32 protein-coding genes are annotated in these 51837 nt (G+C 62.4%); 19 read left to right on the top strand and 13 right to left on the bottom strand.

Translation table 11 applies throughout. The features are described from left to right. Nucleotides 1-1266: hypothetical protein (locus RSO01_RS47580; protein ID WP_170303436.1), on the top strand; the 1266-nt coding region annotated here is incomplete at its 5' end. 32 nt (nt 1267-1298) lie between these two features. Here the strand turns inward: RSO01_RS47580 and RSO01_RS28960 are convergent. Beyond that, complete coding sequence (locus RSO01_RS28960) at nt 1299-2276, bottom strand: glycosyltransferase family 2 protein (RefSeq protein WP_147154044.1); 978 nt, start codon at nt 2274-2276, stop codon at nt 1299-1301. Between the two features lie 45 nt (nt 2277-2321). Between RSO01_RS28960 and RSO01_RS28955 the strand changes: the two genes are divergently transcribed. After that, nucleotides 2322-3797, top strand: coding sequence for a flippase (locus RSO01_RS28955; protein WP_147154043.1), 1476 nt, complete (start codon nt 2322-2324; stop codon nt 3795-3797). Here the strand turns inward: RSO01_RS28955 and RSO01_RS28950 are convergent. Continuing rightward, nucleotides 3794-4078 (bottom strand): hypothetical protein, encoded by a 285-nt coding sequence (locus RSO01_RS28950; RefSeq protein ID WP_147154042.1) that lies wholly within the window; start codon nt 4076-4078, stop codon nt 3794-3796. The two genes, RSO01_RS28955 and RSO01_RS28950, sit on opposite strands and share 4 nt — an antisense overlap. A gap of 178 nt (nt 4079-4256) precedes the next feature. Here RSO01_RS28950 and RSO01_RS28945 point away from each other — a divergent pair, with 178 nt between their 5' ends. After that, a complete protein-coding gene (locus RSO01_RS28945; protein ID WP_147154041.1) occupies nt 4257-4472 on the top strand; it encodes a hypothetical protein in 216 nt (71 codons plus the stop codon). Here RSO01_RS28945 and RSO01_RS28940 read toward each other — a convergent pair. Beyond that, nucleotides 4458-5075: a Crp/Fnr family transcriptional regulator gene (locus RSO01_RS28940; RefSeq protein WP_170303435.1), complete on the bottom strand. Its 618-nt coding sequence runs from the start codon at nt 5073-5075 to the stop codon at nt 4458-4460. The genes RSO01_RS28945 and RSO01_RS28940 overlap by 15 nt on opposite strands. A 262-nt stretch (nt 5076-5337) precedes the next feature. Here RSO01_RS28940 and RSO01_RS28935 point away from each other — a divergent pair, with 262 nt between their 5' ends. The 3 genes from RSO01_RS28935 to RSO01_RS28925 all read left to right on the top strand — a co-directional run bounded on the left by RSO01_RS28935 (nt 5338) and on the right by RSO01_RS28925 (nt 12694). Continuing rightward, entirely contained in the window at nt 5338-9135 is a 3798-nt protein-coding gene (locus RSO01_RS28935; protein ID WP_170303434.1) for a malectin domain-containing carbohydrate-binding protein, read from the top strand. Nucleotides 9136-9201: 66 nt separating this feature from the next. Next, nucleotides 9202-11328, top strand: a complete 2127-nt coding sequence (locus tag RSO01_RS28930) for a type I secretion system permease/ATPase (RefSeq protein ID WP_147154038.1) — start codon at nt 9202-9204, stop codon at nt 11326-11328. Then, on the top strand, nt 11315-12694 hold the full coding sequence (locus RSO01_RS28925; RefSeq protein WP_147154037.1) for an HlyD family type I secretion periplasmic adaptor subunit: 1380 nt from the start codon (nt 11315-11317) through the stop codon (nt 12692-12694). Before RSO01_RS28930 ends, RSO01_RS28925 begins: the two co-directional genes overlap by 14 nt. Nucleotides 12695-13052: 358 nt before the next feature. Here RSO01_RS28925 and RSO01_RS47575 read toward each other — a convergent pair whose 3' ends face one another. Then, on the bottom strand, nt 13053-13205 hold the full coding sequence (locus RSO01_RS47575; RefSeq protein ID WP_170303433.1) for a hypothetical protein: 153 nt from the start codon (nt 13203-13205) through the stop codon (nt 13053-13055). A gap of 374 nt (nt 13206-13579) precedes the next feature. Between RSO01_RS47575 and RSO01_RS28920 the strand changes: the two genes are divergently transcribed. Together RSO01_RS28920 and RSO01_RS28915 are read left to right on the top strand one after the other, a co-directional pair. Then, nucleotides 13580-14209 (top strand): hypothetical protein, encoded by a 630-nt coding sequence (locus tag RSO01_RS28920; RefSeq protein ID WP_147154036.1) that lies wholly within the window; start codon nt 13580-13582, stop codon nt 14207-14209. Between the two features lie 170 nt (nt 14210-14379). After that, nucleotides 14380-15705, top strand: coding sequence for an outer membrane beta-barrel protein (locus tag RSO01_RS28915; protein ID WP_147154035.1), 1326 nt, complete (start codon nt 14380-14382; stop codon nt 15703-15705). 3 nt (nt 15706-15708) lie between these two features. Here RSO01_RS28915 and RSO01_RS28910 read toward each other — a convergent pair whose 3' ends face one another. From RSO01_RS28910 to RSO01_RS28895, 4 genes are all read right to left on the bottom strand, one after another. Then, nucleotides 15709-16407 carry a CDP-alcohol phosphatidyltransferase family protein gene (locus RSO01_RS28910; RefSeq protein ID WP_147154034.1) on the bottom strand — a complete coding sequence of 233 codons (699 nt, stop codon included), beginning with the start codon at nt 16405-16407 and terminating at the stop codon, nt 15709-15711. Then, the gene (locus RSO01_RS28905; protein ID WP_170303431.1) at nt 16407-17201 is read right to left on the bottom strand and encodes an SDR family NAD(P)-dependent oxidoreductase; all 795 of its coding nucleotides are present in this window, start codon (nt 17199-17201) and stop codon (nt 16407-16409) included. The genes RSO01_RS28910 and RSO01_RS28905 overlap by 1 nt, the downstream gene beginning before the upstream one ends. A 195-nt stretch (nt 17202-17396) precedes the next feature. After that, nucleotides 17397-18764, bottom strand: coding sequence for an aminotransferase class I/II-fold pyridoxal phosphate-dependent enzyme (locus tag RSO01_RS28900; RefSeq protein WP_147154032.1), 1368 nt, complete (start codon nt 18762-18764; stop codon nt 17397-17399). Then, a complete protein-coding gene (locus RSO01_RS28895; protein WP_246158890.1) occupies nt 18761-26212 on the bottom strand; it encodes a type I polyketide synthase in 7452 nt (2483 codons plus the stop codon). Before RSO01_RS28895 ends, RSO01_RS28900 begins: the two co-directional genes overlap by 4 nt. A gap of 251 nt (nt 26213-26463) precedes the next feature. Here RSO01_RS28895 and RSO01_RS28890 point away from each other — a divergent pair, with 251 nt between their 5' ends. The 8 genes from RSO01_RS28890 (at nt 26464) to RSO01_RS28855 (ending at nt 37269) form a co-directional block, all read left to right on the top strand. Continuing rightward, nucleotides 26464-27783, top strand: coding sequence for a polysaccharide biosynthesis/export family protein (locus tag RSO01_RS28890; RefSeq protein WP_147154030.1), 1320 nt, complete (start codon nt 26464-26466; stop codon nt 27781-27783). Nucleotides 27784-27921: 138 nt separating this feature from the next. Next, nucleotides 27922-28908, top strand: coding sequence for an OmpA family protein (locus tag RSO01_RS49065; protein ID WP_147154029.1), 987 nt, complete (start codon nt 27922-27924; stop codon nt 28906-28908). Between the two features lie 201 nt (nt 28909-29109). Further along, nucleotides 29110-30492: a nucleotide sugar dehydrogenase gene (locus RSO01_RS28880; RefSeq protein ID WP_147154028.1), complete on the top strand. Its 1383-nt coding sequence runs from the start codon at nt 29110-29112 to the stop codon at nt 30490-30492. A 74-nt stretch (nt 30493-30566) separates the two neighbouring features. Further along, nucleotides 30567-31568 (top strand): NAD-dependent epimerase/dehydratase family protein, encoded by a 1002-nt coding sequence (locus tag RSO01_RS28875; RefSeq protein WP_147154027.1) that lies wholly within the window; start codon nt 30567-30569, stop codon nt 31566-31568. A 33-nt stretch (nt 31569-31601) separates the two neighbouring features. Further along, nucleotides 31602-33728 (top strand): glycosyltransferase, encoded by a 2127-nt coding sequence (locus RSO01_RS28870; RefSeq protein WP_147154026.1) that lies wholly within the window; start codon nt 31602-31604, stop codon nt 33726-33728. Nucleotide 33729: 1 nt separating this feature from the next. Beyond that, nucleotides 33730-34557, top strand: coding sequence for an ABC transporter permease (locus RSO01_RS28865; RefSeq protein ID WP_147154025.1), 828 nt, complete (start codon nt 33730-33732; stop codon nt 34555-34557). Next, complete coding sequence (locus tag RSO01_RS28860; RefSeq protein WP_147154024.1) at nt 34554-35225, top strand: ABC transporter ATP-binding protein; 672 nt, start codon at nt 34554-34556, stop codon at nt 35223-35225. Before RSO01_RS28865 ends, RSO01_RS28860 begins: the two co-directional genes overlap by 4 nt. Before the next feature lie 19 nt (nt 35226-35244). Further along, complete coding sequence (locus RSO01_RS28855; RefSeq protein ID WP_147154023.1) at nt 35245-37269, top strand: KpsE/RkpR family capsule polysaccharide export protein; 2025 nt, start codon at nt 35245-35247, stop codon at nt 37267-37269. 68 nt (nt 37270-37337) lie between these two features. Here RSO01_RS28855 and RSO01_RS28850 read toward each other — a convergent pair whose 3' ends face one another. From RSO01_RS28850 to RSO01_RS28830, 5 genes are all read right to left on the bottom strand, one after another. Beyond that, nucleotides 37338-38012, bottom strand: coding sequence for a class I SAM-dependent methyltransferase (locus tag RSO01_RS28850; protein ID WP_147154022.1), 675 nt, complete (start codon nt 38010-38012; stop codon nt 37338-37340). A gap of 91 nt (nt 38013-38103) precedes the next feature. Continuing rightward, nucleotides 38104-40050 carry an asparagine synthase (glutamine-hydrolyzing) gene (gene asnB / locus RSO01_RS28845; RefSeq protein WP_147154021.1) on the bottom strand — a complete coding sequence of 649 codons (1947 nt, stop codon included), beginning with the start codon at nt 40048-40050 and terminating at the stop codon, nt 38104-38106. Between the two features lie 4 nt (nt 40051-40054). Continuing rightward, nucleotides 40055-42877 carry a methyltransferase domain-containing protein gene (locus tag RSO01_RS28840; protein WP_147154020.1) on the bottom strand — a complete coding sequence of 941 codons (2823 nt, stop codon included), beginning with the start codon at nt 42875-42877 and terminating at the stop codon, nt 40055-40057. Then, nucleotides 42874-43551, bottom strand: a complete 678-nt coding sequence (locus RSO01_RS28835) for a hypothetical protein (RefSeq protein ID WP_147154019.1) — start codon at nt 43549-43551, stop codon at nt 42874-42876. The genes RSO01_RS28840 and RSO01_RS28835 overlap by 4 nt, the downstream gene beginning before the upstream one ends. 77 nt (nt 43552-43628) lie before the next feature. Continuing rightward, nucleotides 43629-46508: a tetratricopeptide repeat protein gene (locus tag RSO01_RS28830; protein WP_147154018.1), complete on the bottom strand. Its 2880-nt coding sequence runs from the start codon at nt 46506-46508 to the stop codon at nt 43629-43631. Between the two features lie 615 nt (nt 46509-47123). Here RSO01_RS28830 and RSO01_RS28825 point away from each other — a divergent pair. The 3 genes from RSO01_RS28825 (at nt 47124) to RSO01_RS28815 (ending at nt 51649) form a co-directional block, all read left to right on the top strand. Beyond that, nucleotides 47124-49931, top strand: a complete 2808-nt coding sequence (locus tag RSO01_RS28825; protein WP_147154017.1) for a glycosyltransferase family 4 protein — start codon at nt 47124-47126, stop codon at nt 49929-49931. Nucleotides 49932-50097: 166 nt separating this feature from the next. Then, complete coding sequence (locus RSO01_RS28820) at nt 50098-50883, top strand: class I SAM-dependent methyltransferase (RefSeq protein ID WP_147154016.1); 786 nt, start codon at nt 50098-50100, stop codon at nt 50881-50883. Nucleotides 50884-51145: 262 nt separating this feature from the next. Beyond that, a complete protein-coding gene (locus RSO01_RS28815; RefSeq protein ID WP_147154015.1) occupies nt 51146-51649 on the top strand; it encodes a class I SAM-dependent methyltransferase in 504 nt (167 codons plus the stop codon). Nucleotides 51650-51837 lie beyond the last annotated feature (188 nt).

Genomic DNA, 51837 nt, shown 5'->3' with positions numbered 1-51837 from the left:
GGCACCACCGGCTCGGCACGCCTGATGATCACGCCGGGTACCGATCTCAATGCCAGCACTTTCGCCCAGCCGGCCTACGAGCTCACCAATACAGGCACGACGGCAATCCGCACGCTCAGCATCGATCTGCACAACAGCCTGATCGCCGGCACCGTGTTCGATCCCTTCGGCACCTTCGGCGACACGACGGCGCTCGACCTCACGCCTTATGCTGCGCCGGTCAGCGCGACCTGGGCCTACGGTCCAAACCCGGTTACGGAGGGCGGCTACAAGACGCTCACCGTCACCTTCGACGGCGCCGGCCTCGCCGCCGGGCAGACCTTCGCGTTCCGCCTGGACGCCGATCCCGCCAGCATCGAGGGGCCGTCACCCGGTCCCAACGAATCCGGCTCGATCTCGGGCTTCGAGCATCTCGGCGCCTCCGTGAGCGTCGGCCTAGTCGATGGATCGTCGGCAAGCAGCGAGGTCTTCACCCAGGGCAGTCCGGGCGGCGGCATGGCGACGCTGGGCGCCAGCCTATCGGCAGCGCCGGTGCTGTCGATGTCGACGCTGGGCGGCACGCCGCTGGTCTCAGACGCGGTCGGTGGCATCGTCAAGCTCAACCTGCCCGGCCTCAACGATCTCGCGGGAACCCCGGGCAACGACGTCGTGGTCACCGTCGCCGGCACGGCCGGCCAGACCGTGCGGCTTGCGGTCTCCGAGCTCGGCGGTGTCGGCATGGACATCCCGCTTGGCAGCCACGAAGGCAATACGGTGCTGCAGAACCCGACCTTCGTCGACGTCACCATCGGCGCGGGCGGAACCGGAAGCCTGGCGCTCGCCTTGCCAGCCGAGACGCCGACCTCCGGCCTCGCTAGCGGATCGGTCTCAGGCCGCTTCGCCGTGACCGCTGCTGCGATCGATCCTGCAACGGGTGCGGCAACCAGCCTGGTCTCTAACACGTTGGTGGTGAAAGACGCGCCCAACAGCTTCACATCCGACGCGGCGAGTGACAGCTTCGTCTTCCAGCAGGGCTTCGCCACCACCGACATCTTCCAGTTTGCCGCAACGGGCGCCAATCACGATCTGATCGGCCTGGACCAGGATCTCTTCCCGGGCCAGACCATTCAGCAGGTCCTGAACAGCAACGCCCTGCAAGCCGGCGCCGGTGCAGGCGATGTCAACATCGTGCCGGCGTCCGGCGGACAGATCCATCTGCACGACAATACGGGTCAACTGACCGTGGCTCTGCTGCGCGCCAATCCGGGCGACTTTTTCTTTGTGTGAAGCGTCTTTCGCGCTTTGCGCGATGGCCAATGTCAGGCCGGCGGCGGCGTGAATCGCAGCTTCAGGCCCCAGGGCACGCCGGTGGCAAAATAGAAAAGGCCGGTCGCCGACGAGCCAATGCCCATGCGGTTGCCGGCAAGATACCAGGCTGTGCGCAGCAGATGCGTCATCGAAAGTGTGTCCAAGCGCAGGGCATAGGCCGTGAACACGGCGGCCTGCACGCGCATCGCCACCTTCATGTGGTGCACGAAGTTGGCGCGATCCATCCAGTTGTCATGCTCGACCACGGGCTGTGGCGAGTAGACCAAGCGGCAATGGTTGAATAGTAGGCGATAGGAGAACTCGGTATCTTCTCCCGTGCCGATGGGCGATCCCGGTCCGAGCATCTCGTTGAACAACCCAACCCGCCGAAAGGCTTCCTTGCGGAAAGACATATTGTTGCCGCCGCCCAGCACGAGATGCGGGATCGCTGGACGATCGACGATGCGGCGTGTCGGCGACTGGTTGAGCGCGGGGCAGATCATGCCATCGGCTTCGCTAACGCAATCCCAGGTCGCCGATCCCTTCGTGCCGTACGGCACCACCCGGCCGTACACGCCGAGCGCCTGCGGATCGGCCTCGAATTCAACAAGGATGGCGTCAAGCCAGCCGCGATCGCAGATGCAGTCGTCGTCGGTAAAGACCACGATGTCAGCAGATGCTTCACGAATGGCGATGTTGCGCGAGATCGCTACGCCCACCGTGTCAGTGGGGATATAGCGAACGCGCTCGTCGGCAAGCGCGGCGATCGCTTTCCGTGTGGCGTCATCGGTGCTCTGGTCGACGACGATCAGCTCGAAGTCGGTGAACGAGTTGGCGATCACGCTGGCGGCGGCGCGTTGTGCTTTCTGCGCGCGATTGCGCGTGCAAATCGCCACGGACACAGAGGGTTTTCCATATTCCATGATCGGGAACGATGCGCGCTCCCTGCCATAATCGGGAGTGTTCATCCGGTGGCTTTGCCGCGTCACGGCGAGGTCACTGGCTCGTCGGGCTCCCCGAACCACAATGCTGTAATGACGGATATCGCACCCGGCGGGCAATCGTCGGCGGAGGCTCCACGCGTGTCGCGCCGCCGCATCGCTGTCAATTTCCTGACGCTGGCCAGTACAAACGTGTTCGGCCTTCTCGTCACGATCTTGATCAGCGTCTATGTGCGCCGCGCCATGGGACCGGACGCAATCGGCCAAGTAAGCTGGGCGATGGCTGCCGTGAGCTACCTGACGGTCCTGGTCAGCCCCGGACTGACCTTTGTCGGCCAGCGCAGCATTGCCCAGTCGCCCGAGAAGAGTCAGTCGCACATCGCGCTCGTCCTGACCCTGCAGACCCTGCTTGCCTGCGTGGTCTACGCCTTCGTCCTGGTGGCGGCGTCGCTCGAACCGCGCGGACCTGTCATCAGTGTGCTGCTCGTCATCCAGGGCGTGACGCTGTTCGTCACCGCGTGGAACATGGGGTGGGTCCTGCAGGCCCACGAACGCATGGTCGTCCCGAGCCTCGCGGCTCTCGCCTTCAATATTCTGCAGCTGCCGGCACTGTTGCTTCTAGTGCACGGCCCGGACGACCTGACGATGTACGCCGTGCTCGTCGTCCTGTTCGGCTTCGGCAGCGTCGTCTTCAATTCATTCTACCTCGCACATCGAGGCATCGTGCGGCCGCTTGAGCTGCGGCCGACCTTCAAAGGCGGGCGTGCCATGCTGCACGAGGCCTGGCCGCTGGCGCTCACTCAGGCCGCTTTGTTGGTGATCGCCAACAGCGGCATCCTGGTGTTGGGCTTCACGCATGGCGACGATTCGGTCGGCCAATTCGTGTCCGCCTATCGCCTGATGCTGGTCGCCAACGTCGTGACGGCGGCGTTATGGAATGCCTATTTCCCGGCCTTCGTCCGTGCCGAGAGCAGCCCCGGCCAGGCAATCCGCCTGTCGCGCGAGTATCTCGGCCTGCTGGCCTGCATGGGGCTCCCCACGGCGGCCCTGGGCTGGGTGTTCGGTCGCTACGTGGTCGAGCTTCTCTATGGTCCGGCGTTCGCACCAGCCGGACAGTATTTTGAATGGCTGTGCCTGGCGATCGGCTTCAATTTCCTGAACTATGGCGTGGTTTCGGCCCTGATTCCCTGGGGGCGCGGTGACCTGCAGCTCCGGATGACCGCCGCTGCAGCAGCTTTCAATCTCGCGGTGACGGCTGTCGCGGTGCCCCTCTTCGGCGCTTGGGGGGCGGTCGCCGCGATTTTTGCGTCGGAGCTCCTGGGATTGGCCCTCGGCATTGCCACGCGCTACCGGCTGCGCCAGTTCTGGCATCCTCTGCTGCCGGTCGTGCTGCCGCCGCTGCTATGCTCCGTGGCTGCCGTTGCCGTGCTTGTCGCGTTGCCGCGCTCTCTGGACCATCTGTGGTGGCTGGAGCTCGGTGGCGCTGCCGTGGTGCTTGGCGGGTGTCTGTTGGCACTGCAGCGAGAGGCCTTGCGGCAGGCCTGGCAGGCATTCCGGCCGCCGCGCTAGCCCTGTTGCTGCATCAGGTTCCAGGCTCGTTTGGAAATGAAGTTGGTACGCGCCCGGGTGTCCGGCGCCATGCCACGCGCTTGGCACCAGGTGCGGAATGCGCCGCTTCGCACCACGACTCGCGATACAGCCTGACCCTGCGACTTACAGTCTGCTTCCCACTGCAAGGCGCGCTCGAGCCACCCCTCATAGGATTCCGGCATATCGCCGAACAAGGCCTTGGCCTGCACATAGTCGGTGCGCAGGTACCAAGGAATGGCAACGATGGTTTTCCCGTCCACGGTGCACGCCCCAGCGACCGTAGCTCTTTAATCCGATCGGTCGTCGTCTTAACCCGAGCGGTCATCGTCGCGTTGCCGGAGACGTCCTAGGTCTCCAAATGGCCACAAGCGAGCGCCTCCGTTTTGCGCTCGCATGCGCAGGTGTGGACGCCGACGATGTCGGCAAGGTCGAGGCGACATGGCTATCGAAATTGATCCCGTGGAAATGTGGAACCTGAACGAGGACAGCAGCCGGATTTGTCTGGAACTCCCGCTGCTGTCTTTCGAGGAGATTTCCGAGCCCATACAGGTGAGGCTGCGCTTTGACGCCGAAACCATAGACGCCATGCTGGAACGGTTGACGTTGTTGCGGAGACGCATGGTGTCGAAAGGCGGACGCTCAGGTTTTCAGTAGTACCCTCACCAAGCTGCTGTGCACCTTGATCTGCCCGCGGCCGCTGACATAGCCCTCGCGCCTGAACCTGCCGAGAAAGTGGCTCACTCGCGGCCGTGTCGTTCCGACGATCTCGGCAAGCGTCTGCTGGTTGACTGCTGCGAGCGCCGTCTGCTCGCCATCTTGGTCGTCGATGTCAGCCAGGAGAAGGAGAGCCCGCGCCAGACGTTTTTCGATCGAGTTCAGCTGCAGATCCGCCACGTCCTCTTCAGCGCGGGCCACCCGCCGGACCAGATGCGACATGAAGTGCCGGGCAAATGTCGAATTGCTGCGCAGCAAGCGAAGCACATCCGCTTTGATAATGCATATCACTCGCGTATCGAGCAAGGCGCTGGCGCTGCCTTTTCGTTGTGCCTGTGGGGCAAGGGCGCATTCGCCGAAAAAACTGCCGGGGCCGAGCAGCGCCACGACGGCATGCTTCCCTTCCGGAGATGCAACGTCAACCCTTACCAGGCCACGCTCGACATAGTAAACGACGTCGGCGCGCTCGGACTGGCGGTAGATCGTACCGTTGCGTGCGATCTTCAACGGCGTGCCGATTCTGGCGATCGCGGCGACAGACACAACCGACTCTCGCTGAATTGACCGCATTCCCCGTCCCCGGGAAGCGCAACCGAGCGCTTACAACGTCAAACGCCAAAAGTTAGCTTGTGTACCAAAGTGAACATCGTTTCTGGACGAAGCGCTGTAACCACCCGGTGGCAACTGTGGAGGAAGTGCAAAGAGCGATCAGATAACGAAGAGCGGGGACCAACGGATGCAGGTAGCGGGGAATGATTTGGCGGCGGCTCTCAAGAGTGCCATCGCTGGCGGCTACGTCGCCGAAATGAGCGGACAGACCTATGCGGTTAGCGCGCCCATCGTCATAAATGTCACCAGCACCATCCAGGGGCCGATGGGCATCGACCTCGGCGGAGCGACGATCGTTTCCCAGATCACGAATGGCGCGCCCGTGATCCAGATCAATGCCGGTCCGGGCGTCGACCTGCGCTATCTGACTCTGTCCAACTTCACAATCCAGGGCAATGGACGGGAAGGCGCCGGCATCAAGGTCGTTGCCGACGGCAACGATCGCTGGATCTACAATTTTACGGTCGACAACGTCACTGTCCGTGGCGTCGGCGGCTACGGGCTGGATGTTCAGGGCAGCGTCTTCGAAGGGCTGATCTCGAACTCCTCGATGATCGGCAATCGGTTGGGCGGTGCCTATTTCGGTCATAGCGCCGGAGGTGGTCAGGTGAGTGCGCTACGCTGGTTCGGCGGCAAGATTGAAGACAATGGCGGTACCGGCATTTTCCTTGGCAACGGCGCCCGTGACCTCAGCATCGATGGCATCACCGTCGCCAACAACAATGGCGACGGCATCAGCGCCGAGTGGGGCATCACCTCGGTGACCGACAGCCAGTTCCGGGACAATCGCGGCGACGGCATCTGGTTCCAGAACTTCGGCTACTTCAACAGCAACACCTTCACGACGTCGGGCGTGCAGGCGACGGGCATGTCGGCATGGGTGACCGGCAACGCCGTCGTGAGCAACAGCCGCAGCGTCTATACCGGCAGCGGATCGGATCTGACGGTGCTTGCCAATCTGCAAGGGACGGGTAGCGCCTACATCGTCGGGGACACCGGCAAGATCATCACCGGACCGGCCCTTGGTGTCGCCGGATTGGGCGGCGGCAACCTCTCGCAGGTGACGGTCAGCAGCCAGGGGGCCAGCGTTCCGGCGCTTGCGTCCGTCGTGTCCGCCACTGCCGCGACCGCAAGCACGGGCAGCGATGCGTTCGAACAGGCGCTGAGTGACGCTCTCGGCGGCGGCACGGTCGGCTCGCTTTCGGGCAAGAGCTTCACCGTCACGACGCCGATCGTCATCTACCTGAATGCATCGAGCCAGGGTCCGATCGGTATCGACCTCGGCGGCGCCAAGATCGTGTCCCAGGTCATGGGGGGCCGGGCGGTCATCGAGATCGTCGCCGGACCGGGCGTCAACGTGAGCAACCTCACGCTTTCGAACTTCAGCGTCGTCGGCAACGGCAGCGAAGGGGACGGCATCAGGATCGTCGCCGCCGGAGCGGACCGTTCAATCAATCTTTTGGTGAGCAACGTCAACGTCGAGCATGTCGGCGGCACGGGCCTCGAAATCCTCGGCAACGTCTCTGGCACGGTTTTCGATTCCTGGATGCACGGAAACGCGAAGGGCGGTGCCGTGTTTGCCAACAGCGGCGGCGGCACCGCCGATTCTCTGCGCTGGGTCGGCGGCGGCTTCCGCAAGAACGGGGTCGCCGGCTTGATCCTGGAGAACGGCGCCAGCGACATGACGGTGCAAGGCGCCTATTTCGTCGAGAACGAGGGGGCCGGCGTCTATGCCACCTCTGGCATCACTCGGATCGAGCAGAGCGGCTTCGAGAACAACGCGCGGGCCGGCGCCTGGGTTGGAGGCTCGTCGACGTTCCTGGGCGACACCTTTTCCACCCACGGCGACCAGATAGTCGGCATTGCGGGCTCGATCAATGGCGGCAAGGTCACGCTGCTTGGTACCGGCAACGAATACTACGGCGGGGGCTGGGATCCGACAGCGTTGATCAACCTGCAGGGCAGCGGCACGCTTTCAGTTGCTGGCGTTGGGAAGGTCATCGCCGGTCCTGGCATCTCCGTGACCGGCGGCAGCGCGGTGCCGAGCGGCAGCTTCTCGCCGGCGCCGACGCCGGTCGACACGATCGCACCTACTATCGCCAGCATCGCCGCATCGGGCGCCTCTCTCACCAATGGCAGCGGCACTGTCGGTGACGGCGCAACGGTCAACTTCACCGTGGCCATGAGCGAAGCCGTCACGGTGACCGGCACGCCGACGCTTTCGCTCAGCAGCGGAGGCAAAGCGACCTATGCCGGCGGATCGGGCGGCAGCAGCCTTGCCTTCACGCACATGGTCGCGTCTGGCCAGTCGGCCAGCGATCTCTCTGTCACCTCGTTCAACCTCGAAGGCGGCAGGGTCGCCGATGCCGCCGGTAATGCGGCGAACCTTGGAGGTGCCGTCAACTACAACCCCGCTGGCATACTGAAGGTAGATACCGGCTCGACCACCACGCCCACTTCGCCCTCGCCGGTAACGACGCCGAAGCTCGTCAAGGCGGTGAATGTCGGTGGTGGCCAGGCGACGGCGGCCAGTGGCGTCGTATTCGAGGCTGACTCCGGCCCGACGACCGGCGGCTCGGCGAGCCAAGTCTTCTCCACAACCGCAGGCATCGCGGGCACCACCGACGATGTGCTGTACCAGAACGAGCGTTACACGCCGGGCGGCAGCTACACCTACGAGATCGCTGTCGCCAACGGCACTTACCAAGTCGACCTGCTGTTTGCGGAGATCTATTCGGGCATTTTCGGATCGGGACAGCGCGTGTTCGACATGTCGCTGGAGGGGCAGGCCCTCTCGGCGCTGCAGAACATCGATATCTACAGCAAGGTCGGTTTGAACGCGGCGTTCACCATCAGCCAGTCCGTGACGGTGAATGACGGTTCGCTATCGATCCAGGTCGGACCGGGCAACTCGTCGCCGGGTAACTTCGAGAACGCCAAGCTCAACGCCTTCGCGGTGTACAGCACGTCTGGCCAACTGCCGACCGTCTCGATCGCCGCGGCGGATGCCAGCCGCAACGAGGGCAACAGTGGCGGCACGCCGTTCACCTTCAACGTGACGCGCGGCGGCAGCACCGCGGCCGCGTCGACGGTGGCCTTTGCCGTGGCCGGAACGGGGACCAATCCGGCGACGGCCGCCGACTTCACCGGCGGGGCGTTTCCGACCGGCACGGTGAGCTTCGCCGTCGGCGAGACGACCAAGATCATCACGGTGAACGTAGCCGGCGACAACACAGTCGAGCCCAACAAGAATTTCGCCGTGACGCTGGCCAACGCCACCGCTGGCACGGCCATTGGGACCGCAACGGCCAGCGGCACGATCCTCAACGACGACAGCGCGTCCACCCCGGCCGGACTTGGCTTCACGTCCATTGCCTCGGCCAACGGGCAGGTAACGCTGAAGGGAACCAGCGGCGCGGCTGACCGGATTTCGATCTACGACGGCATGACCTGGATGGGTCACGCCACGGCCGGCGACGACGGAACCTGGAGCTTCAACGCCAAGGCGGCGTCCGGAACAACCCACACCTACGGTGTCAATGCCACCAGTCCAGTCGGCAAGACGAGCACGACCGCTGCCCGGGCTCGACTCGGGAGCACCGCTGCCGATACCCTGACTGGCGGTAGCGGTAACGACGTGATCGCTGGGGGGCCGGGCAACGATGTACTGACGGGCGGCGCCGGCGCCGACATCTTCGCTTTCACGGCGGCGCCTATCTCGGGCAACTTGGACCGCATCACCGACTTTGCCTCCGGTACCGACAAGCTTGCCTTTGCGCGCTCCACCTTCGTCGCGCTGTCGGTCGGGGAGCTGTCGCCCGCTGCCTTCGTTCAGGCCGCCGCGGCCATGACGTCCGAGCAGCGCGTCATCTTCAATGCCGCCTCCGGTATCGTCTCCTATGACGCCGATGGCAGCGGCAGCGGAGCGGCAGTTGCCGTGGCGCAGCTCGCCACCGACCAAGTCCTGAAAGCGCAGGATATCAAGGTCTATTGAGTGCGATTCCGGGGCCGACGGCGAGGCGACAACGCCTCGTCGCCTCGCCATGCAGGGAGTAGTTACATGACGCCGAACGATTCGGGGCTCGCCGCCCTCGTTTCGCTGTTGCGCCTGCAGGGTGTGCCGGCGGAGCCCGCCCAGCTCCATCACCAGCTCGGCCTAGCCGGCAAGCCGGTCGGCGTGCTGGAGATGGTACGCTGTGCCCGGCAACGGGGCCTCAAGTCGCGCGGCCTCTCCACCCGGTGGGACCGGCTGGCGCGAACGCCGTTGCCGGCCGTCGCCGAGCTGCGTGACGGCTCCTTCTTGCTTCTTGGCAAGGCGATCGACGACAAGGTGCTGGTGCACGTGCCCGGCGCGAGCCAGGCCACGGTCATGATGCGCCGGCAGTTCGAAGAGATATGGACCGGCCGCCTGGTGCTGGTGACGCGCCGCGCCACGCTTGGCGATGTGGCGCATCGCTTTGATCTCGGCTGGTTTATGGGTGCGATCGCAAAGTACCGCATGCTGCTGGGCGAGGTCCTGCTCGCCTCGTTCTTCCTGCAGCTTTTCGCGCTGATGGTGCCGTTGCTCTTCCAGGTCGTGATTGACAAGGTACTCGTGCATCGCAGCCTAACCACCCTGGAGGTGGTGCTGATGGCGATCGCGGGCCTCGCCCTCGCCGAGACACTGCTCGGGATCATGCGCACCTATCTCTTTGCGCATACGACCAACCGCGTCGATGTCGAGCTGGGCGCGCGGCTGTTCCGCCATCTGATGGCGTTGCCGCTGTCCTACTTCCAGAGCCGACGCGTGGGCGATTCGGTCGCCCGCGTGCGTGAGCTCGAGAACATCCGTACCTTCCTGACCAGCTCGGCACTGACCATGGTGATGGACCTGTTCTTTACCATGGTCTTCGTGGCGGTGATGTTCTTCTACTCCCCGCTGCTCAGCTGGATTGTCGTCGCCGCCTTTCCCTTCTACATCGCGATCTCGCTTGTCGCCGCGCCGCTGTTTCGCCGCCGGTTGGATGAGAAGTTCCGCCGCGGCGCTGAGAACCAGGCCTTCCTCGTCGAGAATGTCGCCGGCGTTGAAACGATCAAGTCGGTGGCGGCGGAACCGCAGATGCAGCGGCGGTGGGAGGACCAGCTGGCTGCCTATGTCGCCGCCTCCTTCCGCGTGCTCAGCCTCGGCAACACCACCAGTGAGCTCGTGCAGCTGATCGCCAAGCTGGTAAATGCCGCGGTGCTCTTCTTCGGCGCGCGGCTCGCCCTCGAAGGCAGCCTGACCATCGGTGAGCTGGTCGCCTTCACCATGATCGCCGGTCGGGTCAGCGCGCCGGTGCTGCGCCTGGCACAGATATGGCAGGACTTCCACCAGACCAGGCTCTCCGTCGAACGCCTCGGCGACATTCTCAATACGCCCACTGAGCCCGTCTACGCGCCTGGCCGCGCGGCGCTGCCGACGATCGCAGGGGATGTCGTGTTCGATCACGTCAGCTTCCGTTACCGGCCGGGCGGCCAGCCCGTGCTGCACGACGTAAGCTTTAGCCTGGCCGCCGGCGAGGTCGTCGGCGTCGTGGGTGTCTCCGGATCGGGAAAGAGCACGATCGCTAAGCTCATCCAGCGCCTCTACGTGCCAGAAAGCGGTCGGGTCCTGGTCGACGGCATGGACCTGGCGATGGCCGACCAAGCGTGGCTGCGGCGGCAGATCGGCGTGGTGCTGCAGGACAACGTACTGTTCAACGCCACTATCCGAGACAACATCGCCCTTGCCGATCCGGCCCTGCCGCTCGCGCGCATCGTCGCCGCGGCCAAGCTCGCCGGTGCGCATGACTTCATCCTGAGGCTGCCGGAAGGCTACGATACGGTCGTCGGTGAACGCGGCGCCAGCTTGTCGGGTGGGCAGAGGCAGCGAATCGCCATCGCGCGCGCCCTGGTCGGCGACCCTCGCGTCCTGATTTTCGACGAGGCGACCAGCGCGCTCGACTATGAGAGCGAGCGCGTCATCCAGGAGAATATGCGCGAGATCGTGCGCGACCGAACTGTCGTCATCATAGCGCACCGCCTGTCGACGCTGCGCATCGCCGATCGCGTCCTCACCATCGACGAAGGGCGCTTGATCGAGGACGGCACGCATGAGCAGCTGATGCGCGCTCCCGGCCGCTACGCGGCTCTTCACAAGCTGCAGGCGGGAATCCATGGTGTCCACTAGCATCCTATCCGGCCGCTCTCGCGCCGAGCTTGCCTTCCTGCCGGCTGCGCTCGAGATCATCGAAGCGCCGCCGTCGCCGATCGGCCGGGCAATCGCCATCACCGTGGTGGTCGTCGCCTGTCTCGCTGCCGCCTGGGCGTCTGTGGGAACTGTCGACATCGTCGCCGTGGCTCAAGGCAGGGTCATTCCCAGCGGGCGCACGAAGTTAGTGCAGCCGCTGGAAGCGGGGATCGTGCGTGCCATTCATGTCCGCGACGGCCAGCGGGTGCGCGCCGGAGAAGTACTGATCGAACTCGATCCCACCGTGAGCGGTGCTGAGCTCGAGCGATTGAACGCTGATCTGACATCGGCCCTGCTTGATGTCGCGCGCCTGCGAGCGGCGCTCGCGACCGATTTCTCGCCGCTTGCCGCCTTTCAGCCTCCACCCGGGGCCACTCACGCCCAGGTCGAGATGCATCGCGGCTTCCTGGCCAGCCAGATAACAGAGCAGGAGCGCAAGGTCGGCGCCGTGGATAAACAGAAGGCTCAGAAGGAAGCGGAACGTGGCACGCTTTCCGCCATGATCGAGAGGCTCGAGGCCACCTTGCCGCTGATCGAGCATCGTGTCTCGGTGCGCAAGCATCTGTCCGATCGCGAGCTGGGATCGCGATTGCAATACCTCGCAGATCTGCAGGAACTCACGGCAACGCAGCAGGAGGTGCTGGTGCTCAAGAGCCGCAGCGTGGAAGCCGACGCGGCTCTCGCTGCCACCGACGAAAATCGCGCGCGTACCGTGGCGGAGTATCGGCGCACGCTGTTCGATGAGCTCAATCGGGCTGAGCAGAAAGCCGCGGGGCTGCGGCAGGAGGTCGTAAAGGCGAGGCAGAAGGCAGAGCAACAGCAGCTCGTTGCGCCAGCGCACGGCATCGTGCACCAGCTCGCGGTTCATACGGTAGGCGGAGTGGTGACGGCCGCTCAGCCACTGGTCGCCGTCGTGCCCGTGGACGGCGACCTCGAGATCGAGGCCATCGTGAATAATCGCGATGTCGGATTCATCCGCGTCGGCCAAGAGGCGGAGATCAAGATCGATGCCTTTAATTTCACGCGTTACGGGCTGGCGACCGGCCGCGTGCTTACCATCTCGAGCGATTCGGTTGCGCGGCACGGAGATCCGCAGCGCAGCGAGAACCGGCCGCTGGGGCCGGAGCTTGAATATGTGGCACGCATAGCCCTCAATCATGGCAGTTTGCGCGATGGGAACCCGTCTCTGACATTGTCGCCGGGCATGACGGCCACGGTCGAGATCAAGACCGGGACGCGAACTGTCGTCGACTACCTTTTGTCGCCACTCGCGCGCTATCGACAAGAGTCGCTGAGAGAACGATGAGGATGGGGGAGCCTATGCACCCGGAACAGCGGTAGGCCTTTCTGGCGCAATTACGCAATGAACTCGACATCTCGACCTTCTTGGCGGCCCTGGATGTGATGCTCCAGCAAACGCGCACCGCGATTGAGAAAGGTCTCACTCGTATCGCCCTGGAACGGGTGGCCTGGCGCAACACCAGCATTGGGATGAATTCAGGCGCTGGAGGAACTTCAGGCCTTCCTGATGGCGGCACACCAGCGCTCGGCCGCGGGCGAGACCGTTGCCAAAGTCGACGATGAGGGAACGAATACCGGCTTCCGCCTGTGCCCAAATGCGATCAGATGGAATCGCGTGCAGTTCCACCTGATCGCCTTCCGCTCTAATAGAGCAGGTCCTGTTCCAGACCGACGTTGGAGAGGGCCTCGATCTTGCCGTCGCCACCGGGAGTCCCTTTGGTTGGTGGGTCGTTGAGCAACGCGCTGCCGTGCGAACCGGAGGGCAACGACGAGCCGATTAAGGGCCTCAGGGACATGTCGTGAGGGACTTGGTGGCTGAAAGGAAGTTTCCTAAGTTGGCCCCCCGATCTTTGCGTCACCTGATTGTATATGTCGGTCACGAGCGGTTTAGCGACCTGGCGGGGCGTGAGGCACACGGGCGCCATTCGCTGCGGTGACGATCGCTCTGCTTCACAGCGGGTTGAAAGGGGCGAAGTAGACGCTAGACGCCTCGGCGAGCACGCACCATGGGCGCCGTACGCATCCGATGAAGGCTGCGGAGAGTGCGGTGCGAGGCAGCCTCTGCGTCGGGCCACGGCGTCCATAGGCGCGGCCTCACGCAAACGTAAACAGTCGTGTGGCCGCGACCGTGGCAGGCTCTCGTACCGCCAACGACAGAAGGGAGCGTGCGATGACAACCATTCGTTTGATGCTGGCAGGCGCGGTCGCGCTGGTAGCGTCCTTGGGATTCCTCGCCGATGCGCTGGCCCAGACCCCGCCCGCGAGCCCGCCGACGCGGCTGCGCGGCTCGATCGCGGCGATCGACGGCAAGACTGCGACCATCGCGACGCGCGAAGGCACGTCAGTGCCGGTGAAGCTCGCCGACAACTGGTCGGTGATGCTGGTGAGCCCGATGGCCTTGGCCGACATCAAGGAAAACAGCTTCGTCGGCATCGCCTCGCTCAAGGGGCCGGACGGCTCGCTGAATGCACTCGAGGTATTGATCTTCCCGGAGGCTGCCCGCGGCTCGGGCGAAGGGCATTATCCCTGGGACCTGCAGCCCGAGAGCATGATGACCAACGCCACGGTGGCGACGGTCGCCGCCGCGCCCGATGGCCAGACGCTGACCCTGAAATACAAGGATGGCACGCAGACCATCAAGGTTAAGCCGGGCACGCCCATCGTCACCTTCGCGCCGGGCGATCGCGCCGATGCTAAGGTCGGCGCCAAAGTCTTCCTGGGGGCGACCAAGGGCGCCGACGGCGAACTGACTGCCGGAAGGCTGCTGGTCGGCAAGGACGGACTGACGCCGCCAATGTAAGGGCGAGGTACGATATCGTACGTGGCGGCCGCGTCACCAAAAGGTCTCTGAGAAAAACGCAATCGCGGCGCGCGGAGGTATGGCCGCATCGAAGGCTCCAATATATGTAGTCGGAGCAAGGCTTTACGACTACATTGGGAGTTGGCCGTTCAAATGAAGCCGGAGATACAATGAACACCGAACGTGTCCTCCGAGTTTGCCGTATCGCAACTGTGTTCATGGGGATGAGCTACCCGGTTGCGCAGGTCATGGCTCAGGTGCCTGGTGCGGTAGGTCAGCCGCAACAGCGAGAGGAGCGGCCAGACTACCGCTCCCCTGTCGTCCGGGAGTCGGAGCAGTACGATGCCAAGGGGGTTCGTCTGGGGAGCTTCAAGTTTTTCGGCACTCTCGAAGCCGACGAAGTCTTCAATGACAACGTCAATGCGAACTCCGATGCGCTCGGCAAGCAGGCCGGGTTCATTCAGCTCATCAATCCGACCCTGGAGCTGAAGTCGGATTGGAACAATCACATGCTGCGTGCCTACGCCAAAGGCGGGTTTGGCCTCTACAGCGTCAATCCGTCACTTAACAACTATCAGGACGTCTCCGTCGGCGCTGATGGCCGCCTCGACATCCAGCGCAACTGGAACGTCTATGGTGGCGCGTCATGGAATCGGCGTCACGATGAATTCGGCACGCCCAACACGCCGACAGGCATCGGGCTGCCGGTGACCGTGTACAACCAAACCAGCGCCAACGTCGGTTACTTTCAGACATTCAACCGCCTCAACGTCAGGGTCGACGGTCGCTACGACAACTACAACTTCTTCAACAACGGTTTGGGGCCGGCCCAGGGCGTGATCCCCAATAGCGATCGTAACCGCAACGAATTGCGCGAAGCATTGCGCTTCGGCTACGAGTTCTCGCCGGGCTACGAGGTCTGGGTGCGCGGCAGCCTCAATCAGCGGCGGTACTATCAGCTCGATAGTTCCGGCCTTGATCGCTCCTCGAACGGCTTCGACGTCGTGGGCGGCATGATCATCGACCTTGGAGGCATCACCGCCGTGGAGGTCTTTGCCGGCTACCTGCAGCAGACCTACGTTTCCGGCCAGTTTTCAACAATCAGCACGCCGACCTTTGGCTTGACGGGCTATTGGAATCCAATACACGACCTGTGGGTGAAGCCGTTCATTCGCCGCACCGTCGATGATTCGGCCTTCACCGGATCGGCGGCCTATCTCAGCACCACGGGCGGGTTGGATGTGAACTACCATGTTCGTCCCAACGTTCGCCTCGACGCCCATGCCGACTATGCCATCGCCGACTACTCAGCCCTGAGCGCCGGTGGCAGCAATCAGTACGACCAGTACGTCACCTTGCGCGCCGGCGTGATGTATTTGCCGACCGCCAACTTCTTCGTCGGTCCGGTGTACCAGTTCATCACCCGCAACTCGAACCAGTTCAACGGCGACTACAACCAGAACGTCGTGATGCTGAGGCTGGGCGCAAGGCTATAGCGGCTAATCGTCGTGGCGGCGAGACTCGGGGAGATCTTCCCGCGCCAGCCTGCGGCCTTCTGTGATCAGCGTGGCAACATACAAGCCGATGTTTGTCGCGATCCACATCAGGCCGAACAGGTCAGGATAGGAAACGACCAGTCCCGCTGCCTGGAACGGCCAGGGCGGCAGGAAGTAGAACAGTACGTTGCCGATCACGAACAGGCAGCGAACCTCGGTCAGGCCCATGCCGCCGGTGGCCAGGTGGAACACGCCGGTTGCCTGTACCCGCAGCAGCCCTTGCACCGTCATCATCAGATAGGTTGCCAGTCCCAGCATGACGATCTCGGGCCTGATGTAGCCCGATGCGGCGAGGCCTAGGGCGAACAGAAGCTGGGAAATCACATCGATCGACTGATCGAGAAAGAACCCATAGCGCGGCCGCTCGACGCCTCTCTGACGGGCCACCCGCCCATCCAAGGAATCCCCGAACCAGTTCACCACCAGGGCAACATTCACGACCCACAGGGCCAAGGGATAGCGTGGTGTCAGCGCATAGCCCGCCATTGCCACGACGGCCGCAGCAAGGCCCACGGCGGTCAAGCCGTCCGGCGTGAGCCATCGCGGCACGCGGGGCGCCAACCAGTCGAGGGCGCGTTGCTCGGCGGCCGACAGCCAGCCACTGTTGGTGCGCGTAGCCGGCGGGGTAGCGTCCTGCGGCATCACTTGCGGGCCGTGTCAGTCGGTGGCGAGGCAACATGAAAGCGGGTGCCTCGGGCTCCCCGTCGACGGACGAACTCGGGAACGAGAAGGCTGAGGCGCGACAGCCAGAAGGGAACCAAAGGGAAACCGATCAGCGCCTTGTTGCGCCGAAACCCCTCGAGGATGTGCGTTGCAGCGTCGTCCGCGGAAATCTCGCCGGGCCGCGGACCGAGATGGATGTCGGCCATGGGCGTGGCGACGAAGCCGGGGCAGGCGGCCATGACCTGCACGCCATCGCCAGCAAGGGCATCGCGAAGCGCCAGCGCGTAGGACACCAGGGCGGCCTTGGAGGCCGAATAGGCCGGCGCATCGGCCAGCGGGACGAAGCCCGCAAGCGAAGACACGATGATGATGCCGCCGCTGCCCCGCCGCCGCATTGCCGGGAGCACGGCATGGACCGTATCCACGGCGGCAAGCAGGTTGATTTCCAGGACGCGCCGCGCCGTCTCGCCGGTTTCCGTGACCTGGTCGGCATGCCGACCGTCCAGGATGCCGGCGTTGGCGACGAGCAGGTCGATCGGGTGGTCGCGATCGAAGTCGTCGAGGAAGTCCTGCAACCGCGCGGTGTCGCGGATGTCGATGCTGGCGCTGCGGCAATGGGCGCCGGCCGCGGCGCACTCGGCTGCGACCGTCTCTAGCCGCTGCTGATTGCGGCCAATCAGGCCGAGCGCGCGGCCGGGACCGCTCAGCCGTCGCGCAAGCGTCGCGCCGATGCCGCTGGAAGCGCCTGTGATGACGATTGAATTGAAGTCCACGTGCGGTATCCGTCACTGCCAGCCGCGTGCTGGTCCGCACTTATCTCACGCCAACCAACCAGAGCGAAATCCAATCAGATCGAACCGCGCGCGGTTCGATCTGATTGGATTTGCGCGCACTGGCGATGCTTTTTGCAAGAGCACAATCCGCCCAGCTGATTCCAGCTGGGCGGATTGTGCTTTCGTGCGAAGACGCTAACGCTTGGTGACCAGGGAAACGAGCGGCGGGCCGTTGCGGACCTTGGACAGCTCCTCGACCACGGCATCGAGCACATCGTCGATCTGCTGGGCCGTATGCTGGCTGGTCAGGAAGAAACGCAACCGCGCCTGATTTTCAGCCACGCCCGGGAAGAAGGCCGGCACGATGTTGAAACCGCGTTCCAGTAGGCGTTCGGACAGGATCACGGCATGCGGTGAATTGCCGATCATGATCGGCACGACTGCCGCGCCGATGCTGAGGCCGGTATCGAGGCCGCGGGCCTTGGCGCTGCGCAGGAAGGTGCGGCCGTTTTCGCGCAACTTCGCCAGCCGCCAGGTCTCTTGCTGCATGATGTCGATGGCAGCATGTGCTGCCGCCGCCACCGGCGGCGACAGGCCGACGCTGAACACGAATCCGGGCGTCGTGTCCCTCAGTATGTCGATCAGGGGACGGCAGCCGGCGATGTAGCCGCCCATGGCGGCAAGCGACTTGCTGAGCGTGCCCATCCAGATGTCGACGTCGGTTGGGTCGACCCCTTGCTCTTCGGCGATGCCCCGGCCTGTCGCGCCGAGCACGCCGATCGAATGCGCCTCGTCGACCATCAACCATGCGTCGTAGCGCCGTTTGAGCTTGATCAGGGCGGCAAGGTTGGGCGCGTCGCCGTCCATGCCATAGAGCCCCTCGACGACCACAAGCGCGCGCCGGTGCCGGGCGCGGTTGAGGCGAAGCGCGCGCTCCAGCGCCTCGAGATCACCGTGCGGGCAAAGGATCCGCTTGGCGCCCGAGAGCCGCGCACCTTCCATGATGCTGTTGTGCACCACGGCGTCGCCGATGATCAGATCCTCCGGCCCGAGCAGCGCACCGATAACGGAGACATTGGTGGCATGGCCGCTGACGAAGGCCACGGCGTCCTCGGTGCCGTGCAGCTTTGCCAATGCGGCATCGAGATCGCGATGGATCTGGCGTTCGCCGCCGGACAACCGGCTACCTGATACCGACGTGCCGAAGTCCTGGATTGCCGTCTTGGCGGCGTTGGCGACGCCCTCATGGCCATTAAGGCCAAGATAGTCGTACGACGAGAAATTTACGATGGTGCGTCCAGCGATCGAGGTCGTGGCGCCGGCTCGTCCTTCGTGCAGGCGGTAGAACGGGGTGGCGATGCCGCTGATGTCGCTGACCGCCCGCTTGATCTTCAGGATCTCATACTCGGGAAGCCTGTCGAACCGCGTTTCCGAGCTGTGTGAGGGAAAGGACGGCCGACCGGTCGCGCGGCTCGGATGAGCCACGACATCCTGGGGCTTGCGCAGGACATGGCGCACCTTGTCGACCGTCTCCTGCGCGCCGGTGCGATTGTAGGGGCTCATCTTGGGCCCTCCAGTTCACGGACTTTCTCGAGCACGGCGGCGACGGCGGCGTGCTGTTCATCGATGGTCGTGGCCTCGGCTTCGGCGGCCGCATGGCTGGCCGTCAGCGCCATCAGGGTACCGGCCAGCGGCGTCACCTGCTTTTCGCCGGTGATCAGCGGCAGGACGCGACGCGCGACATCCATCGGTGTGATGCCGCTCGAGATCGACATCATCGGCAGGTCGATTCCCAGCGATCCTTCGACCGTGTTGCGCAGCTCGAGCATCATCAGGGAATCCATGCCGATCTCGGCCAGCGGGCGGTGGCGGTCGATCTCCTTCGGCGGGAGGCGCAGCACGCGCGCGATCTCCTCGACGACGATGTCGACCAGGGCGTCGATCGCCTCGTCGGGCGGCAGGGCAAGCAGACGCTCGACGATGGCGGCGCCGTCGACGGCATGCCGGGTTCCCGAGGACGCCCCGATGGCGCCAAAGGTCGGCGTCCGCACCGCCGCCAGCTCGCGCTTGGCCATGGCCCAGTCGATGCGGGCGATGGCGCAGCCGGCCGTCGTCTGGCGACCCTGGCTGTCGTGGATCCAGTCGAGGCCGTCGAGCGCGGTCTGCGCGGTGATCAGGCTCGAGGAGAACCGTTTCTTGAGATTGACGTCGGCGGCGATGTTTCGCGACAAGTAGCCCGCATCCTCGATGCCGCCCCAGGCAACCGCGAGCGCAGGCACGCCCTGCGCCTGAAGCCGGCGCGCCAGGCCTTCTAGGAAGCCGTTGGCGGCCACGTAGTTGAACTGGCCCGGATTGCCGAACAGCGTCGTGGCCGACGAAAAGAACAGCAGATAGTCGAGTTCAAGGCCGGCGACGGCCTGCTCGAGATTGAGCGCGCCCTGAACCTTGGGCCGCATCACCGTCTCCATCGCCGCGGCATCGATGCCTTCGATCAGACGATCGTCGAGGACCATCGCGGCGTGGACGATGCCCTTGATCGGCCCTTGCGCCGCGATGCGCTGCAGGAAGCGCGACAGCGCCGGGGCGTCGGCGACATCGACACGCTCGAGCGACACCTCGACGCCACAGCTGCGCAGATTCTCGACCTTGGGCAGATCGGCTTCCGAGAGCTGGGCACCGCGGCTGGCCAGCACCAGGCGCGTCGCGCCACGCTCGGCCAGCCACACCGCCGTCGACAGACCGAAACCGCTGGTGCCGCCAATGACGACATGCAGGGCATCAGGGGCGACGGGGAACTTGCCGCCGGCCGTGCTCAGGGCCGTGGTGCGGTCGGCCGCCTTCACCACGATCTTGCCGATGTGACCGGCACGCTGCATGAGGCGGAAGGCGTCGGCGACATGGCCGGGATCGAACACGCGGTGCGGCAAGGGAGCAAGCTCGCCCGCGGCGAACAGCTCGATCACCTCGCCGAACAGCTGGCGCGCCAGATCGCGGTGTTCGCCGATCAGCTGGTCGACGTCGACGCCGAAGTAGGAAAGATTGCGTCGCAGCGGCCGCAGGCCGAGATGGGTGTTGGCGTAGAAGTCGCGCTTGCCCAGTTCGATGAAGCGCCCGAACGGTCGCAGGCAATCCATCGACCGCGCCATCGCCTGACCGGCCAGAGAATTCAGCACGATGTCGACGCCCTTGCCGGCGGTGTACTCGGCGATCTCATCGGCGAAGGACAGGCTGCGCGAGTTGGAGACGAAGTCGACGCCCAGGCTGCGCAGGAAGGCCCGTTTCTCGTCGCTGCCGGCGGTAGAGATGATCCGGGCGCCGCGCTGCCGGGCGATCTGGATGGCGGCAAGGCCGACGGCGCCCGCGCCACCGTGGATCAGCACCGTTTCGCCGGCGCGGATGTGGGCCAGGTGAACCAGCGAATAGTAGGCGGTGAGGAACGCCACCGGTATCGAGCACGCCGCTTCGAAGGACATGCCGGCCGGTAGCGGACTGACGGCAAATGCCGGGGCGACGACGTGGCTCGCGAAGGCGTGCGACGCAAAGGCCACCACGCGATCGCCGGGCGTGAAGGCATCGACCTCTGCGCCGCAGCGAATAACGGTCCCGGCGCACTCCATGCCGAGCCCGGGTCCCGAATAGCCGTCTTCCAGCGCTTCCTCGGGCAGCAGCCGCAGATTCCACATGACGTCGCGGAAGTTGAGGCCGGTCGCCCGGACGGCGATCTCGATCTCGTCCGGCCCGGGCTCGCGGCGCGGCTCGGCCGCCCATGCCAGGCCATTGCGGCCGTGGCTCTGGCGGCTTGCCAGGACGATGGAAGTCTCGGCAGTCGCGGGCTGGCCCGGGCTGCCATCGTGGACGCCGCGCTGAACCCGGAAGACGTGGCGATGCCCGTCGCTCACGAAGATCTCGTGCTCCCCGTCGGGAGCCAGGAACTCTTCGGCCAAGTTTTCGACGATAGCGGCCTCCGGCAGTCCCGCCAGCCCCAGGCAGCGGATCTGCAGCCCGGCATATTCGTTCTGCGCCACCCGCATTGCCGAGGTGACCGCGCACCACATTGGCAGGTTGAGCGGCGACACGTCGCGCAAGTCTTCACCGAAATCCATGACGACCCAGAGACGCGCGGGTTCCGCCGCAAGCTTGCGGCAGCGCTCGGCCAGCCGAGCCAGGTGGCCGGCCAGGGCATTGGACGCTTCGAACTGGGATGAGGGGACATCGATCAGCCACACGATGTCCGTCGCCGCCACGGCGCCGCCGTCGCCATTCGCTGCGGTCTTGTGCTCGCCAAGGCGGTCGCGCAGTCGCCCGGCGATTGTATGGGACGCGGCTGCGTCACCTTCCCAGGCGAAAATCGCCGCGTCGTCGGTCGGCAGCTTGGCCGGCATGGCGTGCTGTGCGGCGAGGCCGCGGACGACCACACCGATCCGCGCATCGCCGAGGACCGGCGTCGCAGACACGTCTTCGAAGCCGGCAACCTCGAATTCGTCGATCCACTCCTGGCCGGTCAGCAGCGCGCCGACCGGGAATTCGGCGTTTGCCGATCTCGCCCACCATTTCGAGCGGGTGCCCCGGATGACGTCCCAGAAGACGTTGGGCGCCGGCTCGGCCGCCAGGACGGCGGCGCCCGGCCGCAGGATGCGGGCGACATGGACAAGGCCGCCCGTCATTGCCGCAATCTCGCTGAGACCATCGATTGCGCAGGCGATGTCCATGCTGCCGGTGGCAATCGCCTCGACATCGGCCCAGGGAACGCAGCGCGCGCGCGGATAGTCGTCGGCCAGCAGCAGGCGCGCCTGCTCCAGCCTGTCCGTGTCCAGATCGGCGATGGTGATCTCGAGGTTGGCGAACTTCTCGACGAGATCGATCGCGGCATCGACGTGCTGCGCGCCGATCATGAACAGGCGCACCAGCCGGTCGTTGCCGCCGCGGGCGATCGCGCTTTCGACATCGACGAGAACGGCGTCACGCAACAGGACCGATTGGCTGGAACTCGCGGCAAGCTGGCGCCAATGCGCCGTATTGAGATCGGCCGGCGTTTCCGGATCGCCGGCTACGATGCGCTCGAGCAGCTCTTCGATACGGGCCAGGCTGGCAGCTTCGGCGGCCATGGTCGGATGACGCAAGGCGAGCGAGCTCACGATCGAGGCGACGTCCGGCAGCTCACAGGTGCTCGCAAGGGTCCTCGCGCCATCGGAGTCGACGGCGAGGCCGCGATACTCCAGGTGCCAGAGCAGCGCCGAGCGCAGGAACGTCGCCCAATCCGGCGGTGCCGGCTCGCCCTCGCTTGCCGTTCGAGGGGTGGCCTGCTCGGTTCCTTGCGCGGCAAAGGCCTTCCATGTGGCGCAGAGGCAGCCTGCCTCCAGAAGCAGCAGGGCCTCGCCGAACGTGTTCTTCTCGTCGCTCGACGTTGCGCCCGTGCTTGACATGCAGGCGACGGCCGACCGTTCGCCGGCTCGGTCGAGGCGCCAGGTCGTCATGTGATAGGTGAGCGACTGGGCATTCGGTGCCGTATCGGCCGGCGCATCGACAAGCCGGGCGCTCTCGACGGTGAGGATTAGCTTGCCGTCGGCGTCGTACAGTTCGATGTCGATCAGCAGCGATGTCGGCGACTGGCGAAGCGTGCGCGCGACGGCGACGGCTGCTGCCTTGCCGGGAGCAAAGGCCCGCACGCAACCGAAGCGGATCGGCAGGTACGGTTTCATCGGCATATCGGCGACGCCTGCCTCTTCCGACGCGAACAGGGCATGAAACGCCGAGTCGAAAGCCGTCAGGTCGATGACATACGACTCCATCGTCTCGGCCGCCGGCGGGTTGAGGCTGGCGATCGCGCGTTTGGGGTGCGGGAAGTCAACGTGGCGCGCCCGCTGGAAGGTCGGCCCATAGTCGAAGCCGAGCGCCCGCGCGCTTTCGTAGACCTTGGGCTTGACGACGGAGACGGTACCCGGAGCTACCTGCGGGACCGACGTCATTCTGCTGGCGATGGGAGACCGACCGACCACGCCGCGCGCGTGGAGGGTCCAGTCGTGCACGCCGCCGCGCGCGCGCGACAGGAACTCTGCGACCCCTGTCTCGGGCGAAAGCCGCAGCAGGGTCTCGAATGAGGCGCGCCCGTCGAATACCAGCGGCCGCACGATGTCGAAATCGCGCAGCTCCAGAGCGGCACCAGGATGGACAGCGCGCGCCGCCGCCAGCATCACCTCCGCATAGGCGGTGGCCGGAAAGACCGGCATGCCGGCGACCTTGTGGTCCTGGAGCCAAGTGAACAGGACAGGATCGATGGTCGAGAACCATTCGAAGCAGTCGAGGCGATGCCGGCGCCCCAGCAGCGGATGCTCGGCGGGCGACATGACGGTCGTCGACTCGATCGTCGGCCGTGCGATGAAGGGCGTGTGCTGCCATGGATAGAGGGGCAGGATCACGGCCGATGCCGGCGGCGGCCCGAAGAAGCGCTGCAGGTCGACGTTGCCTCCGGCGAGCAGGACCTTGGCGGCGGCGCGTTCGATCGGATCGCCGGCCGCCTGGCCGTCGGTCTCGTTCATCGTCTCGATGATCGCACCACGGACACCGGCTTCGCGCTGGATGTCGCGGACGTAGCTCGTGAGGATGGGCTTTGGTCCGACCTCGACGAAGATCTTGAATCCGTCCTCCAGCAGGCGCGACAACGCCGCCTCGAACCGTACCGGCTCGCGGACATTGTGCCACCAGTGTTCGGCGCCCAGCATTTCGGCGGTGGCGGCCTCGCCCGTCACCGACGAGATCATCTTGCGGCGCAGCGCCAGGGGCTTCAGGCCGCCGAGTTCGCGCAGCAGCGGCGCACGAACGGGTTCAATGAGCGTGCTGTGGAAGGGATAGTCGATGTCGAGACGACGCGCGCTGACGCGCACGCGGCCGGCGGCCGCCAGGACGCGCTCGATCTCCTGCCCGGGGCCGGAGATCGTGACGCTGCGCCAGCTGTTGATGGCGGCCACGTCGACGCCCGGTGCATTGACGGCCTTCAGGAACCGCCTTGTCTCGCGCTCGCTCATCATCAGCGCCGCCATGCCACCCGTGCCGTGCGTGGCTTCCTGATGGCGGCTGCGCGCGATGACGATGTCAATGGCCTGGTCGAGGCTGAGCCCACCCGCCGCCCACGCGGCGGTAATCTCGCCGACGCTGTGGCCCAGCGTCGCCGTCGGCGTGACGCCGGCCTCCTCGAGCGCGCGAACGACTGCGACCTGCAAGGCCAGCAGCAGGGGCTGGGAGTAGGACGCCCGGCGGATCTGCTCTGCCAGATTTTCGGCGAACAGCAGATCGACGATCGACCAGTCCTGCACCTTGGCGAAGTGGCTGTCGATCTCCTGCAGGGCTTCGCGGAAGTGAGCATTGTCCTTCCACGCATCGCGTCCCATGCCGACCCACTGCGCGCCGTTGCCGGAGAACAGGAACGCCACCGGCAAGGCATTGCCCAGCGCCTGGCCAGTCATCACCGCAGCGTCCTTTTCGCCGGCAGCGAAGCGTTGGGTACGTAGGCGGATCTCGTCGGTCGTCCCGCCGCGGATCAGCGCGCGATGAGGCAGCAAATCCCGCTGGTGCGCACACGCGGCGATGAACTCCGGCACCGCCCGCGATGCGTCGGGCCAGTGCTGGTCGGTTGCTTTCGCCAGCGCCGGCAGCGCCTCAGAACTGTACGCCGTCAAAAGCAGGGGCGGCGCCAGCACGTCGGTGCGCAAATAGACGACCTGGCCGCTGGCGACGTTGCTGCGCAGGATGGCATGCGCGTTGGTGCCACCGAAGCCGAACGAATTGATGCCGGCAAGCCCGGCGCCTCGCCGCTCTGCCGGGCGCCAATTGCGGTCCACGACCCGGAGATTGAGCTCGTCGAACGGGATATTGGGGCTGGGCGATTGCTGATGCAGCGTCGCCGGCACCATGCCGTGCTTCAGCGCCATGACGGACTTCAGGAGCCCGGCGAGGCCCGATACCGGCTCGAGATGGCCGATGTTCGATTTGATCGACCCGATCGGCAAGGGCTGCGCGCGCCGCTGTGCCAGGCCCTTGCCGAGGGCATCGGCTTCGATCGGATCGCCAACCGGCGTGCCCGTGCCATGTGCCTCGACGAACAGCAGATCCGCCGGATCGACGGAGAAATCGTCGTAGACGCGTTCGACCAGCCGGCGTTGCGATTCGGCGGAAGGCAGCGACAGGCCGGTGGTCCGGCCGTCCTGGTTCATGCCCGATCCGACGATCACGCCATGGATGTGGTTGCGCGCCTTGTTGGCCGCCGCCATCGAGCGCAGGACCACCACGATGGTGCCCTCGGCACGAACGTAGCCGTCCGCAGCGGCGTCGAACGGCCGGCATAGACCCGTCGGTGACAGCATGGTGGCGCGCGAGAAGCCGACGTATGAGAACGGCGAGAGCAGCAGATTGACGCCGCCGACGATCGCCGTGTCGATGGTCCCGTGGCGGATCGCCTCGGCCGCGAGATGGACGGCCACCATCGACGACGAGCACGCTGTGTCGATGGCGAGGCTGGGGCCGCGCAGATCCATGGCATAGGAAATGCGGTTGGCCATGATGCTGAGGGAGTTGCCCGTCATCATGTGCACATCGGCCATCGATGGATCGGCGAAGAATCTCGCGGCGTAGTCGACGGACGAGGCGCCGACATAAACGCCGGTCTCGCCGCCAGCCAGGCTCGACGGACGGATGCCTGCATGGGCGAGCGCATCGTGCGAGACTTCGAGCAGGTGGCGATGCTGGGGATCGACCTGCTCGGCCTCGCGTGGGCTCATGCCGAAGGCGGCGGCATCGAAGCCCCAGACATCGTCGATGATGCCGGCCGCGAAGGTGTAGCTGCGGCCCGGTTGATCGGCGCTGGGATGATAGAAGGGGGCGGTGGGAAATCGCTCGGGGTTGATCCACGACACAGCGCAATGGTTGTTGCGTAGAAGCTGCCACAACTCATCGCTGTTGCGTGCTCCAGGCACGCGACACGCGTAGCCGACAATGGCTATTTCGCCTTTTACTTGCATACGCCGCGTCTCTTCCCAAACACAAGTGACGCCAATCTCCGGTCGTGCACCGCCTCTCCGCGAACAATCGTACGCCATGACGCGTCACGCGCTATGCACCGCCGGCTGTACAAGCCATCCCGACCAGGGGCCTACACAAAGACTTTATGGACGTGCGGTATTAAGGTGCAAAGACATTTCGGCGCTTTCGCGGCCTAATTTCAAAAGGACTGCAAAATGCCGGGTTAAAACGAGCGCTTGGTGAGGTAAGCATGGAAGTTGGCGTTGGCAATATTTTCTGGAAAATCAGTGAGATATCGAATAGTGTTCAGATGTGTCGCGAAGTCTGCAACAATGGCGGCGCGCGCCAGCCTCGGGTGCAGGGGAGTGATCAAGCAGTCATGAGTGCAACTGGTGGCTTTGGCGAAAGCGTGGGCCGTTGGATGGCCGCGGCAGCGTTTTGCCTCTGCTTGGCCGGTTGCGACCTCCTGCCCAGCGATGGGCCCAACGCCAACGGAATGCTGGCCCATGCGTCCGAAAACAAAAAGGCTGATCCCGCATCAGTGATGCGGTTTGCCCTGGTAACCGTGGATTCGCGAATCGCCCGGGATGCCGAACAGTACTATCAACCGGTGATACCCACCGTGCCCGCTGTTTTTCAACGGCCAGGAGCGTTCGGGCGGGCCGGCGTCGGCGACGTCCTGCAGGTGACTATTTGGGAAGCTAGCGACACAGGTGTGTTCGCCGGCAAGGATCGCAAGGCGTCGGATGTCACGGTCCGTGTCGACGTCGATGGAACGATCGCCTTGCCCTATGCGGGTCGCTTCATGGCCAGCGGCAAGAGAGTGTCCGACATCGAGAAAGACATCGTCTCTCGACTTGAAGGCAAGGCCGTTGACCCCCAGGCGACCGTGATGGTCGTCCAGAACGTTAGCAGCTCGGCGTCGGTTCAAGGCGACGTCAACAAGCCCGGGCCGTACCCGCTGGATCGATCTGACCAGCGCGTGCTCGACATGATCGCCTTGGCCGGCGGCACGAAATATCCGCCGTATGAGACATCCCTGCGACTGACTCGCGGGCGGTCGACCATGTCGATCCAGATGCAGGAGCTCGTCGATCGACCTGAGATCTTCAATGTGTCGGTCGCTGCCGGCGATGCGTTGCTCCTGGTTCGCAAGCCGCAGAAGTTCGTAGCATTTGGCGCCGTTCAGCAGCCCGGCGAACAGATTTTTCGCAGGTTGCCGCTCAATATGACCGACGCCTTGGGCCAGACGATCGGCCTCGAAGCGTCACGGGCCGACGCCAAGGGGGTCTACCTTTTCCGCCGCGAACCGGTCGCTCTGGCGCGCCGCTACGGCGTCCAGCTTCTGGCCGAGGATCGGGAAACGGTGCCGATCGTCTACCAGCTGAACCTCAAGGATCCGCAATCGTTCTTTGCCATGAACGCCTTTCCGGTCCGGCCTGGGGATATCCTGTTCGTGTCACAGGCGCCCTTGGCGGATGCTGCGAAGTTCTTCCAGATCCTGTCCGGTGCGACGGCAACTGTGGCCATACCGCGGACCCTCGGAGGCAATTTCCCCAGCGGCAACTAGAAGTGCAAAGATGTTGCTCCCGCGCAACACGACTGCAAAAAATGCGCGCACGGAAAAGATGGGCACCGACGATGGGTTGTCGTCGGTGTATCTTGCACGCGCTGATTTATCGGGAAAATTTGGTTTGGGGAGAGTTCCGTGAAGCAAGCTAAGTATCTGCTGGCCGCTGCAGCGATCTTTGCAGGGCCGATGGCGGCTGTTGCCCAGAGCCCAGACGGCGCGCCCAATTTCTGGTCCCAGGAAGGGTTCTATCTCGGCTTCGGCGCCGGTGCGAATTGGAACCTCGGTGGTCTCAATAGCAACGGCGGCGGCATCACCTCGGGGACGGGTTTCACCATCGGCGGTGCGATCGGCTACGACTTCATCGGTTGGCGTCCGCAGTTGGAGGTCGGCTATTCGTGGCTTCCCGTGAATGTCAACATTCCGGGCACGGCGATCACCAACAAGGTGGGGCAGCTCACGACGCTGGCGGCCATCTACTATGACTTCATGCCGCAATCGGTATGGACGCCCTATGCCGGCGTCGGTGCGGGTCTGGGCTTCGTTGACAGCAACAGTTCCCTTGGCGCCACGGTATTCGCTTACTCGGCGGCCGTAGGCATTGGCTACAACGTCAACCCGATGTTCCGCCTCCAGGTCGAGGGGCGCTACCTCGGTACGACGGGGGTCTCGGTCAACGTGCCGGGTGTCGGCACCGTGACCGGTCCGAACCAGAACTTCGGCGTTGGTGCGGGCGTGCTGATCAAGTTTGCAGCCGCGGCGGCGCCGCCGCCTCCGCCGCCGCCGGTCGTTGCGCCGCCATCGTTCATGGTGTTCTTCGACTGGGACCGCTCCAACCTGAGCCAGCAGGCGCTGAACACGATCCGCCAGGCAGCTGCTGCGTTCAAAAGCAAGGGCAACGCGCGCATCACGGCGACCGGCCACACCGACACGTCGGGCCCGGAAGCCTACAACATGGCGCTGTCGCTGCGTCGCGCGAACGCCGTGAAGGACGCCCTGGTGCGTGAAGGCGTGCCGGCACAGGCGATCACGGTCATCGGCCGCGGCGAGGCGGGCCTCCTGGTCCAGACCGCCGACGGCGTGCGCGAGCCGCAGAATCGTCGCGTCGAGATCGTCATTCAGTAACGACAACATCGCGTTGATTGACAAGGGCGGCCGCAAAAAAAAAGGCCGCCCTTCGTCTTTGTGGGAGCCGATTGCGCCAGTCGGACGTCCATCAACCTGTAACGGCAATTAGCTTTGACACTCAATTTCTAGCCTCGTACAAGCGGCTTTGCCGGGAGGAGTTTGGCGTTCCGGTATGCGTCGAGTAAAAAGGGGCAGGGAATGCACGACGAGGTGAGGGCTCTCGCGCGCAACCAACACAACGGAACGCCGCCGGAGCCGGTAGCTTCGATAGTCGCTCGTTTCCGCGCCCATCAGGCGACTGTCGGCATCATGGGTCTCGGCTATGTCGGCTTGCCGCTCGCCTGCACCATCGCGAGAAAAGGCTTCTCTGTACTGGGCTTCGACATCGACGCGAGCAAGGTCGATCAGATCAATGCCGGTACCTCCTATATTGGTCATATTGCCAGCGATGAGATCGCCGACATGCGCAAGGCCGGCCGCTTCGCGGCGACCTGCGATTTTTCGCGCCTGGGCGAAGTCGACGCCATCATCCTCTGCGTGCCGACGCCATTGACCAGGCATCGCGAGCCCGATCTGACCTACGTGACGCAGACGACCGAATCGATTGCGCCGTACCTGCGGCGTGGCCAGCTGGTCGTTCTCGAATCGACGACATATCCTGGCACGACGCGCGACGTGCTGCGGCCGATCCTCGAGCGCGGCGGCTTGCGCTCGGGGCGTGATTTCTTTCTTGCTTACTCGCCGGAGCGCGAAGATCCGGGCAACGCCCAGTTCTCGACGGCCGCCATTCCGAAAGTTGTCGGCGGCGAGGGTCCCGAGGCGCTGCAGCTCGCCTGCGCCCTCTACGACGAGGTTGTTTCGCGGACCGTGCCGGTAACGTCGCTGGAAGCGGCCGAAGCGGTGAAGCTCACCGAGAACATCTTCCGCTCGGTCAATATCGCCCTCGCGAACGAACTCAAGACGGTTTACGAGGCGATGGGTATCGATGTCTGGGAAGTCATCGAGGCGGCCAAGAGCAAGCCGTTCGGCTATATGCCATTCTATCCTGGGCCGGGGCTGGGCGGCCATTGCATCCCGATCGATCCGTTCTACCTCACCTGGAAGGCACGCGAGTACGGGGTTGTTACTCGCTTCATCGAGCTGGCGGGTGAGATCAACACCGCCATGCCGCAGCGCGTGGTGGATCGCACGATCGAGGCCCTCAACGAGCGGCAGCGCAAGGCATCCAAGGGTGCGCGCGTCCTGGTCGTCGGCATTGCCTACAAGAAGAACGTCGACGACACGCGCGAAAGCCCGGCCTTTAAGATCATTGAGTTGCTCGAAAAACGTGGGGCAGAAGTCTCCTACTATGATCCCATTGTGGCTGAGATACCGCCCAGCCGGGAGCACGCCGAATTCACTGGCAGGCGATCGGTTTCCTTCGGTGAGTCGTCTATTTCAGCCTTTGACGCTGTCGTGATCTGCACCGATCACGATTCCATTGACTATGCCAAGCTCGTAGAATGGTCGCCTCTGGTCATCGATACGCGAAATGCCTGCGCCCGGGGCGGTGTGAGCGGCGAACATATCGTCAAAGCGTGAATAGCCCTGTGCTACTCTAATGGTCTAAACCACTACCGAATGTGGCGTGACTCGTCGGTAGAGGTTCGCGGCTGATGCGCTACTTAATAACAGGGACTGCCGGCTTCATCGGATTTCATCTCGCCAAGCGCCTCCTTGAGCAGGGAGACGAAGTGGCGGGCATCGATGGGATGACGCCGTACTATGATGTCAAGCTCAAGGCGGATCGCCACGCCGAGCTCGCGCAGCTCGGTCGCTTCCAACCCCATCGTTGCATGCTGGAGGACGTCACGGGCCTTGCCTTCGTGGCGAAGTCGTTCCGGCCAGATATCGTTATCCACTTGGCCGCTCAGGCAGGCGTCCGGTATAGCCTTGAAAATCCGCGTGCTTACATCGAATCCAACATTCTCGGCAGCTTCAATATTCTGGAGCTGTGTCGCGAGTTGAAGCCCAAGCATCTCCTAATCGCTTCAACCAGCTCCGTCTACGGCATGAGCACATCCTTCCCACTTCGGGAGACCACTTCATCGGACCATCCGCTGACCATCTATGCTTCGACGAAAAAGGCTGTCGAGACTCTCGCTCACAGCAATGCGCATCTTTGGGGGGTCCCCACGACCATCATGCGCTTCTTCAGCGTCTATGGTCCATGGGGCCGTCCCGACATGGCGCCCTTCAAGTTCACGCAGAACATTCTGGCTGGCCGACCGATCGACATCTACAACCGCGGCCAGATGGAGCGGGATTTTACCTACGTCGGCGATGTCGTCGAGTCGGTCGTCCGATTGGTGGATTGTATCCCCGATGTCGATGAACGTGATACAACGATTGCCCCTTCGAGCCAGGTTGCTCCTTATCGCGTTGTCAACGTGGGCGGCGCCAATCCGGTTGGCCTCTTGCATCTTGTCGAAGAGATAGAGCGGTCACTCGGGATGACGGCCAAGCGTAACTATATGGATATGCAGCCCGGTGATGTCGTCAGAACCGAGGCTTCCGCCGAACTTCTCGAGAGGCTTATTGGTTATCGACCTTCGACCCCGGTGTCGGTGGGCGTTCGCGAGTTTGTCCGCTGGTATCGCTCCTACTATCGGGCCTAACAGCTGCCACTACGGGCATGAAACGCGACCCAGATGAAGCGCGCCTTTCCACGGTCCCGCCTTCTTCCCGGTTTACGCTGGTGCCGGCCCGATATTTTGAGTTCAGTGGGTCTCGATCCGGCTAGCGATCCCCTGGCCGAGGTCTTCAGGCCCGCCCCGCTCGGACGTGTGGTCAAGCGGCGACCATCGCGAGAGGTGCGAGCACAGGCGCATGCCATCCGAGACGCTGTGCGGGCTGCCGATTGTCGGAATGCCACCGTCGACCAGTTGCTGCCCCTTGTTCGTGAATACCCTCAAAGCGAGGAACTTCAAAAGATTGTCGCGCGACTCCTGACCGAGTTGAATGACGAGCGGGCGCTCGAGGCATGGCTCGGCATCAGCATGCGATTCCCTGCATCGATGGATGCATTCCGCAATCTGGTCGATCTCGTGCTGCGGAGTAAAGGCAAGGCCGCGGTCCGCACGATTGTGCGCGCTCGCTTTCCGCGCATGCCTGCCCGCCTTGATCAGCTCCTCGCCTATGCCGAGGCGTGTGATGCGATTGGACAGACCGATGACAGTGGAGCTGCCTTTGGACTTGTGGCCCGCGCGTTTTCGAAGCGAAAGGAGGCCTGGCTGCTTTTCGCAGCATGGCTAGAAGAAGAGATCGGCATGCACAGGTCAGTCGTCACCCTGCTGCGACGCATCGCGGCGGGAGCCTGGTTGGGGCCGCCACTTCTTCAAGAGGATAAGCGCTTGCATGCTGTAATCAGCGACTTTGAGCATGTCGATGCCGTCGCCCTGAACGGAAGCTCGCTTGCGTCGGTAAGGGTACTTGAAGCTCTCTTTGATCGCATTTTGGACGACCGTCGCAGGGCCTTGTCGGCGCCTGCGCCCACCTCCGGCAAGCTCGTACTGCTCACTGGCTCTTTGGGGGCAGGGGGGGCCGAAAGACAGTTTGTCACCACGGCTGTCGGCTTAAGGGCCATGAGCTTGCAGCAGCGGACGCTGCCGGATGGCTTGGTGCTGGACGAGGTACACGTGGTCGCGAGATCCCTAGTCGATCGGGAAGATGGATCATTCTACGTTGCTGATCTTCAGCGTGCCGGGATCCAGGTTGAATCGTACAGAGAATGGCCTGATTTTGGCGGTGATCTCGCGAGCTCGGTTGCGCGGCCCACGCTTCGCGCTCTTGGTTTTCTCCCTTGGTCTACGGCGGAAGCCGTCATTAAGCTGAGCGATCGGCTGAAGGAGATGAAGCCCGCGGTCGTTCACATTTGGCAGGATGGTCTTGTCTATGCGGCGGGACTTGCGGCTCTCCTTGCAGGAGTTCCGCGCATTGTCTTGAGCGGGCGATCGACACCGCCCCCAGATCGCCGCGAGAATTATCTTGTCGAGTACGACGTAATCTACAAGTCGCTGCTGCAAGCGCCCGGCGTTGTGCTTTCGGTCAACTCGCGCCACGCGGCGGGGCGGTATGCCAACTGGCTAGATATTGACGAAAGAGCTATTGTGGTTATGCCGAATGGCGTTGCGCCGCTGTCGATCGAAGCTGGCAGCGCGTCACCTGCGATGTTCAGTACGTTTGAAGCACGGACCGGGCAAGGCGCGATGACTATTGGCTCCGTCATGCGCCTGGATGAGGTCAAACGCCCTCTCTTGTGGGTGGATGCCGCTGCTGCAATCCTCGTCCGGGTTCCAACTATGCGCTTCATCGTGGTTGGCGATGGGCCGTATCGAAAGAGAATGCTCAGACGTGCGACAAAGCTCGGCGTTGCCTCGCGATGTCTCTTTGTCGGGCGAACGGCGGACGTTGGCTATTGGCTTTCGAAGATGGATCTTCTCATGCTTTTGTCGGAGCACGAGGGCCTGCCGAACGCCCTGATCGAAGCGCAGCTCGCTGGCGTCCCCGTCATCGCGTCCGCGGCCGGCGGCACCGCAGAGACGGTCATTCCAGGGAAAACGGGGCTCGTTACCAGCGTAAAGGCCACTCCCGATGAAATCGCGAACAAAATCGCCGCACTGGCCGGGGAGCCAGATCGGCTCAAGAATATGGCGAGCGAGGCGAGGACCTGGGCTATGCAGGCGTTTCCAATTCCGCGCATGTTGTCGAATACGCTCAATCTCTATGCTGCAGCCGGCGTTACATCAGAGCCACACGTAACGCGAGGAGAGAGCTGACATGAATAGCTCTCGCACCACCATGCACTCTCAAACACGAAAGGCTTGGGCGGACGCTATTCGATTGCAGTTTCGCGTCATTGCAGCCCTTGTTCGGCGCGAGACTCGCGCACATTTCGGAGAAAGTCGGCTTGGCTACCTGTGGGCAATCATCGAGCCGATGCTTCATTTGATCGTGCTCGGCCTGCTCTTCAGCTACGTCTTGAAGCGACACAGTCCTCTGGGTGGCAGCATGATCATGTTCATGCTGACCGGGCTGATGACGTATTTCTTGTTCTACAAGCTTGCGGCGTATGTAGCCGGTGCGGTGGCCGGAAACCGCTCTTTGCTGAATCTCCCGCCGATCAAGCCACTTGATGTCATGATTTCCCGGGCGATTTTAGAAGCGGCGACCTACCTGTTCGTTGGGTTCCTGATGTTTTTGGGCCTTGTCTTGGCAGGACATGGCGAGGCTATCCCGCGTCACCCGTTGAGCTTGGCAGCAGCCATTGCCGTCACGATCGCCTTCGGCTTCGGGGTGGGTACCATCAACGCAATCATTCAAGTGTTCGTAACCAACTGGTCGACGATTTTCGGTTTCCTGTTGAGTCCCTTGTTCCTCTTGTCTGGACTCTGGTTTCTCCCCGAGAGCGTCCCTCCGCCTTTTCGCGGCTATCTTTTGTACAACCCACTGATGCATTGTATCATGTGGGTCCGAAGCGGCTACTATCGTAACTACGATCCACCCGATTTGGACCGCGGTTACGCCGTCCTCTCAAGTGCTTTGACTGTCGCTATCGGGCTGATGCTGCTGCGGGCCACGCGCCGCAAGTTATTGGAACCGACATGATCGTGTTCGAGAATGTGCATAAGAGCTATCCGACACGGCTCGGACGAAAGGTCGTTCTCGATTCGGTAAATCTCGTATTGGATACTACGAAGAACATTGGAATTCTGGGCCTGAACGGGGCGGGTAAGTCGACCTTGCTGCGACTGATCAGCGGCACCGAGTTTCCGGAACGCGGCCGAATCCGGCGGGGTGTCAGCATCTCGTTCCCGTTGGGATACTCTGGGTGCTTTGCTGGCAACATGACCGGCCGGGAAAATGCCGCATTTCTTGCGCGAGTGTATGGCTTTGACGTTGCGCAGGTGGTTGATTTCGTCGAGTCGTTCGCTGATCTAGGGGAGTACTTCGATGAGCCCTTCAAGACCTATTCGAGCGGTATGGGGTCGAGGTTGGCTTTCGGGGCAAGCATCGCCTTGGAATTCGATGTCTATCTGATCGACGAGGCGCTGAGTGCGGGCGACGCCCGCTTTGCGGCACGCTGCCAGGCCGCCTTTCAGCAGCGGCTTGTCAATAGTCGGGTGATCATGGTGTCGCATCAGACGGAGACTTTGTTGACCTACTGTGACGTTGGCGCGACCCTTCATAAGGGCAAGTTGACCTACTATGACGATATCAAGCAGGCGGTGGCATGCTACAATGATATCGTGAACGAACCGATGCTGACGAACTGAACCGAGCGCTGCGCGAACAATGCAAGGCGAGCCGCTTCCCCAACAGCCCGAAGGTGAGTCGTCTGTTCCGCTCGACGCAGCGGAGGCAGTTCGCCAGACAACTGTTCGCGTCCTGAGCGAACGGATTGAGCTGGTGGGGATCGACCGGTCCGGGGCTTACGAACACTACAGCTTCTGGTTGTCCAAAGGCTTTCCGATCCGAAGCTACGAGCTCTCGATCCTGGATTTCGTGAAACGGCGCCTGCCCGACCTGAGATCGTATCATGAGATTGGCTCGGGCCTCGGCACAGTACCGTTCATGCTGGCATACGAGGGGTTTACGGCAGTTGGTGTCGAGCGTGACGACCGCAGACATCTCACGTCGACGACGATCCTGCGGGAACTGACGGCACAATATCCGCATATGGAAAACAACTGCCGTCTGGTGGGAGCTGAATTTCCGGACGCTGTCCTGGATCTCGATGTATCCGACTCCTTGGCGATCCTGACCGATTTCGTATCGACCCAGGATCCGAGCGCCTATGTCCGTTTGTGTCGTGAATTGGCAGGCTATCGTTACGTCCTGATGGACCTGCAGCGCTTCTGTGTAAAACGGGAAACTGCAGAAGAGCAGGAGCGCCTTGTCGAGGAGTTGGCAAAGTACGGGCTGGTACCGTGCTCCGGAGGCTTCGATTGTGGGAGTGAAGGAAGCTATCGGCTGTTCGAGGGCAAGCCGACCGAGGGACATCGTAAGGCGAGTGCGAAGGCGGAGCTTCGAAAAGGGACACTTCTCGCGACCGCGCCGAGCAAGCCGGGGGGAGCTACTGCACTCGCCCCACGGCAAGCATTGCAGCTGGTACCGGGCACGGATTTGAAGCCGGTCGCCGGGGGCCAACTGCCCCTCCAGGCGACACCTGTCGAGGTTCCCTCGACGTTGCGCGCGGCTCCCTTGCCACAGATGCCTCAACGGGCGCGCCGGGCGCGGTTCGGTGGCTGGCTCGGGGTGTCGGCGCTCCTTGTGATCGGCATTCCGACGATCCTGGCCATCGTGTACTACGGCTTCGTGGCGTCGAGCCAATATGTCACGACGTTCCAGTTTGCAGTGCGCGGGCCCTCACAGGCATCCGGCCGGACGATGTCGACAGCGATGACAGGTACGACGGCAATGTCGCCAGACGCCTTTGTCGTGACCGACTACATCAACAGTCCTCAGGCAATTGCTGATGTTGAGGGCCGCATTGAATTGCGAAGTGTCTTTTCGAAGCCGGGCATCGACTTTTGGTCGCGTCTGCCGGAGCACGACGTCAGTGCGGAGGAACTCAACGCGTATTGGGCGCGAATGGTGCTGGCGCACTTCGATATTGTGTCGGGAAACGTTTCGGTTTCGGTGAGAGCGTTTTCGCCCCAAGATTCCCTCGCATTGGCGGAAACGCTAATCGCCACATCGGATGAGATGTTTCGGCGGCTGAACACTCAAGCCCAGGAAGACATTGTTAAGCTCGCCAACGACAATCTCAATCGCGCGCAGCAGCAACTGGTGGCTGCCCGCGAGCAGTTGCTGACATTTCGAGAGAAAAGTGGCTTGGTTGACGCAGATAGGGAAGCGGCCGCCGGGGTAGCTATTGTCGATGATCTGCGCAAGCAGTTGGCCGGCTTGCAGGCCCAACAAACCGCCATTCGGACCGTGTCACCCAATTCCCCGAATCTCACGTCTTTGAATTCGCAAATCGCATCCCTGGAAGCCAAGATCAGGCAAGAGAGTCAGCTTGGCACCTCACAGGTGAAGGCAATTTCGCCGGAAGCATTGAGGGGATTTCAGTCATTGGATGCGGAGCGCCAGTTCGCAGAGAAAGTCTACGGCGAAGCCCTGAGTCTCCGCAGCCAAGCCTTTATTATGGCGCAGAATCAGCAATCCTATCTGGCGTTGTTTGTGAAGCCCAAATTGCCTCAAACGTCGCTTTATCCGGACCGAGTTAAGTCCATCTTCGTTGTCGTTCTGGCCGCCGCTGCGGCATGGTTCCTCGGTATGCTCGTTGTGTACGCGGTTCGCGACCATCTGGCCTAGAGGTTTTTGCAGGAGGTGGTGGACTGGGCGCCGCGCACCTCTGTGTGTAGTACCCTCGGGGCGCCTGGCTATCGGATCTCGTGTCGCGATGCGAGCGAAAACTTGATGATGCCGCGCCGCCGGCTGATCACCGCGCCCTTTCGGGCCGCCATCGCCAGCAGCTCGCGATTGAAGAAGAGACGGTCCGAGCCAAAGAACCCTCTTTGCCATTCTTTGTTGAGCTTGAGGTAGAGGGTGCCAGGATATTCGAGGTGATGGGCGAAGAGGTCGTCGAGGAGAAACGCCCATTCTGCCAGTGTCCAGTAGACCCGCCGGCCATCCCGGTCATCCTTGTCGTTGAACGTGACGTCGCATGCCGTGATCAGGTCGAACTTCTGCCCCAGGTTTGGCAGCAGCGCTAGCGGTGTGACCCGGACGATGGTGCGCTGGATGCCGAGGCAGGCGGCGATGCCTTTGTAGAGTTCGTTGTCGATGTCGATCCCGACTACCTGATGGCCAAAGAACTGGCAGACGAACGGGAAATGACCGCCGCCAGTGCCAATGTCCAGCACGCGACGGGGTAGCCCTCCTTCGAGGCCGAGCTCATGTGCAAGGAGAAGCTTCTGCAGAGTGTAAAGGGCGACATCGAGATACTTGTAGCCCGACGCTGGATCGGCAGTGCGGAGGGCGTTCGCGTGCTCCTGGCTGAGTATCTCTAGGCGGGGACCGTCAACAGCAGCCATTAGCGCCAGCAGATCCCGCATGATCTCCCTGCGCCGGGGGTTCCATCTCAGCGCGGTCTTGAGCGTCCGCTCGAAGCTTGTTTTCGTAGGATGTCCGCCAAGCATCAGACCTTCAGGCCCTCTCCGCCGCGTGGCTTTCAGCCTCCCCAAATCGGGGCATGGGCTCTAGTGGGGCGATCTCGGCAAACGGGTTGTCATCGTCGCTCATCGGCTGGTTGCTGTCTTTGTCGATCCATGTCCTGAACCACATCTCGAGCATCACCAGGGCCCACAGGCGAGTGCCATGCTCCTGCCGCTGCGTGTTGTGCTCGGCCAGCATCTGCTGCACGAATTCTCGACGCACCAGGCGACGGTCAGCGAAACGTTCGCTCAGGAGGATGGCTTCAGTCGCCGAACGCAGGTTCTCTCGCATCATCTTGGCGATCGGGACGCGAAAGCCGACCTTCGGGCGGTACATGCATTCACGCGGCACGAACGGTTCGAGCGCGGACTTCAGCAGCGCTTTGCCTTCGTTGCCCCAGACCTTGCGGTTGCCGGGGATGCGCGAGACCCATTCGACCAGCTCGTGGTTGAGGAAAGGCGCGCGCGTCTCCAATCCGTGTGCCATTGCGGCGACATCGACCTTGGTGAGCAGATCGCAGGGCAGGTAGGTCTCGAGATCGATCCGCCCTGCCTGTTCCTCGGGGGTCAGTCCGTCCACGACCCACTCAGCCAGGCCGTCGTAGGTGCAGCGATCGAGATAGGGCAACATGGTAAGGTCGTAGCCCGCCAGCTTTTGCCGTTCGCGGAAGGTCTCCATGAGGTAGCCATAGGCATCGCCGGCCGCGCGGCGATGGCCGTCGAGGCCGTTAGGCGCATAGAGCTCCGGCAACTGCCGGCCGCCGCCGTTGCGCGAAAGCTGCGCGCCGTAGCGGAAGTAGCGAGCGTAGCCCAGCAAGGTCTCGTCAGCGCCGTCGCCGGTCAGCGCCACGGTCACGATCTGCCGCGTCTCCCGCGCCAAGGCGTAGGTCACCAGGGCCGAGGAGTCGGCGAACGGCTCGTCATAGTGCCAGGCAAGCTTGGCCAGGCTGCCGACGATCTTCTTGTCGTAGGTGAAGACGTGATGGTTGGTTCGGTATCGCTCTGCGACCAACGTGGCGTAACGGGTCTCGTCATAATCGCCGAAGCCGAAACCCGACGAAAAGGTCTCGATCGGTCCCTGGTGTGTCGGCGCCATCATCGCCACGACCGCGCTCGAATCGACGCCGCCGGACAGGAACGCGCCCAGCGGCACGTCGGCCACCCGGCACAGGGTGACGGCGTTGCGGATGCGGTCGATGAGCTCACGCTTGAGGTCGGCGTCGCTGCCTGTCACCGGGTTCTCGCCGACGGCCGGAAGCTGCCAGTAGCGCTGGAGCAGAGGTGGCCGGCCGCGGTCGCATATCATCAGATGGGCCGGCGGCAGCCGCTTGATGCCGGCAAAGGCCGTCTCGGTTCCGATTATGTAACTGAAGCTCAGGAAATCGTGCAGGGCGGATAGATTGGGCCGGCGTGGCACGCCTGGCCAGGTGAGGATGACCTTGATCTCCGACCCGAAAAGGATGCCATCCGCGCGCTCCAGGTAGTGCAGCGGCTTCTCGCCGAAGCGATCACGAGCGGCAACCAGCCGCCCAGCATGCGAATCCCAGATGATAATCGCAAACATGCCCACTAGCCGCGAGAACAGGCCTGTTCCCCACGCGCGATAACCGTTGACGATGACTTCGGTGTCGCCGGTGCTGCGGAAGCGGTGGCCGGCAGCGACCAGTTCGCCGCGCAGCTCCCTGAAGTTGTAGATGGCGCCATTGAAGATGACATGGACCGTGCCACTTTCGTCGTGCATCGGCTGGTCGGCGGCGGCGGACGTGTCAATGATTGCCAGCCGGCGGTGCGCCAACACGACGCCATGATCGGTCCACACGCCTTCACCGTCCGGCCCGCGATGCCGGAGGACATTAGCCATGGCAATGCCACGCCGATGCAGCTCGGCTTGCGGTACTGCCGTGGGCTGCATCAGCAAGGCGGCGGCCAGTCCGCACATCTGTCTACTTCTCCAACACGATGTAGTAGCGCATGCGGCTGGTCGTCGTGTTGACGATCCGGCATCCGAGGTGTCTTGGCAGGTCGTTCACGACCTTGGGGCCGATGTAGATCGGTTCACCGGGACGCACCGCCGCCTGGACATCCTCGCCATAGCGCTGCGCGGTGAAGAACAGCCGCCCGCCTGGCCGCAGGACGGCCAGCAGCTTGCGCAGGGCATCCAGCGGCCGCTCAACATGTTCGAAGGCCTCGCAGAAGCTGATGAAGTCGACGCTGTCAGCGTCGAGGATGGCGAGCAGATCGTCATTGTCGACGTCGAAGACGTGCGCCTCGATACCTTGCTTGCGCATATGGGCGACATACTTCTCGGCCAGCTCGAGGCCGACCAGGCGCCGCCATCGGTGCGTGTTGCGCTGGCGCGCCACCTCGAGGTACTGGCCGATCCCGCACGCGGCATCCACCATCACCGTGGCCTTGGCCGGGATCCAGCGGGCGAACCTGTCATATGCATCCTCGTAGCCTTTCCACTCGGCCGCGGTCTGCATCTTGCGGATGTAGTGGTCGGTCTTGCGATAGCCTTCCTTTTGGTGGCTGGGCACGGGATTGAGGAAGATGCTCTCGCAACCACTGCAGAAGTCGAATCCGTAGAGGGTGCCGGGCACTTGCAACGTCGGTATCTGGTCGAAGTACCCGCCGAACACCTGGATGGGCTCAGGCAAGGTTGTGGCCGGCATCCGCCACAACGGTTCGATGTGCTTCGAATGGCAGACCGGGCAGGTGGTCAGCTGCTGATCACCTGCCATCGAAAACAATTGGCCGCGTGTGCCGATGGGGCCGAACTGTATGGTCGGAACGCGCGCGGAACCGTCTGAGGCGCCGGCCACGCTGGGCGCTTCTGCGGCGGCCGCAACCGGCAGGGCGCTACGCGTCCCGACCGCCCGGCTGCGGAATCGCCAGTATTCATAGGGTGCAGAGAAGTACAGCTGTTCGACCGGCCTGAAGTCCGTTGTTCTCAGCATCTCGAACAGGGCATCGCGTTCAGACTGGTCGTTTCGAGTTTCGCCGAATCGCGCGAGGTCCAGGATCAGCTCGTCGAACGATGCAGCTGCATGCGCGATCGCACGATAGTTCTCTGCGCTATAGGAGCTCGTGATGTTGGTGCAGATGCCGACATTGATCTTGTCTTCGGCAAGAGCCGTGCTGGGAAAGGTAGCTGGAAATAGCCCTGCGGGAGCGAGCACGAGGCTGTTCTGCAAGGCTGGATACTGCTGTCTTTGTTGATCGAAGTGCCACTTGCAGGCCGCATGGCGCCGAAGGTTGCCTTCGAACGCGAACACCTCGAATCCGAGCCGTGCCAGCAGGATCGCAAGCCCACCCCAGCCGCTGCCGATCTCCACAATTCGCGTAGCGGCAGCAGGATAGCGCTCGCAGATCGCCGCAGCGACGGCGAGTTCGTACGCTTCCAGGGTTGTGTGTCCGGAAAGCTTTGTCTGGTAGAGGTCGTCGACGGGGAAACGCTCTCCTTCGCCGTTCATCCAGGCGCGGTGCATGGCCGCAAGTTCTACGGATACGGCGTGGGGCGTCGTCGGCGCAAGAGCGGGCTCGAAGGGGGCTGCCACATCAGCCGCCTCTGGCGCGTCTTGACTGCCAGTCGACGGGAAGTTCGCTTCAGGCAGCGACGCTGTGGCGACGCGCGGATCCGAGTAGGTTTCGACCTGTCCGCCATCGAGGGAGTGCAGATGCTGCATTACTTCGTTTACTGTCACGAACTTGAGCTCGATGCGGGCTCGGTCGCAGGCACGTGACAGGCAGTCGAAGATGGCGATGATGTCCGGGTGGCAGTGGGGGATGCAGCCATCGCCGTCAGCCAACCGGTAGTCGGACTTCATCGAATGGGCGTGTGTCTTGACGAAGAGTTGCTTGCCAAGGCAGACGGACTTGCTGAGCCATGTCCCCACGACGCGTTCGGGCGTCTTGAATAGCGTCCGATTCGCTGCGCTGTAGTAGTCCAGAGACGAATGGGTTGCCTTGATCGGCGAGTTCCAGATGAAGAACCGCCCGGGACCCATGACCCTGCTTTGCGCATCGACAGGCCGTGGATCCGAGCGCGGATCGTCATAGGCTCGTGCTAGGTCGATCGGCTTGCAGGTGAAGGGCCTTTCGAGTCTTGGATCGCAGTAGCCGCGGCCAGCAGGGAAGGAGAAGTCGCCGAGCCCGCCGTGACGCATGATGATCGACATCTCGTCGCTGACCTGGCAGATCAGCGGATCCGATGCGTTGAGCGCCCAATTGCCGTGGACGAACGCCCACCGCTCGAAGGGTCGGCCGATCTCGCGCGCGATTGCCTCCTTGGACAGCTTGAACAGCAGATCCAGCCGTTGTCGGTCTGCCTCTGACGTGCTGCAGGCATTTACCCAGCGCGATACGGGATGGTCGAAATGCGATGTATTGCGCGTCCAGAATTCATGATGGACGTGCAGGTGCATTTCGTGACTGTCGGCTGTTACCAGTGGCCGGATGGCATCGCGCGTCAGCCTTTCGTGCCGCTCGGAGCGGCCGTTGAAGACGACGCGATCGCCTGATACGTGCGAGTCGGCCGGACCGATTGGCCCGTCACTGTCGAGCCTGTAGGGGACGAACACGTTGTAGAACAGGCTCAGGCGGCGGGCATAGCGATTCGCACGTGCCATTTCCGCCATGCGTTCGACGGCACGGGCGCTGGCGTTGTCGATGCGCACGGACCACGGCTCGAAATGGTCGGTATGGAAATAGTAGACCGACTCGCAGCCGCGACTCTTCAACAGGTCCGCGAGAGCCTCCGTGGTCATCCGAGCCGCTTCTTCACGTGTTGGTAGAATGAGTCCGGCGGCGAGGTGGCGATCGGCACGGCCGCGAGCCCTTGGGCCGCGATTCTGTCGACCAGTCGCCGCCGCTCATCAGGAGAATTCCTCACGACGCCGAACAATCGCGTGTCCAAGATGACGTCGCCGCAGGACGCGAACGACGCGATCACACGGGTCGTCAGTTCATCGGGCCACGTCGCTCCGCAATTGGTAAAGATCAAGACCGTATCCGGACCAAGTAATGCCGTTCCGTCGAGAACCGTCGGAAATTCGCCGGCAATGAGCGTATAGCGCTCGGCCACGGCAGGCCATGCATCTTTGACGGCGCGCTGCACGCGGATAGCGGTTCGGAACCTTTGGTCGTCCTGCTCGATGCCGGTGACTCTGTAACCCGCCGTGGCAAGCGCCAAAGCAAGAGTGCCCAGACCAGTGCCGGCATGGACGATCTGCCGGCCTCCAAGGTCGAAATTCGAGAGCACATAATCGAAGATCGCCCGGTCATAGAGGCTGAGGGCGCGGCCCTCGTTTTCGATGCGATCCTGGTAGAAGGCATACAATCCGGCAGAAGCTCCTTCGGACTTCAAAAGATCGACCATCACCCTATACAGGTAACCGTCGAGAAACGAGAGGTTGGCGGTGGTGGTGACGAGAGGCGGCACGAAGGAACTCCTAGGGACAACAAGCGGGTGTACCAATAACACGCTTCGTGGGGGGAAGCTGGGAGCGCAGCCTGCAGTCAGAGGGCGTTTCGCGGAGGTGACAGGCCGTAGACTTCCAGAGTTAGTCGCAGCATGGCGTCTAGCCCGAAGCGCTCTCGTACAAAGGTTGGCGCCTCGGCATGGGCCCTAGTCATCCAGGGAACTTGTAGGCAGGAAAGTGCCCGATCGGCGAGCGCTTGCGCATCGGCGTTGGTCACCGCCCAGCCGGTGACACCTTGCCATATCGTCTCCCTTACGCCGCCGACATCGGGCGCGACCACGGGCACGCCGAGAGACTGGGCCTCGAGTAGCACATTGGGCAGACCTTCGTGTCTTGACGTCAGCATGACAACGTCCATCGCCTTGTAACAAGAGGCGATTGCATCGATGCGGCCCGGCAAGTGCAGCCGGTCGGAGATGCCCAGGCGCGATGCGCAGTCGAGCATGTCCGTGCGCATCGGGCCCTCGCCGCAGACGATGAAATGCACCCGAGGATCGCGGCGGAAAACTTCGGCTGCGGCTTCGACCCAGAGGAGGGGCCGTTTCTCTTCGCTCATTCGATAGACACTGCCGACAACGGGCGCATCCACCGGCACGCCGAGCTCTCTTCGGAACTGGATCGTGCGCTGCAGGTCAACGCTTTGGGCGAGTCGATCGAAATCGATACCGTTGTGCACAACCTCGATCGCCGATGGGTCGAGGCCCAGCCAGTCCGCGTAGTCGGCGGCGCCCGCTTGGCTGTTGTTGGTAAGCACGATCGACGGATGACCAAGTATGGCTCGATAGCCCTCCTGCATGAAGCGCTTGAGGCGGCGTCGCGGATTGTCCGGACGCACGCTGCGGGTCGCGAGCACAATCCGTGGGACGCCGGCGAGAAGTGCTGCCACAACGGCGGTCAGATTGGTGGCGTCCTGCCAAGCGTGCACGACGGCCGGTCGCCTGTGCCGGAACTCCGCCAGCCAAAATGCGATGAGCCCGGCCATGTCCGGGGGGAACGACCGGATGAGCTGGGCGTGCGGTGCCACATGTCGTGCGCGTAGGCGCGCTTCAAGCCCGGAGTCGGGTGGCGTGACGATCTCGATCGGCATCTCCGCCAGCGACGGGAGGAAGAAATCACGGCCGGTTCGTCGTGCAAGCGATATGCAGAACAACGAGGTCTCCAGCTGCAAGCCAAGGTCGCTAAGGCCGCGCAACTGGTTGACGAGCTGCCGTTCGGCGCCGCCGGCAGCGAGTGACGCCGTGACGGTGATGACGCGTTTCGGCTCAGGTTCGTATGGGATGACGTCGCGGTCGGCGATTTCTCGCACCAGCCGAAACAGGCGTTCCGGCACCAAAATTTCCGCAGATGCAGCGGGCGCGCCCGAAAGACCGCGGTGATCGACACCGACCAGGTTCAAGACGTGAATTGTATCGACGAGTTGCTTTGCGATGGCCACGTCGGCAGGCTTCAGCTCCCGGGCAGCGAGCAGGTGATGGAAGGCTGCATCGACGATGCCCTGCCGCTGGTAGTGCAGGCCAAGTCTCGCCCTGTGGCTTGCTTCCTTCGGCTCGGCGGCGATCGCGCGCTCGAAGTAGTTGACGGCCCTTAAATGAAACTGGGCGGCTTCTGCCGCGCCGCCGAGGTGGATCAACGATTGAGGCGAGGTTGGCAGCGCAGCCTCGGCGCTGGCCAATGCTTCCAGCGCCTCGTTCTCCCGTTCGGCGCTGGCAAGCATGAAGATCAATTCATGCCAGGCGTCGGCATTCTGCGGGGCTTGGGCACAGACCTTTTGCCAGGCTGTGATTGCCTGTTTGGTTCGGCCGAGTTGCCGCAATATGCGACCGCTATAGAGCAGCGCATTGGCGTTGGTCCGATCGAACGCGAGAACCTTCTGGTAGGCCATCAAGGCCTCTTCGGGTCGGTCGAGCTGATCGAGGCATCGGCCGAGGCCAAGCAACGCGTCGCTGCGCTGCGGGCTCACGCGATGCAAGGCTTCGAACAGCTTGGCGGCAACATTCCAGCGCGCCTGCTTGAAAAGAAGGCGAGCCAAGCCGGTCAGGGCCATGGCGTCCATCGGTGCAAGTTTGAGCGCCAAGCCGTACTCGTATTCGGCTTCGGCGATCCGCTGGTCGCGCTCCAGTAGTTGCGCGCGCTGCACAAGGGGAAGCGGCGCTGACGGATCGCGTTCGGCGGCGCGCCGCCAGACTTCGAGTGCTTGCTCGGTACGTCCGGGGACTCTCGACAGGAGCTTTGCCAGGTGCGAAAGCGAATGCCGCTCCTTCGGAAGTCGCTCCAACAACTGGTGGAGGATGGCGTCGGCACGTTCCCGTTCTCCCGCTTTTTGATAGAGCTGGGCCAGCTCGAGGTGTGGCGTGGGATCTGCCGGCTGGCGCGCCATCCACTCCTTGAAATGGTCGGTGGCTGCTGCGAGATCGGTTTCCGCCAGGATTTGCCCGTACCCGCAAAGCGCCTCCGCATGGTCCGATTCGCGGTCCAGGACTTTTCGGAAGAAGCGGAGCGCCTCGCCATTGTCCTGTTGGCGTCGGCGAATCCGGGCCATCTGCAAAAGGGGCTCAGTCGACAGCCACCTTGAGCCGTTTGCCTGATGGCCCGCCATCAATGCAAGGACGCGTTGATACTGCTCCGCCGCCTCATCGACGCGGCCGCTGCGTTGGAGGGCGCGCGCCAATTGGAGGGCGGGCCGGCTGCGATTCGGCTCCATGTCGACGACGCAACGCCAGATGTCGACAGCCTCATCATAACGACGGCCCCGGAGAAGCAACCGGCCCAGGGCACTCAGCGCCGATTTTCGCTGCGGGGAGCGCGCGAGGACGCTCCGATAGACCCGCTCCGCTGCATCGAGCCTCCCGGTACGGACATGCCGTTCGGCAAGCAGTACTTGCCACTCCCGGAAGTCGAAAACCGCACTTAGGAGCATCCCCCTTGCCGCCGGTTGTGGGCCCTGAACTGCCCGATAGCCGATATCCCAATTCAGTTGGGTACGCAGCCACCTTGCTGGAGTCAATCGCTGTTTGCTTCGGCCTCATCGAACCCTTACCCTTGTCTGCCAGGGCGAAGCGGGCAGCCTGTTTCGCCGTCGACACGGCATCGTCAGGCAGCGCTACCTCGGCCGCCCGTGTCCGGAGCGAGGATCGGAATCGTCAGGCTCAGGCAGCGCCGGCTTGCCGAGATGCCAGGAGGCGCTTGGTGCAGCCTACGAAACTTCGTCAATCCGCGTTGACGATTTTAACTGCACGATCGAGGGAGAGGCGACGCCGAGCGGCCACCTGGACGGATTGACGGGCTACCACGCCTCGGCGTCTACCCTTGACGACGCTCTTGGCGGCTTCAAGTGGCCATTGCTTGGGAAGAGCGAATTGGGAGCAAAATAACGCTGACCTGACCCTGGTTCGAGGAATTAATTACCGCGAGAATAGTGCAATTTCTACCTGATTTTTCTGCAACGACAGGTGGGCTCATCGGTGTAAGGAAGCGTCGGGCATAGAGGAGCAGCGTTGGCCAGAGCCAGCATAACGAGTTTTGGATACGGAGGATGACTCAATTCAGGCGGATTCTTCGTGAGATGTTGCGGCCGCTTGGCCGCCGGTTTCCGTTGCCTTGGCTAGGGCGCAGAAAGCTTGCAGAAGGAAGGGCGGCCTTCAAGGCGGGCGATCACCCGGCCGCCGAACGCAGCTTTCTGGCTGCCTTGCAATTGGGTGTTGGAGAGGACACTTGCCGCCTGCACTTGGCCAGGATCTACAACCGGAAGGGTGACTGGGAAAAGGCACTGGAGCAATGGTCGTGGTTGCTTCAAAAAGATCCAGCAAATTTAGAGGCGCAACTCCAAGTCGCGCGAGCCCAGCTTCGATTACATCACTTTGCGGAAGCAATTCTCGGATTCCAAACTGTACTTACTTTGCAGCCGAATCATGCCGAAGCGCAACAGCGCCTGCGCGATCTTGAAGCTTCGAGCAATCATGGAACGGCGTCTGGACCCACTGCTGCCTCAATGCTGCTTGACGAGGGCAAAGCTGCATTCAAAGCTGAAAATCTTGCGCACAGTGAGGCGACTTTTCTGAAGGCGATGGCCGTCGGAGCCGACGAGGCAGAGTGCCGGCGACATCTCGCGAGAATATACAATCTGGAACAGGACTGGAAAAGGGCGCTTGAACAGTGGCTATGGCTACGCGATCTGAATCCCAAGGAACTAGAGCCGCAGCTACAGGTGGCTCGCGGGCAGTTCCGCACTGGTCGGTTTGCGGAGGCTTCCGACAGTTTCAAATGTGTGTTAGCTCTAGCGCCCGATCACACCGAGGCCCAGGAGGGGATAAAGCAGATCAGCGCAATTCGCGAGCAAACCGTCGCTTCGCAAATGGCGGACGATCGCGAAAGTTGGGTGTCAGTGGTGCCGCCAAATCTGCGCTGGCAGGTCGCGTCGACCTCGCTCGAGACTAGCGTTGGTGCGGTCGAGGCCGCTATCGATTTGGCCTTGCGCCAGATCGCGACTCTACCGAGCTGTGTCCACTCCTACGGCGACGCTGAAGGCGAGCTACGCGCTCATCGGCAGCTCTATGCATTACAAGCTGAGGCCCGGATCGACGAACTGTCGCGGCAACTAAGGGAAGTGAAGCGCACACTCCAAGTGCTAACAAGAAGAACTGGAAAAATGCTTGATGCGTTCGAGGATGAGGTCGCCGATCGAAAACGCGTCACGCCGAGTGAGCACCGATTCTTCCGCGTCCATTCGGTTGACTCAGTAGCTAAGAGCGCTGTCGATATTCATCGCAGTCGCGACTTTGAAACTGCTGTGATGTGGCTTTTCCGAACGAATTCAGTTGATGACAGGCAGAGCTTGCTAATGAGCTTTGGTGATGCGCTGCGCGAGTTCGATCGGCTCTCGGCGATCCGAGCGTATTGGTTGGCTTTTGGAGCAAGCCCGACATCAATCATGGCGGAGAGGATTGCTGCCCGCATGTTTCAATCGGGTGATCTCACGAATTCCAGTGCGCTCGTAAGGCTGGCGCCATCGGTAGCTTCATCAGCAGTCATTGAAGAAATGCGTTCAAGCATTTCGATTTTCAATGAAGGGATAGACATCCCACCTGCTGAACACGCGACCGGCGATTTAAAACGGCTGGCTTATGTCGCTTCCACGTCGTTACCGTTTCAAGTTGCTGGCTATACCGTCAGAACGCATCAGCTACTGAGTGCGCTTGCAGGATCGGGTGTCGATTGCATCTGCTTCACCCGTCCTGGATATCCTTGGGATCGACCACTCACAGCAATTGCGAATGAAGAAGGGGAACAGGCGACTCACGTCATAGGCCCGGTGACCTATGTGCACACTCCACTACCCAGCACGCGGGAACCTGAAAAGCTAGTCGAGCTGATGAGTAACGCGCTTGAGCAACATTTCAGAGCATACGGCTGCAATATCGTACAGGCCGCATCCAACAGCCGAAACGCTCTGCCTGCACTGATTGCCGCCCGACGTACTGGCGCCAGATTCATCTATGAGGTGCGTGGGTTGTGGGAGCTTTCCGCTGCGTCACGATTTCCAGGTTGGGAAGCGACGGAACGGTATGCCTTCGATCGCAAGCTAGAAGTGCTCGTCGCAGCAAATGCTGATCATGTGCTGACGATCAACGAGGGGATAGCACAAGAACTCATTGGCAGCGGCCTTGCAAGCGACCGAATATCAGTCCTTCCGAATGCCGTTGACTCTAGTCGATTCCTACCGACGCCGAAGGCACCCGCACTGATGGCTTCGCTCGAACTCCGGCACGACGATTTTGTCGTCGTCTATGCAGGATCTCTCACATTCTACGAAGGTTTGGATGACCTTATCACTGCAGTCTCCCTCATGAGGCAGCAGGGCACTTCCGCCAAAGTTGTCATCGTCGGCGACGGGGAAGCACGCGACGAACTTCAGGGACTTGCCATCAACCGGGGCATACAGCACGCAGTGATTTTCGTAGGTCGTCAAAGTCCAGATGAAATCTCAGCCTACCTGTCATTAGCGGATGTAGTCGCGATACCGCGAAAGCCGTTCGAGGTCTGCAAGGTGGTCTCGCCGCTCAAGCCTTTCGAAGCGATGAGCATGAGCAAAGCCGTGATCGTGAGTGACCTACCAGCACTGAGAGAAATTGTAATTGACGGTCAAACTGGACTGATTTGCAAGCCGGCTGACCCGCAGGATTTGGCAAGAACATTGACGAGAGTACAAAGCGATCCGGAGTTACAGCAGCGTTTAGGTCAGGCAGCCCGCAAATGGGTTATCGACTGCCGTTCGTGGGCTAGCAACGCAGAAAGGCTCGGAAACCTGTATAGCAATCTGGGAAATGCTGGGACGGCTCAATGATGTTTGCCGAGCTCATCTTGCCAAACGTTCGCCATGCTGGCTCGAGCAAAGCTATCGTAAAGACGAGCGTAAGCAGATCAGCTACAAAGGTGAACCTTGTCTTCCTTTCGGTTGTGGGCGACCGGTTTGATGGTGGGAACAGTGGGCTAGAGCGCGAGGAAATAGCATGACGGATCTTCCAGCCGATAAGGGGTACAAGTACGTCCCTGAGGATCGCAGCAAGCGCGCAACTCGGATAGCCGACGAGATCGAACGCTTGGTTGGCGTTTCGGGTTTACGCGTGCTGGACGTTGGCTGTCACCGAGGCGAAATAGCGACCGCACTAGCAGATCGTTACGGTTGCGAGGTCATAGGAGTAGACATTGAAGCTCAGCCAAATTGGGATGAGCTGAACCAGCACCCGAGAATCAAGGTAGTTGAGGGTGACATTGCGCAACCGCTCTCGAGTCTAGCGAACGAATCCTTCGATCGCATCATCTCGATCTCTGCTTGGGAGCACATTCGGCATCCATGGTCTGCACTTCAACAGTGCCAGAGGTACTTAAGGATTGATGGAAAATTTTACCTTTTTAGTATGCTGTATCGATCTGCAGGTGCATCACACCTATTGCATAGGATAGAGGAGCGCTGGCCGCATCTCCTCTTTCCACCGGAAGAGATTAGGGAACGGCTGAATGTTCCCAAGCTTGGTTACGCATTCTGGTGCAATAAGCTTACGTATCAGCAGTACTTGTTTTACTTTCGTAAGCTTGGATTCCATGTAACCTTTGAGAGATTCAATCAGGACATGTTCGACCACAAAACGTTTAGACAGTACGAGCAGCGCCTCGAATTGTATCCTATGTGGGATCTGAAAACCGACTTCTTCAAGGTTGTTCTCGAGTTCGATAGCGCACACCCAAAGCAGCCAATCGCGGATATGGTGTATCGTTTGCGGCACCCCTCAAGCTGAGAACGCGGCCACAATGTCCTGCATTCTGTGCGCTTCAAATGTAAGAGACAGCGTCCTTGAGGGCTTGAGCGTAGGTCCGGAGTATAGGGACATTGGGCGTCCGATATTGTACGGTGATGAACTCGTGGATGTTGCTTGCCCGAGTTGTGGGTCGCGAGTCCGCCAGCGCGCGCTTGCGCAATTGCTAGCTCGTGCCGAGCCTTTTCTAGATCGATCGACTGAGGTGTTACTGGTGTCTGCATCAGCACCGGAGCGTCTGCTTGTGAGCAAGTACTGGCGTCGTACCTTGCATGTATCATTGCTAGCAGATTGGAAGGATCCCGACTGTTTAACCAATGTCGACATTACTGATATGCCGCAGATAGAAGCAAATCGCTTTGGTTTAGCGCTGGCATTGTGTGTGCTGGACTACATTCCCAAAGCTGGTCGGGCGGTGGCCGAGGTTGGGCGGACTCTGAAGTTAGGCGGCACCTTTATCTATTGGATTCAACCGTATCGCATTGATCATCGCCTAGGTAGCGGTACAAAGGTCCGGAGCTGGCAGGCTTATCGAGATCCAGATCATGTCTATGGAAACGCGGGAGAAAGTCGCGCGTGTGCCGGTTCATCCATTCCTGACTGTCGGTTCGGGCCAGGCGCTATGGCTGGATGGGCCAAAGGAGCCGGTCTGATTCCGGGTATCGTCCGCATCCGCGATCATCTATCGGAATTGTCGACTGTCTTTCATACCGCCAAGAAGCCTCATGATCCTGGGCTGCTACGCTAGCGCTTTCCGGACAAGTTGAACTTTGCACGTCACGTGATGGAGTGGACGGCCCGTGCGCCGATGACTTCACTCGGGAAGGCTTGGCTCTGATCGTCGACAACTCGCTCTCGGGCATCGTAAGCGATGTAACCGTCCGATGTGGGCCGCCTTGAGCTGATACTGCTCGGAGACATTAATGGATAGAGCGT

Source organism: Reyranella soli, assembly GCF_007992495.1.
In the GTDB taxonomy this organism is placed as follows: Bacteria; Pseudomonadota; Alphaproteobacteria; order Reyranellales; family Reyranellaceae; genus Reyranella; species Reyranella soli.
The sequence above is the reverse complement of the archived record's forward strand: the minus strand, read 5'-3'. Positions and strand labels throughout refer to the sequence as shown.

Bases quoted from the DNA above. Each gene is read 5' to 3' on its own strand.
- RSO01_RS28870 (WP_147154026.1), top strand. From the start codon at position 31,602: ATGAAGCGCGCCTTTCCACGGTCCCGCCTTCTTCCCGGTTTACGCTGG.
- RSO01_RS28955 (WP_147154043.1), top strand. From the start codon at position 2,322: ATGACGGATATCGCACCCGGCGGGCAATCGTCGGCGGAGGCTCCACGC.
- RSO01_RS28820 (WP_147154016.1), top strand. From the start codon at position 50,098: ATGACGGATCTTCCAGCCGATAAGGGGTACAAGTACGTCCCTGAGGAT.
- RSO01_RS28910 (WP_147154034.1), bottom strand. From the start codon at position 16,407: ATGCCGCAGGACGCTACCCCGCCGGCTACGCGCACCAACAGTGGCTGG.
- RSO01_RS28860 (WP_147154024.1), top strand. From the start codon at position 34,554: ATGATCGTGTTCGAGAATGTGCATAAGAGCTATCCGACACGGCTCGGA.
- RSO01_RS28915 (WP_147154035.1), top strand. From the start codon at position 14,380: ATGAACACCGAACGTGTCCTCCGAGTTTGCCGTATCGCAACTGTGTTC.
- RSO01_RS28895 (WP_246158890.1), bottom strand. From the start codon at position 26,212: ATGCAAGTAAAAGGCGAAATAGCCATTGTCGGCTACGCGTGTCGCGTG.
- RSO01_RS28865 (WP_147154025.1), top strand. From the start codon at position 33,730: ATGAATAGCTCTCGCACCACCATGCACTCTCAAACACGAAAGGCTTGG.
- RSO01_RS28925 (WP_147154037.1), top strand. From the start codon at position 11,315: ATGGTGTCCACTAGCATCCTATCCGGCCGCTCTCGCGCCGAGCTTGCC.
- RSO01_RS28840 (WP_147154020.1), bottom strand. From the start codon at position 42,877: ATGACCACGGAGGCTCTCGCGGACCTGTTGAAGAGTCGCGGCTGCGAG.
- RSO01_RS28850 (WP_147154022.1), bottom strand. From the start codon at position 38,012: ATGCGGGATCTGCTGGCGCTAATGGCTGCTGTTGACGGTCCCCGCCTA.
- RSO01_RS28945 (WP_147154041.1), top strand. From the start codon at position 4,257: ATGGCTATCGAAATTGATCCCGTGGAAATGTGGAACCTGAACGAGGAC.
- RSO01_RS28920 (WP_147154036.1), top strand. From the start codon at position 13,580: ATGACAACCATTCGTTTGATGCTGGCAGGCGCGGTCGCGCTGGTAGCG.
- RSO01_RS28825 (WP_147154017.1), top strand. From the start codon at position 47,124: ATGACTCAATTCAGGCGGATTCTTCGTGAGATGTTGCGGCCGCTTGGC.
- RSO01_RS28935 (WP_170303434.1), top strand. From the start codon at position 5,338: ATGAGCGGACAGACCTATGCGGTTAGCGCGCCCATCGTCATAAATGTC.
- RSO01_RS28890 (WP_147154030.1), top strand. From the start codon at position 26,464: ATGGAAGTTGGCGTTGGCAATATTTTCTGGAAAATCAGTGAGATATCG.
- RSO01_RS28900 (WP_147154032.1), bottom strand. From the start codon at position 18,764: ATGAGCCCCTACAATCGCACCGGCGCGCAGGAGACGGTCGACAAGGTG.
- RSO01_RS28880 (WP_147154028.1), top strand. From the start codon at position 29,110: ATGCACGACGAGGTGAGGGCTCTCGCGCGCAACCAACACAACGGAACG.
- RSO01_RS28830 (WP_147154018.1), bottom strand. From the start codon at position 46,508: ATGCTCCTAAGTGCGGTTTTCGACTTCCGGGAGTGGCAAGTACTGCTT.
- RSO01_RS28930 (WP_147154038.1), top strand. From the start codon at position 9,202: ATGACGCCGAACGATTCGGGGCTCGCCGCCCTCGTTTCGCTGTTGCGC.
- asnB (WP_147154021.1), bottom strand. From the start codon at position 40,050: ATGTGCGGACTGGCCGCCGCCTTGCTGATGCAGCCCACGGCAGTACCG.
- RSO01_RS28855 (WP_147154023.1), top strand. From the start codon at position 35,245: ATGCAAGGCGAGCCGCTTCCCCAACAGCCCGAAGGTGAGTCGTCTGTT.
- RSO01_RS28875 (WP_147154027.1), top strand. From the start codon at position 30,567: ATGCGCTACTTAATAACAGGGACTGCCGGCTTCATCGGATTTCATCTC.
- RSO01_RS47575 (WP_170303433.1), bottom strand. From the start codon at position 13,205: ATGTCCCTGAGGCCCTTAATCGGCTCGTCGTTGCCCTCCGGTTCGCAC.